This window comes from Corynebacterium sp. HMSC034H07, from assembly GCF_001815175.1.
GTDB lineage: Bacteria > Actinomycetota > Actinomycetes > Mycobacteriales > Mycobacteriaceae > Corynebacterium > Corynebacterium hiratae.
In genome coordinates, this window is record NZ_KV819536.1 from 1 (window position 1) to 55,774 (window position 55,774).

The window sequence follows — 55,774 nt, forward strand, 5'->3', positions numbered from 1 at the left end:
GGAACGCATCATCCACACCCTGCGTAAAGGGCTACCAAAAGGTTTAGACGAGCTCGCCCAACTGGGGCGCACCCTGTGGCGTCGACGCAAAGATGTGCTCGCCTACTTTGATATCGGCGCATCCAACGGCCCCGTTGAGGCAATCAACGGCAGACTCGAACACCTACGCGGCATCGCCCTAGGATTTAAAAACCTCAACCACTACATCTTGCGATGCCTAATCCACTCCGGACAACTACAGGACAAAATCAACGCACTCTAAAACCGGAAGGGCCAATTTACAGTGCGTGGGACATCTGGAAGTCGTCGGCTTTCGGAAGAAGAACTTGCGACGTGTCGTCGTTCATTGTAATCCGTAGCAATACGCTTGAGATTTAACTTGGATATTCCTTTTAAGGATGAGTCTTCGTTTAAAGACTATTGGAAACAGAACGGTGCTGAAGGAAGCTATCAAGCTAGACGGCAGATTCTTAGCGCAATATTTGATCCGTTTGAGAGGCATGTCGAAGGCCTCGAAGATGCGCAGCTTCAAGGAAAACTGGCTTCTCCTGTTAGTCCGCGGGATTCTACCGGATGGGTGCGGATTGATACAGAAATCAAGGAGCTCCGTGAGAAGTTTGCTTTTGCAAATACTCAAAGTGACTTCAGCGATGTCGGTAATCGGGTGGTTCGCATTCTCGACGAATTGAACCGCGTAGCCTTTGACGATACTCGTCACTTACGGGATAGTGATGATGCGAATAGATTTAATGAGGGAAACTCAAAAAATCGGCTGGAACGAGTTGTTGACGTAGAACTTCCAGGACGCAACAAGCGAATAGTGAACTGCGTAGTTTTGTTCGTAAGGCAATTGCGTTAGCGCATTCGATAAAACACGCACCGAACTCATCGCGCCGTGAAGCTGGCATAATCGCTGATTCCGTAATCATGCTTGTCAATATTTTTCGGCGGATGTTCCAAAGCGCGTGATGCAATATTTAATTGAAAAGAGTCGGTGAGCAAACATCGTCGCGACATAGAGCGAAACGGTGCTTGGTCAAAAGTAAAGGGCCAGTTCAAGTACGAACTGGCCCTAATTGCTAACGACTACACACTCGGGAACTCCCCGTTTGCGCCCAGGCGCGCATCGGCGTCGAGGAGCATGGAGATTTCCGCGGCCTTGTCGGCGTCGACGAGGCCGTAGCCGTCAATCATCACCTTGGCGTCGCGTGCTGGGAGGCGGCGGCCGTCGATGACCTCGAAGAGCGGTGCGCGGCCGAGCATGCCGGCCTCGAAGTGGGCGCGGCCGGCGCGCAGGCGCTGCTCGGCGCGCTTCCGCCACTCGGCAGCGGCATCCGCCCCACGCTGCTGGGACACGGCCTGCTCGAACACGCCGGGGTGGGCGTAGACGATGAGCGCGCTGACGTGGCCGAAGCCAAGCGAGGTCAGTGCCGCGGCCTTCACGCTGTGGCCTGCCGCAGCGAGGTCCAGCGGGGAGCGCAGCCACACCAGGTTCTTCGCCTTCGGCGCGATGAGCGGATCAACGCAGTCCAGCGACACGTTGGCCGGGATGCGGCCGGTGCGGAAGACGTCGATGATACCGCCGGTCTGGAAGAGCGCGGCACCCGCCTTGGAGTGGCCGGTGAGCGTCTTCTGGGAGATGACGAACATCGGCTGGTCCTCATCGCGGCCAATCGCCGGCCACAGCAGGGAGTGCAGCTCCGACTCGTTGGGGTCGTTGGCGTTGGTGGAGGTGTCGTGCTTGGACAGGACGCTGACGTCGTTCGGCGTCAGGCCCAGGCCGCGCAGCGAGCGCGCCAGGCGGGAGTTCTCCCGGCCACGGCCAGCCCCCAGCGCACCCAGGCCAGGAGCCGGGATGGAGGTGTGGGCGCCGTCGCCATAGGAGGCCGCGTGCGCGACCACTGCGAGGACCGGAAGGCCCAGCTCTTGTGCAAGGGAACCGCGCACCAGCAGGACCGTGCCGCCGCCTTCGCCTTCGAGGAAGCCGCCGCGGCGGCGGTCATTGGCGCGGGAGATGAAGCGATCATCAATTCCCTTGGCGGTCATCTTCGCGGTCTCCGCGGTGGCGTTCATGTCGCCGAAGCCCTGGAGGGATTCCACCTGGACATCGTCGATGCCGCCGGCCACGACCACGTCGGCCTTGCCCAGGGCAATCTTGTCCACGGCCTCCTCAATCGACACCGCTGCGGTAGCACAGGCGCCGATGGGGTGAATCATGGAACCGTAGCCGCCCACCAGCGACTGCATGGTGTGCGCCGCGATGACGTTCGGCAGGGCCTCCTGCAGGATGTCGGACGGGCGCTCCTCACCAAGGAAACGGGTGACGAAGACCTTGTGCAGGGATTCCATGCCACCGATACCGGTGCCCTGCGTGGTGGCCACCTGGCCCGGGTGGATGGAGCGCAGCAGCTCCGCCGGGGAGAAGCCAGCCTGGGTGAAGGCATCCACCGCACTGACCAGGTTCCACACCGCCATGCGGTCCAGGGAGTCGAGCATGTGCTCCGGGATGCCCCACTTAGCGGCGTCGAAGTCATCCGGCATCTGGGCGGCGACGGTGCGAGTCAGCGTAGCCTTGCGCGGCACCTTGACGGTGGCACCCTGGCGGCGGGTGACCTGCCATTCGCCGTCCACCTCGACGATGCTGACGAACTCCGGGTCCGCGTCCTGAATATCGCGGGCGGTGGCCTCCGAATCCACGGCGAAGGTGACGTCGCGGTCCAGGAAGACGGTGGTCAGGTCGATGGAGCCGCGGTCGGTGAGGTGGTACTTATCCGTCAGCGTGCGCACACCGGAGCGTGCAACGACCTCATCGCGGAAACGCTCGAAGATGTCCTCCTCGGCGATCTCTTCATCGCTCTCCACCACGAACCAGCCCGGGTGCGGGTCCTCGCGCCATTCCACCAGCCCGGTCATCCAGGCCAGCTCCAGCACACCAGCTGCGGTGAGCTCCGCGGAACCATCGCGCTGCAGGCCATACTCGGCCTCGAAGCGCGTGCGGCCGGAGCCCCACGAGGAGACCTCGCCGATACCGGCGATGACCACCATGTCCTCCAGGTCCGTGGTGACCTGGCCAACTTCTTCCTCCAGGCCAGGCTGCACTGCTTGTACCTGGTTGGGCAGTGCCGCGATTGTGATGGGGGCTTCTATATCTTCGTGCGGAACTGCGCCAGCGGTTTCCGCACCTGCGGCAAGCTCCTTGAGGGAGAAGCCCTCTAGGCCGCCGGTGAGGTCCTTCTCTACCGGGGCGTGAGCTGCCTGCTCGCGCGAGTCGGCGCTGGCCAGGTCCATAAGCTCGGCGGAAATCTCCTCCGGGCTCCACACCTTGATTCCGGCCTTCTCGGCGGCGGGCACCAGCCCATCGTTGCCGCCCATGAGGTGCGTGCCGGCGACCCAGCCGATCTTGGCCTGCGCCAGGGTGACACCCTGCGGCCAGCCGGCCTCGACCTTCCACTTGTTGAGGATGGCATCGAGGGCGGCCTTGACCTCGCCGTAGGCGCCGTCGCCACCGAAGGTGCCGCGGTTGGGCGAGCCCGGCAGGACAACGTGGCAGCGCTTGTCGACGTCTTCCTGGCTCAACCTTGCCAGTCCCGCGATGGTGCGCTCGACGGACCACAGCAGCAGGCGGGCCTGGGCCTCGGTGCTGCCGGAGGCATCCGCCAGCGAGCCGGAGACACTCGGCGCAGCAAAGGGGAAGGCCAGCGTCGGCGTGAGGGCCGGCTTGAGGATCTTGACCTCGTTGCCCACGGACTCGCGCTGTTCAGTGCCGATCCAGTCGATGAGCGCGTCAATATCGCGGAAGCTCGACAGGTTCGCCGGGACCAGCCACAGGGCGGAACCAGCAGCGCCGTGCTCGGCGTAGAGCGTGCGCGCGAATTCCTTGCGGGCCTGGCTGACACGGGAGGCGGTCATGATGACGGTCGCGCCGCCCTCCAGTAGGCGCTCCACCAGCGCAGTGGCGATGGAACCAGGGGCAGCACCCGTGACCAGGGCAACCTCACCGGCGAACGCGCCGGGGGTGGTGTCCACGGCGGCCTTGGCGATGTCCTCGCGCTTCCACCAGCGCGCCTGACGCGCTAGGTCCTCGCCGGCACCGCGGAAGCTGTCCACCGGGTACTCGGCCTGGCCCAGTGCCAGGCGGGCGAGGCGCTCGCGGGCGATGGCCCAGGAGTCGTCGAAAAGCACGGCCTTGTTCGCATCAAAGGACGGCGTGACGGACTTGAGCCAACCGGAGCCGAGCTCTGCCTCGACGGCATCGATGACGGTGGTATCAGGTGCCTCGATGAGCTCCGGTTCGGAGTCCAAGCCCAGCTGGGAGAGAACCTGGCGGGCGACAGTAGCCAGCACGCCGCTCTCACCGGTGACGGTCTCGGCGAAGGCATCGAGCGCAGCGGAGTCGACCACGGCACCGCCACCGGCACCACCGGCGGCCGCGCCCTTGGACACGGATGCACCGTGGGTAGCGGCGACGGCTTGGACGGCGGCGTCGATCAGCTCGTGTGCTGCGGACTTGGAGGTAGCGCTCGCCGGCACGGTGCTCAGCGAGCCGCCGCGCACGGAGTCCTCCTCGCGGGAGCCGAGCAGGATCTCCGCCTCGACGTGGGCAACCCAGGATTCGGGCAGGCCCCAGGTTCCGGTGACGTAGTCCGCCACGGCGGTGGGCTTGAGGCCCGCAGCGCCGAAGAGCTGGCGCAGGCGCGCGCCCACGGCCTCACCCAGCACCGGGCCGAAAGCGGAGTAGCCCGGGGCGGCGGTGGCGACCTTCTCGCGCAGCGTGGCCACGTCGGCATCGGCGGCGCCATCGATGGCCGGCACGCCGATTTCCGCGGACATGTCCATGAGCAGCTGGTTGCGGCGCGAGGACACGCCGTTGGTCAGCTCTTCCACGGTGTCGGAGTCCGTGATCTGGTCCACGCGGATCTTGTTCTGGAAGGCGAAGAGCACCATGATGGCCTCCGCCGCACCAAAGCGCAGCTCGGGGGCGTCGCCGGAGGCGGCGGCTGCGGTAGGTGCAGGAGTTGGTGCAGTCGGAGCTGCCTCAGCCGGAACCTCGGCTGGTGCCTCGTTGGCTTGCGGTGCCTCCTCGGCGTCGGCTTCCGGTGCCGGTTCGGCGGCGGGGGCCTCGGAGACGTCGGCAAGCATGACCTGCTCCTGGTCGCGCTCCACGTTGAGCACGCGGATGGTGCCCTCCGGGATGCCGGCGACGGCCAGCGAGCGGGTGGCCAGGTTGGTCAGCGTCGGGGAAGAAGCCAGGCCGACCTCGATGATCTGCTCGACCTTGCCGAAGAGGAGCTCCTGGGTCTCAATCCAGCGCACAGGGGAGGCGAACTGCCAGGACAGCAGCTCGATGAGCAGCAGGCGGGCGAGCTCGTGCTCGGAGAGATCCTCCACCTTCAGCCCGTCCAGCGTGCCGGAGGGAGCCAGCGGAGCCACGGCGTCGACGAAGTCCTGGGTGAGTTCGAAGGGGCGGGCCACCAGGTTCGGGATGTAGCGGCCTACCAGGGCATCGAGGTCCAGCTCCTGCGGCAGCAGCTCATCGAGCTTCTCCGCGAAGGCCGGAACGCCCTCGCGCAGCACGCGGGAGTGGAAAGGCACGTCGATGCCCGGGACCATGACGGCCGCGCGCGGGGCGATGGCATTGGCCTTGTCCACCAGGGCCTTGAGCCCCTTCTTGGTGCCGGCGACGGAGTACTGCTGGCCGCGGATGTTGTAGTTAACAATCTCCAGGAACTCGCCGGTGGCCTCGGCGACCTCAGCCACCCAAGCGTCGACGTTGTCGGCATCAATACCCGCCATGTTCGGGCGAAGTGCGGCCATGGCGTACTCGGAATTTCCTTCAGCATCGCGCGGCACCAGGCTGCCCATGGCGGAGCCGCGGGAATAGACGATGTCGATGACCCCCTCGAGGTCGAAGATATTCGCCAGCGAGGCCAGTGCTGTGTACTCGCCCAGAGAGTGGCCGGCGAAGTAAGAAGTCGGCGCCAGGGTGTCCTCGGCGCGCAGGCGTTCGGTTTGGGCATAGGCCACGACGGCCAGGGCTACCTGCGTGAATTGGGTCAGGTGCAGCACGCCCTGCGGGTGGCGGAAGGTGGTGCCGCGGACGGTGAGTTCCGTCGGGTTCTCATCGATGATCTTCTGGATGCTAAAGCCCAGGTTCGCGCGGGTATGCGCATCGGCGCGGCGCCAGGCCTCGCGTGCCGCCGGGGAAGCTTGGCGGTCATCCTGGCCCATGCCCTCTGCCTGGATGCCCTGGCCGGGGTAGACGTAGGCCGTGGTCGGCGCGGCGAGCAGGGCTTGGCCGCGGGAGACGACTTCGCCGTCGATGCGGCAGGTGACTTCGAGTGCCTGGTGGATGCCCTTGCGGCCGACGCGCTCGACGGTGACCTCGATGTCATCGCCCAGCTGCACCATGCCGTACATGGAGTAGGTCCAGCCCACCACGCGGCCGTGGCGCCCGGCCACCTGTTGTGCGGCGGCCGAGAGCCACATGCCGTGCACCAGCGGTGCCTGCAGGTTAACCAGCTGGGCCGCGTTATAGGACGTGTGAATCGGGTTATAGTCACCGGAGACCAGCGCGAAGGGCGTCATGTCCTGCGGGGCGGTGACGGTGGCGCGGTCGACGAAGGAGCGCGGTGTCGGCACCACCTTGGTGGCGGACTTGCCGCCGCCCCACTCCGGTGCTTGGCTCGGTGCGGCGGTGCCGGTGGCGCGGCCGCGGATGGCAAAGCGGTGCATCTGCGTGGCCACGATGTCACCGGAGGCGTGATCCTTGAGCTCGAGCTCGACCGTGACGATGCGCCCGGAAGCAGATTCATCAATGGCGGTGCAGGAGGAGGTGACGTCGATCTGGCGGCCGTCGGCAAGCTGCTCTAGTGGCACGCGCACATCGATGACGTGGTCCAAGTGCACCGCGTTGAGCAGACCTTCGATGACCGGGTAGCCGTCCTGTAGACGGCCGGAGCCGAGCGCGGCATAGATGGCCGGCCAGCAGGGGCCTACCAGAACGTCGGGGGTGCCGGCCTTCTCGGCTGCAGCATCGCCGCAGGTCACCGCGCTGTGTGCGGAGAGCAGCGAGGCCGGGAAGTGGAAGGAGTAGCCCGACTCGACGGTGGGCATCTCCGTAATCTCATCGCCCTGCTCCGCCGTGGAGCCGACACCAGCCAAGCCTTCCAGGAGGGTGAAGACGGAGTTAGGCAGGCGCTCCTCGGAGACCACCGGGGAGCCACCCGTGGCCACATCCTCCGGCAGGTCCACAGGGACGGTGACCTCGCGGACGTAGAAGGGGCGCTGCTCCTCCGGCAGGTCATCCCAATAGGAGTCCGCCGTGATAACAATCTCCCAGTTGCCTTCAGCATCCTGGCGCAGGTCGAAGGCGTTCTCATCCATCTCATAAGCCGGGTTGGCCATGAGGTGGCCGTGCCACAGAAGGGTAGGAGAAGTGCGCAGGAATGCGGCCTCATCGGCAGCGGAGTTCAGGCGGGAGAAAGCCTTCTGCGGGGTCGAGCCCTGCTCCAGCAGCGCATCCGTGGTGGCCTGTTCGAAGCGGGCAAGCAGGTCTGCAACCGGCTCGTTCTTCTTGGTAATGCCCGCCACGGCCACGGGGCCGGGGATGATGCGCACCTGGTCAGCGGTGTAGCGCTCATCCTGTGCCTGCCAGAGGGTGTCCTTGCCGAACCAGGACTTCAAGTCACCGTCCAGGGCCGGCACCCACGGCATGGGCTTGACGTGCTTGTAGTGCAGGGAAATCCACCAGGCGGCATCGCGCGCCGAGACCTCGGTGGTGCGTGCGGCGGGGTAAGCATCCAGCAGCTTGGCCACGGCCTGCGGCGCATCGTGAACGTCCTCAACACAGGTGAAGAGGGTTTCAATCTGGCCGTGATCCGCTGGGTTCAGGCGGGCTTCGACGCGGTGCAGGAGATCGAGAAAACGGTCATCCCAGCTCGGATCCACAAACGGGTGGGCCAGCTTCACAAAGCGCTCGATCCACTCGGCGTAGGTCATGGACTCGACATCGCCGAAGTAGGGCTTGCAGGTCTTGGCCAGGGCGTCGATGATTTCCTGGCGGTGTGCCGGATACTCCTCGATGCTCAAGGAAGTAATCAGGCGCGAGGCCGCAGCGAAAGAATTATCCAGGTCGTGGATGTCCGCCAACAGGTGCGACTGCGAGGATGCCACGCCGTTCGCACCGGTGCCGCGGCCTACCCAACCGTCGTTCTTGGAAGGCGAAATGCCTTCCGTGTTGACCAGCAGGTCCTTCACCGAATCAGTGGCCTTGGCCTCCTTGGTGGCCATGGCGACGGTGCCGAGGAAGACGGCGTCGACAGGCATCGCCGGCATAGCGTGTTTCTTCGCCCACTCACCGGTGAGATAGGAGGTGGCGCGATCCGGGGAGGCGATGCCGCCGCCGACTGCCAAGTAGACGTTGGGGTGCTGGCGGATTTCGGCGTAAGTATCCAGCAGCATGTCATCCAGGTTGACCCAGGAGTGGTGACCGCCGGCGTGGCCGTCCTCGACCTGCATGATGATGCGATCCTCCGGGTAGGCCGTGGCGATGGCCAGGACATCCCGGATCTGCTTCGCGGTGCCGGGCTTGAAGGAGATGAAGGGGAAACCATCGGCGTGGAGGCGGTCCAGCAGCTCGCCGGCTTCCTCTACTTCCGGAATGCCGGCGGAGATGCACACGCCGTTGAAGGGCGCGCCAGCTGCGCGGGCCTTGGGCACGATGCGCGCTTGGCCAAAGTGCAGGTTCCACAGGAAGCGGTCAAAGAACATGGTGTTGAACTGCGCCGTGCGGCCAGGGTGCAGGTGCTGCTCCATTGTGGCCAGGTGGGCGCGGAAGACCTCATCGGAGTACATGCCGCCGCCGGCCATCTCCGTCCAGTGTCCGGCGTTGGCCGCCGCGGCCACGATCTCGCCATCAGCGGAGGTGGGCGTCATGCCGCCCAGCATGATCGGGGACAGGCCCGTGAGATCGGAGAAACGGGTCTGGGTGTAGGTGCGGCCATTGGGAAGCTCGATGGTGCGCGGGGCGAAGTCAGCGTAGTTCAGGGCCTTGGGCAGTTCAGCGCCCGGCGTCGCCAGCGCATCAAGCTCCTGCGGGGTGGCGGCGGAGACCACGGTCACCCCGGTTCCCTGCACCACGCGGCGGGTGATGTTCGCCAAGGCGCGGTCGAGAACGATGAGATGCTCGGAGTTGAGCGCGGCCAGCGTGGCCGGCCAGTCGTGTTCGTTGACCAGGATGGCCTCGGCCTGGGTGCGGGCCTCATCCACGTCGAGGCCGCACTTCTGAGCCAGCGCCACGGTGCGCTCAGCCGCCGGCGCGAGAACCGCGTTGTGGAAGGGAAGGGCCACGGGCAGCTCATCGAAGCGCGGGCTGAGCTCATCGCCACCGATGGTGCGCTTCTCCAGCTCGGCGTTGAAGCTCTTCACGGCCTCTTCGATGGCGGTGCGGGTGGCAGCCAGGTCCTCCGGGTTGCCGGACAGCGCGAAGTGGCGGCGGCCGTTGACCACGGCGATGGCTGCGGTGCCGTGTAGGTGCTCAGTGACGAAGCTGCGCTCCAGGCCCCGGATGGACAGCATCTGGGGGCGCGGGTCGGAGCCGTTGACCGCGCTGGCTGCGGTGCCCATCAGGATGGCCAGAGCCAGGGCTTCTACTGGCTTGTCGACGGCCATCTCGCCCAAGCTTCCCTGCGAATGCCCAGCGCGCTCGTCGATGTCGACGCCGAGATCACGCAGCTGCTCGATGGCAGCAATCTGGCCAAGGACGATGCCGGGGATGGACACTGCCGGCAGAGAGTCGAGGGAATTGGGCTCGACGGAACCATCAATGAGCTGCTCGAGGCGCTCAAGTGCGCCAGGGCACGTGGAGGCAATGGTGCGTGCGGCGGGGCCGGTGAGGCTGCGGGCCTGGGCGAGGGCCTCGCGCAGGGAGTCAGCGGTGGCGGCAGTCTGCGCGGCGGTGGTGATGAAACCCTGCCAATCGGAGCCTTGTCCGGCGAAAAGCACGGCCGGGCGGGGCATGGAATGCAGCATAGTAACAGGCATCTTTCCTCTTTTGAGCTGATGGGGAACGGTTTTATGAAGAGCTGTGGGCAGGATTAGTTAGCCCTACAGAACAATCATGATGTGCCACCGTAGTCGAAGCTTTCGCGCAAAGCTGTCTCCCGCGCGGAAAATGTGAGGTTTTTCTCACGTTTGGTGGCGGGGGCACTCTTTCTCAGCGCTCGCCGCGCGAAGTTGCCCAACCTTTTGTATCCTCGGGCTCACTGCAGCGGCTCGGGGAGGAGCAGGGGTGGCTCGGCATCGGCCCGCGCAGCATGAATGAAAAGAAAAACTAGGGGGGACTATGTCTCAATCAACACCAGAGAAAACGACTAAGACACCGGCTCGGCTCAGCAAAAGCCGAGTTATCAAAACCATGACCAAGCTGGCCGGAAAGCTTGAGGAGGATTCCTCGACCGGCATGCCCACCATCAAGATTGCGGGCGGATTCTTAAGCATCGACGTCAACGAAGAGATGGGCGGCCTCTGCGTCCTTGGGTATTGGGGCGGCGCGGTGTGCTTCGACCCGGACCGGCAGCCGTTGCGTATGGAAGTCAACGATCTCAACGGCGGTGCAATATCCGGCAGCCTCGTGGCCGAGCCCTGTGGAAGCTCCGCTATGCATACCCACCTGCGGGTCTTCGCGCCGCCCTATCTGCCGTCGACGGCCACGAATGCTCAGCTCAAGAGCATTATCGCGGGCTATGCGGCCGAGATGTCAGCGGTCTTCGCGCGCTTGGATGAGCAATTTCCGGAAGATCGCTCAAAGCCGCGGAAAGGCTCTGGGCTCAAGCCGGTGTCGCCTCACTATTTCAGTGAGGCCTATGGGGTGTCAGTAGTGGGGATGTGGCGGGTACATGAACGCGCCACACGCTTGGCGATGATCGGCACGCCCATCCACGTGGTGGATAACAAGAACGGGGCCGTGAGCATCCTCATCAATGAACACACGATCACCATTGAATCCGCCCTCGATGGCTCCGGGGATATTGAGCTCAGCCTCGTCACCCCCTCCGGCCGCTGCGCGTGTGACCTGGATGCGCTCGTGCGCTGGGCTGAGTTTATGAACGATGATCAATACGTTTACTCCGCGCGCATCGAGGCGGTAAACCTCGATGGCGGCCAAGAGCAGGACCTCGTTTTGGTGACCACGGCCCGCATTCCCACGAAGTGGGGCTACACCGACGAACAGCTAGATTGGCAGCTCAGCACGTTGGTGAGCCAGCTTGTCCGGGCTGGTGAAGCGTTCTACCGAACCTTCAACCCCACGCGCGTGATGCGCTATATCGACCGCGCGGCCTAGGCGGGAGCCTCTTCTCCGAGCAGTTTCAGGAGGTCCTTCTGCACTTCGCGGCGGCGGACCTTGCCTAGCTGGTCGGAGGCGAGCTGCTCGAAGTGGTAGAAGGTGCGTGGAACTTTGTAGCGGGTGAGGCGCTCGCGGCAGTAGTCCTTGAGCCCCTCGGGATCAAGCACCGCGCCATCCTCCAGCACGATGCAGGCCACGACATCCTCGGAACCGTCCGCGCGCGGGCGGCCGACGATGGCCACGTTGGTGACGTCCGGGTGCTGGCGGATAACGTCTTCCACCTCGGCCGGGTACACATTGAAGCCGCCGGTAATGATCATCTCCTTGATGCGGGAGACGATCTTGATGAAGCCATCGGGCTCCATAATTGCCATGTCGCCCGTGCGGTACCAACCATCGTGGAAGGACTGCTCGGTGGCCTCTGGCATGTTGAAGTAACCCTTGAATACCTGCGGCCCGCGCACGAGGAGCTCGCCCGCGGTGCCATCCGGCTGGGTCTCGCTGAGGTTGTCTGGGTTGCCGATGCGCACCTCGGTATCCGGGAAGGGGATGCCGATATAGCCGGGGCGGCGGTTCTTATTGAGCGGGTTTGCGGCCACGATCGGCGAGGTTTCCGTGAGCCCGTAGCCTTCCACGAGTAGGCCACCGGTGAGTGTTTCCCATTCCTCAACGATGTCCGCTGGCAACGCCGCTGCACCCGATAGACTGTTTTCGATGCCGTGGAGATCGATGTTCTGTTCCTTGGCTGCCTCCATGACCTTGGAGTAGATCGTGGGCACACCCGGCATCCAAGTGGGGCGGCGCTTCTTCATGATGTCTAAGAGCAGCGGAATCTTTGGCGCCGGGGTGAGGACCAGCTCGCCGCCAATGTGTACGCCGAGGGCTGCGATGAGGGTGAGGCCATAGACGTGGAAGAGGGGGAGGGCAGCGAGCATGCGCTCGGGCTTCTTGCCTATTTCGGGCACCCACGCTTCTGCCATCTTCATGTTGCAGTACAGGTTGGAGTGGGTTAGCTCCGCTCCCTTGGGTCTGCCGGTGGTTCCGGAGGTGTAAAGGATTAGCGCGGTATCGTCGCGGTTGACCTTGGCATCCTGTAGCTTCTGGCCTTGTCCACCGATGGCGCGCCCAGTGAGCGTGCTCCACGGAACGGTGTTAGGGGCGGGAACTGAAAGTTCGGCGCGCTTGTCCTTAATGATGGGAAGTGGCAAGCGCAGTAGCAGCTGCTTGGGGCGCGGCATGGCCTCAATCATGTTGACCGTAACGATCGTTTCTAGCGGCGTGGTATCACGCAGCTCCTCAAAGACCGGGCTCGCCTTATCCCAGACCACGGCCACGCGGGCAGCGTGATCTTGGAAGAGGGGCTCGAGCTCAGCCGCGGTGTAGAGCGGGTTATGCTCCACGACGGTCGCCCCGAGCTTCAAGATGGCATAGAAGACCGCCACGTGCTGGGGGCAGTTGGGGAGCGCTACGGCGACGCGATCGCCGGGGCGAATACCGAAGGCCTTGAGGCCCGCCGCGGCGGCGCGCACGTGGGTATCGAGTTCGCGGTAGGTCATTTGGTGGCCAAAGAACCACGTGGCGGGCCTTTCGCCGAACTCTTCCACGGTTTCTCGGTAGGAGTCCAAGAGCGTTTCGGTGCCGTAATCCAGATTGGGCTTAGTCCACTCAGGGTAATACTGGAGCCAGGCTTTCGACTCAAAGGCGGAGGATGCCTGGGCAGGGGATTCGGACATGTTCGCGAACTCCTTAGGTGGTCAAACTTGTTATGTTTGGAACAGTATAACCAATCTGTGACAGAAGTCTCGCAAAACTTAGCAAAGTTGCTTAACGTAACGAAATCTTTTCGGGACAAATCAATAACCCCGGCGATGTGCGTTTATCACGCAGGGATCGCTCCGGGGTTATGGAGTGCTACTTCTCGGCCTTGAGACGCTCGAGCAGATCCTGCTGAACCTCGCGGCGGCGAATCTTGCCCAGCTGGTCCGTGGCCAGCTTCTCGAAGTGGTAGAAGGTGCGCGGAACCTTGTAGCGGGTGAGGCGCTCGCGGCAGAAGCTCTTGAGGCCGTCGGGATCGAGCGCGGCGCCGTCGTTCAGCACGATGCAGGCCACGACGTCCTCGGAGCCGTCCGAACGCGGGCGGCCCACCACGGCGGCCTCCGCCACGTCCGGGTGGTCCAGCAGTGTTTCCTCAACCTCGCCCGGGTAGACGTTGAAGCCACCGGTGATGATGATTTCTTTGATGCGGCTGACTAGACGGATGAAACCGTCCTCTTCCATCACGCCCATATCACCCGTGCGGAACCAGCCATTGTGGAAGGCTTTCTTAGTGGCTTCCTCATCGCCGAAGTAACCCTTGAAAATCTGCGGGCCGCGAGCGAGAACCTCGCCCTCCTGACCATCGGGCATGGTCTCATCCAGGTTGTCCGGGTTGGCGATGCGAATCTCCGTGTCCGGGAAAGGGATTCCCACGTAGCCGGGGCGGCGATCATCGCTCATGGGGTTACCCACGATGATCGGCGAACACTCCGTGAGGCCATAGCCTTCCACGAGCATGCCGCCGGTGTACTTCTCCCACTTCTCCACGGTGTTGACCGGCAGGGTGGACGCACCGGAGAAGGCCGCGCGCACGCCGTCGAGGGAAACGTCGTCTTCTTCCGCCTTTGCCACGATGCGCTCGTACAAGGTCGGTACACCCGGAACCCAGGTCGGGGTGTGCTTCTTCATCAGGTCCATGATGAGCGGCATCTGCGGGCTAGGAAGCAGCACCAATTCGCTGGCGATGAGCGGCGCCAGGGTGGCGTTCATGGTCAGGCCGTAGGCATGGAAGAAGGGGAGTGCGGCGAGCATGCGCTCGGGGGAATCACCCAAGCCCGGTACCCAGTGCTTGCCCATCAAGAGGTTGGAGAAGAGGTTGCCGTGGGTCAGCTCCGCGCCCTTGGGGTTGCCGGTGGTGCCGGAGGTGTAGAGGATGAGCGCGGTGGTGTCCTTGGTGACTTCTTCCGGGGTGATGACATCGGAACCATCGCCGCCGATGGCGTTGCCAACGAGGGATTCCCACGGCACCGTATTCGGAGCTGGGGCGGTGAGCTGATCGCGCTTGGACTTCAACGGCGGAATAGGCAGGCGCAGGGCCAGGCGCTGCGGAGTCGGCATCGCGTTGATCATGTTGATGGAGACGACGGTCTCCAGGGAGGTCGTCGGGCGCAGCTTCTCCAACGTGGAGGCCGTCTTATCCCACGCGATGGCGATTCGCGCGCCGTGGTTCTTAAACAGACCCTCCAGCTCGTGGGCGGTGTAGAGCGGGTTGTGCAGCACCGCGATGGCGCCCAGCTTAAGCACGGCCCAGAAAGCAGAGATGAACTGTGGACAGTTGGGGGCGACGATGGCAACGCGGTCTCCCGGGCGCACGCCGAAGGCGCGCAGACCGGCGGCTGCGCGGCGGACCTGCTTGTCCAGCTCGGCGTAGGTTTGCGTGCGACCGAAAAAGTAGGTTGCCGGCTTATCGGGATGAAGCGCGAGGTTGTTGTCGTAGACGTCGAGAAGCGTGGTGTCTCCGTACTCCAGGGTGTGCGGGGTCCATTCTGGGTAGTACTTCAGCCACGCCTTGGACTCGTATGCCGACATCGATTCACCTTTCGGTCGCGTAGGTTAAGGTACGGGCCAGTATAACGCGGGTTGTTTCGGGATACACTGGAAAACTATGCGCATCGCGATGATTTCCATGCACACCTCGCCCCTCGAGCAGCCCGGAGCCGGGGACGCGGGCGGCATGAACGTCTACGTCCTCAACACTGCCCGTCAGCTCGCGCGCCTCGGCGTGGAGGTCGATATTTTCACTCGCGCCACGCGCCCCAGTCAGGGGGAAGTGGTGGACGTCGAGGAGCGCCTGCGCGTCATCAACATTGTGGCGGGGCCCTATGAAGGTCTCAGTAAAGAGGAGCTGCCCACCCAGCTGGCCGCGTTCACGGGCGGCATTTTCAACTTCGCGCGCTGTTTTGATGTGGAGTATGACGTCATCCACTCCCACTACTGGCTCTCCGGCCAGGTGGGATGGTTGTTGCGCGATCTGTGGGATATCCCTCTCGTCCATACCGCGCACACCTTGGCTGCCGTGAAGAACGTGCACCGCACGCTCGATGACACCCCGGAAACCGAGGCACGTCGCATTTGCGAGCAGCAACTGGTGGATAACGCCGACATCCTGGTGGTCAACACCGCCCAGGAAACCCGCGATCTGATCGAGCACTACGACGCCTCGCCGGAGAATATCGTCGTGGTCTCCCCGGGGGCGGACACCGAGCTGTATACCCCGGGAACGGACCGCATGACGGAACGCGCGCGCCGCCAGCTGGGCATCCCGCTGCACACCAAGGTGGTGGCGTTCGTGGGCCGCCTGCAAAAGTTCAAGGGCCCCGACGTGCTCATCCGCGCCGCCGCGGAGCTGATGGAGCGCGATCCGGATCGCCGCCTGCGCGTGGTCATCTGTGGCGGTGCCTCCGGGGCGAATTCCTCGCCGGATGCCTACCACAACCTTGCCCGCGAGCTGGGGGTGGAGCGCGTCGTGCGTTTCCTGAGCCCGCGCCCACCCCAAGAGCTCGTGGCCATCTACCAGGCTGCGGACATTGTTGCGGTGCCCAGCTATAACGAGTCCTTCGGGCTGGTGGCCATGGAAGCGCAGGCCTCCGGAACTCCCGTGGTGGCGGCGGCCGTCGGTGGGCTGCCCATCGCCGTCGCGGACGGTGACACGGGCTTGCTCGTCCACTCACACTCAGCGCAGGACTGGGCGGACGCATTGGAACAGCTGCTTGACGACGACCCCCGCCGCATCGCCATGGGAGAAGCCGCCGTCGATCACGCCCAGCAGTTCAGTTGGGCAGCGGCCGCCACCCAGTTGGAGAATATTTACGCCGATGCGATGAGTGTCGAGATTCCGGATTGCCACGCGCGCCGGGCAATCGGATATTAAAACCACCTGACGCGCTGTCGAAAAACGTGGCATGCTGGTGTTTATGAGTAACGGAAAGCTGATTCTACTTCGACACGGACAGTCCGAATGGAACGAGTCCAACCAGTTCACCGGTTGGGTTGACGTCAACCTCACCGCCAAGGGTGAGGGCGAGGCCAAGCGTGGCGGCGAGCTGCTCAAGGAACAGGGCATCTTGCCGAATATCGTCTACACCTCCCTGCTGCGCCGTGCCATCCGCACCGCCAATATTGCACTCAACGCGGCTGACCGCCACTGGATCCCGGTTGTGCGCGACTGGCGCCTCAACGAGCGCCACTACGGCGCCCTGCAGGGCCTTAACAAGGCAGAGACCAAGGATAAGTACGGCGAGGAGCAGTTCATGGCATGGCGCCGTTCTTACGGCACCCCGCCGCCGGAGCTGGAGGACTCTTCCGAGTACTCCCAGGCCAACGACGTCCGCTACGCCAACCTGGAGACCGTCCCGCGCACCGAGTGCCTGAAGGACGTCGTCGAGCGCTTCGTCCCGTACTTCGAGGAGGAGATCCTTCCGCGCGCCAAGAAGGGCGAGACCGTTCTCATCGCCGCGCACGGTAACTCCCTGCGTGCGCTGGTCAAGCACCTAGACCAGATCTCCGATGAGGAGATTGCCGGCCTCAATATTCCGACCGGTATCCCGCTGGTTTACGAGATTACCGAGGACGGTTCGGTTGTGAACCCGGGCGGCACGTACCTGGATCCGGAAGCTGCTGCTGCCGGCGCCGCTGCCGTGGCTGCCCAGGGCGGAAAGAAGTAACCGCCCAGGAAGCTGCGTGCTGCGCACGATCCCCAGGGAGCCTATACTCCTTGGGGATTCTTTCTAGGGGTGTGAATGATTGTGGAACTGGTACTCGCTTTCCTCGCCGGTGTGGTGGCCTGCGGCCTGGCCATACCGGTGATCACCCGGATCCGTGAACGGATGGAGCGCCGCCGCGTCCGCGATGCAGACGCTAACCAGGTCACCAGTGTTAGCCAGGTTCTGCACCTAGCCGTGGGTGGTTCCCCATCTGGAATGACTGTGCTTTCGCGCACGAAAGAGGTCATCTTCTCTAACCCCGCTGCCCATGAAATGTCGATGGTGCACGACCGCGCGGTGAACCCCGACATTCGGAAGGTCGCGGAAGAGGTCTTCGAAGACAAAGAGACCCGCACGCTGGACCTTGCTATCCCCAAACGGCGCACCGGCAACCGCGTGATTCAGGTGCGCGCAGTGGTCCAGCCGCTGACGCTCAACGATGATCGCTTCGTCATCGTCTACGGCACCGACGAATCCGAATCGGTGCGCATGGAATCCGCTCGCCGCGACTTTGTGGCCAATGTTTCTCACGAGTTGAAGACCCCAGTGGGAGGCATCGCCCTGCTGGCCGAGGCACTCCTCCAGGACACCGGGGACCCCGAGCATGTCGAGTACTTCGGTAGCAAGGTGCAGAAGGAAGCGGCGCGCATGGCGGACATGGTCAGCGAGCTCATTTCCCTGTCCAAGCTGCAGGGTGCGGAGGCCCTCCCGGAGATGGAGCCGCTCGACCTCGATGAGGTCATTGATGAAGCCATCACCCGCAACCAACTCGCTGCCGATTCCCACCACAACCAGCTCACCCGCGGCGAATCCGCAGGCGTCAAGGTGATGGGAGATAAGTCCCTCCTGGTGACGGCGATTTCCAACCTGATCTCCAACGCCATCCACTATTCGCCAGATGAACTACCGGTGTCGGTAACGCAGAAGGTGGTCGGCGGGAAGGTCGTTCACATTCGCGTCACGGATCGCGGCATTGGCATCGCCCCAGAGGATCAAAAGCGGGTGTTTGAACGCTTCTTCCGCGTGGACAAGGCGCGCTCCCGGCAGACCGGCGGAACGGGCCTGGGCCTGGCCATTGTGAAGCACGTCGTGGCTAATCACGGCGGCAACATCAAGCTGTGGTCGCGTCCTGGCACCGGCTCGACGTTCACTATCGAGCTCCCTATATATGCGGAAGAAAAGCCAACAGATAATCTTATTAATCGGGATAATATAGAAGACGGAGCCGTCAGCTCTGCCGCCCCTGGTTTGCAGCGCGCCGTGGCGCGTGTAGCAGCTCGTCGAAAGGATAAAGCGCAATGACCACCATCCTCATCGTTGAAGATGAAGAGTCGCTGGCCGATCCCCTCGCCTTCCTCCTCCGAAAGGAGGGATTCGACGTACTCCTCGCCCCGGACGGGCCTAGTGCGCTAGAACAGTTCGCGGCGAATCACGTGGACATCGTCCTATTGGACCTCATGCTGCCGGGAATGTCCGGAACTGACGTGTGCAAGCAGCTGCGTGCGACCTCCTCCGTGCCGGTGATCATGGTGACTGCGCGCGATTCTGAAATCGACAAGGTCGTGGGCCTCGAACTTGGCGCTGATGACTACGTAACTAAGCCTTATTCCTCCCGCGAGCTCATCGCCCGCATCCGCGCGGTGCTGCGCCGCGGCCACGACGTCTCCTCTGACTACGCCGAGGAGGAGCCGGACGATCAGATTCTGGAAGGCGGTCGCGTGCGCATGGACGTCGAGCGCCACACCGTGCTTGTCGCCGGTGAACCGGTCTCCATGCCGCTCAAGGAATTCGACCTTCTCGAGTACTTGCTGCGCAACGCTGGGCGCGTGTTGACCCGCGGACAGCTCATCGACCGCATCTGGGGCGCCGACTACGTGGGTGACACCAAGACTCTCGACGTTCATGTCAAGCGCCTGCGCTCCAAGATCGAAGCCGAGCCTTCCCGCCCGCAGCAGCTCGTGACGGTGCGCGGCCTCGGCTACAAGTTCGAGGCTTAAGCGCGAGGATCCGCCGGGTGCCGCGGGAAGTCGACCCCGGAGCGCGCCCGGGCCTCGCAGTGCTTGGCCAGAATCTCGTAGCTCTCCTCGCCAAGTAGCGCGATGAGCTCGGTCTTCTGTGACTTCCACAGCGGCTCATCCGCTATGTGGCAGGAGGGATCCGCCGAGCAATACCAATCGAAGTCCTCGCCGCCGTTGCCCCACCCGCGGCGATCATATTCGCCGATAGTGGTCCGCAGGATTTCCTCCCCGTCGGGGCGCTCCTCATAGTCTTCGTGCCGGCGAATCGGCAGTTGCCAGCATACTTCGGGCTTGACCACGGTAAGCTCCTCGCCCGCCTCGAGCGCCCATTGGTGGATAGCGCAGCCCGCGCCCGTGGGCCAGCCGGCACGGTTAGCGAAGATGCAGGCGCCGTCGACAAGCGGCGTCTTTAGCGCGGGTTCCGGCTCGCCGTCATCGCCGTCGAGCTCATCCCACTCCAGCCACGGTTCCAGCTCCTCGGGCTCACCGTGTTGAAGGAACTCATCTACCCCCTCAGGGCGGTGCTGCCAGAAGCGGGCGGGCATGCGGGAGACGGCGTCGTGAAGCTGCTCCCTGTCTGTCTCATCAGCCATGTAGGCGCCGTGGACGCAGCAGCCGACGTCGGGCTGTTGCTTATCGATGCCGTGGCACCTCTCGGTTCCAAACTGGCAGGCATAGTGCGATTCGAGCCAGGTCAGGTCGATAGAGAAGACATGGAGTGGATCGTTCGGATCCGTAAATTCAAACCACTCTCTGGGGAAGTTGGGGGCCTTTTCGCGGCCGGCCAAGATGGATGCTGCCGCGGGGGAGGAGGCAGGAAAACCCAGGTAAACTTCATTCGATTTCGGGCGATTCACACCTACCCACGGTAGACCTACTACTCTGGAGGCGTGCGATTAGGTGTATTAGACGTCGGAAGTAATACCGTCCATCTTGTTGCGGTCGACGCCGCAACCGGTGGGCGGCCTTCGCCGATGAGCGATTGGAAGACCCCGCTGCGTCTGGTGGAACAGCTAGACAAGGACGGCAACATCCACGAGAAGGGCATGAAGAAGCTCATTTCCGCCGTGGGTGAGGCCGCTGAGCTGGGCCAGAAGCTGGGCTGTGATGAATTCATCGCCTTTGCTACCTCCGCCGTGCGCTCGGCCACGAACTCGGCCAAGGTCCTTGACGAAGTGGAAAAGCAAACCGGCGTGCGCCTAGAGATCCTGTCGGGCGAAGAGGAAGCGCGCTTGACCTTCCTGGCAGCGCGTCGCTGGTACGGCTGGTCCGCTGGCCGCATTACCAACCTCGATATTGGTGGTGGCTCGCTGGAGCTATCCACCGGTACCGACGAGCATCCGGAGATGGCCTTCTCCCTCGACCTGGGAGCTGGCCGCCTGACCCACAACTGGTTTGATACGGACCCGCCGGAGAAGTCCAAGGTGAACTTGCTGCGGGATTACATTGACGCGGAACTGGTCGGCGTGGCCGATAAAATGCGCGCACTGGGCCCCGCTGGTTTGGCCGTAGGAACTTCGAAAACCTTCCGCACGCTGGCTCGTTTGACCGGTGCCGCACCGTCATCGGCGGGTCCCTACGTCAAGCGCACCCTCACTGCACCGGGTCTGCGCCAGCTGATTTCCTTCATCTCTCGTATGACTGCAGCTGACAGGGCAGACCTTGAGGGTGTAAGTTCTACCCGATCGCATCAGATCGTCGCCGGCGCGCTTGTTGCCGAGGCGAGCATGCGTGCCCTGGGAATCGAAAAGTTGGAGATCTGCCCCTGGGCTCTCCGAGAAGGTGTCATTTTGCGCCGTACCGATAAGGGACTGGAATAGGAAAGAAACGTGGCTGACAAGAAACAGTTGACAGTTGCGGAGCTGCTGGCCCGTAACGCGAAGAACCGACCCGGCGAGGAGAAGACCCCGCGCCGCCGTCGTCGCAGCCTTGATGAAGGCGGCATCTCGGTTGCGGAGCTGACCGGCAATCTTGAGAAAGTCAAGGCAACTCCGGCCGAGGCAAAACACTCCAGCGTCTCCATCGATGAAACGGCCCCGGTCATTCCCGCGCCGAAAAAGGAGCAGAAGGAACAGCCTAAGCAGGAGACTCCTCAGCAGGAGGAATCCAAGAAGAAGGCTGACAAGCCTCAGGCTGCTGTCCCAGTAGAGAAGTCAGCTGAGCCGGAGACCAAGCGCTCCCAGCCCTCTGATGAGGACACGCGTGTTATCCAAAAGGTCAAGGACGAGCCTAAGGAGAAGGCTGAGGCAAAGAAGACTGAGGCTAAGGCCGAGTCGAAGGTCGAAGAAAAAACCGACGATAAGGTCGAAACAAAGGTCGCTGACAAGACCGCACCACAGGCTGCGGTAGCAACCGAGGATGACACCTTCACCACTGGGGAGCTCGAGGCAGTCGATCAGGACCGTGAAGAGTACGACGAAGACTACGACGACGAGGAGGAGGGCAAGCTCAACCCCTTCGCCGTCGTCCTGCTCGCCCTCGTGGGTATCGTGCTCGGTGCAATCGTATTCAAGGGCTTTGAAATTCTCTGGGACCGCTTCGACCGCCTAGTCGTCGTCGTGCTCGGCGTCGTCGTCACTGGCGTCATCGTCGGAATCGTCCACGCACTGCGCACCAGCCGCGATGGTTTGTCGATGTTCCTCGCAGCCGTCACTGGCCTCGTGCTTACCTTCGGCCCGCTGCTCGTTGTGATGTAATCACCTGTTCCACAAGACACTTTCTATAAGGCATCTGTCAGAAGGCATCTGTACCCCTGGAAAACGCCTTCTGACAGATGCCTTTTGCATGCGCGGGGTCAACCTGCGGGCAAAGCCTTGACCTGGTGGCCGCGTTCCAGCCTTTCTGGCACCCTGGGATGCATGACAAAAATTGCAGTACTTGGTGGAGGACAAATCGGCGAGGCCCTAGTTTCCGGGCTCGTGAATGCAGGCTACGAGGCCGCAGACATTGTGGTGACCAACCGCCGCTCCGAGCGCGGTGAGGAGCTGAAGAACGCTTACGGTGTGAGTGTTACCAGCGATAACGCCGCGGCGATCGACGGCGCCGACTACATCTTTGCGTGTGTGAAGCCCTATGCCATCGTCGAGCTTCTCGAGGGCCTCGACATTCCCAAGACAGCGGTGGTCGCCTCCATGGCGGCTGGTCTGACCCTCGACACACTTGAGAAGGCCGCCGGCGAGGACGTTCCCGTCGTCCGCGTCATGCCGAACACCCCCATGCTGGTGGGCAAGGGCATGTGCACCTGCGCGGGTGGTGCCCACGTCACGAAGGAGCAGCTCGACGGCGTGGTCAAGCTGCTGGAGGCCGTCGGTGAGGTCGCCGTCATCGAAGAAAAGCACATTGATGCCGCTACCGCCCTGGCGGGTTCTGCGCCTGCCTACTACTTCCTGGTCACCGAAGCGCTCATTGATGCCGGCGTCCAACTCGGCCTCACCCGCGACGTTGCCGAGAAGCTGGCCACCCGCACTGCACAGGGCGCGGGTGAAATGTTGGCTGAATCCGGTAAGGATCCGGTCGCTTTGCGCGCAGGGGTAACCTCCCCGGGGGGAACCACTGCCGCTGCCCTTCGCGAGCTTGAGGAGTCCGGACTTCGAGGAGCCTTTTTCCGCGCCGCTGAGGCATGTTCCCAGCGTGCGCAGGAACTTGCCTAGAGTTCTCCACCCCCTGGGAGCGATGTGACACCTGTTGTCATTCGGGCTTGATGGGGAACAACGGTGCGAAAGAGGAAAAAATTAGCTCTTGGGTCGCATTAGTCACAGGTTTCACGCTAAGCTGGCAGGAGCGCGTGCGTGATAGTCCTGTGGGAGGGGAAGCCTACAGCGCGTCACGTGCTGAAGGGTTAAATAAACTATGACGAATGAAGATAAGGGAACTTTCCTGACCATCGCCGAAGTTGCGGAGATCATGCGTGTCTCCAAGATGACGGTGTACAGGTTGGTTCATGCAGGTGACATGCCGGCAGTGCGCGTGGGACGCTCGTTCCGCGTTCACGAATCCGCCGTCAAGGAATACCTTGAGGCTTCCGTGTACGGAGCCTAGCGCGCACCTCTCTCTGACAGCGCCCACCACTGCGGACCCTCGCGGTCCACGGCGGTGGGCGCTGCCGTTAGTTTTGGTGCTGGGCAGGCCACTAGGTAAGATGGTGAACATTCGTTTCGGCACTGGTATGCCTGTGTCTCCCCGTTTCGCGGGGCCGCCTCGAGTGCACCGTGGGTGGTTTTATTCCAGGCGTTGCCGGCCGGGTTACGTACGTACTGATACCGAAAGTGAGGAAACCTGCTATGGGTTCTGTCATCAAGAAGCGCCGCAAGCGCATGTCCAAGAAGAAGCACCGCAAGATGCTGCGCCGCACCCGCGTTCAGCGCCGTAAGCTGGGCAAGTAAAGCTTCGCCTGCAAACTCCCCGCATGGTCCTTTTGGGATCGTGGCGGGGAGTTTCTGTTATCTTTTCTCCTTCCGTCATTTCAGATAACCGCGCCGTCGTTTCAGACGACGACACCGCTTAGAACGGAATATCTTCCTGCGGGGTGCTGGGGGTGCGGGGTTCCTCGGCAGCGGCTTGTGCTTCCTTAGCTTCCTGCTGGGCGCGCTCGCGGGTGGCTGAAATCTTTTGGGCTACCGTCTGGGCCCAACGCTTGTTCTTCTTTGCCAGCGGGCCAGTCGGCTCCGTCATGGCCCACGTTCCGTCCTCGTAGAGCCACACGATGTCCCCAGTATGCGGATCCATGATATAGTGCGTGCGCCCATCAGTCTTCATGTTGTGGTGGTGCTGGCACAAGCTGGCCAAGTTGCGCGGGTGTGTGGCACCGCCATCGGCGTAGTTAATGCGGTGGTCCATTTGGCACAGGTAGGCCGGCCGGTTGCATCCCGGAGCGCGGCAGGTGCCGTCCCGGCCCTCCACGTATTTGCGGATGAGCTCTGAACAAACGTAGCTGGCTGACTCCGGCGGCTGCGAGGAAAGGTCGCGCGTGCGTGTTGCGGGAATGTCCTGTGACGTCCAACCGTGCCCTTGGACGAAGGTGGGAGCGTTGTCGATATCGCTGGCTTGATAGGTGTGCAGAATGACGGTCGCGGGCGGAGAGATACTGCCGGCGATGAGCTTCTTCAGGGCATCGGCCTGTGAAAGGCCGTTCTCCTTTGCTGCCTGCTTGATGTAGCCATCCAGAATCATGCCCGTGGCGCTATCGGTATTGAGCTCGAGGATGCCGCGCTCGCCAGTATCGGTAAAAGTATATGAGTCCTTCTTCGGGGAATCGCGGAAGGAAAAGGACTTGTTGATGCTCTTGCAGATATCGCGCACCTTGTGCCCAATCTGCGCCGGGGTAGGAAAGACCTGGTTCGGTGAGGTAGGGGTGAAGAAGGTGGCAAGGGCGTCGTCGATAAGCGCGAGTGTTTCCGCAGGCAGCGCGCCCAGTTTGGTCAAGGTGCGGTCGATGGTGATGAGCGCTTTCATATCGAGCAAGAACTGACTGTCTTGCAGGGCCTTGACCTGCGGTAGCTCCGTGAGGCGGTGCACGGCTAGACAGCATTCACTAACGGTGTAGTCCCCGACGCCAAGCTTGGCGACGAGCCTCTGGCACGCGACCCCGAAATCCTCATCGAGGTCTGGCATGGCGGCTACCCACGAGCGGTAGTCTGCACGGCGAGCGGCGCTGCGCTCCACGGCGAGGGCGCAGTCAGGGTTCATATGGGAAAAGTAGGCGGTTTGGGTGGCGGTATTCACGGTATCCCCCGAGATTGACGTGTCGATGATATGTTCTAAACGCACTATAAAATATGCCCCGGACATCTATCTCTACCTGGCATTATTGGGATATCTGGGAGGGGGTTATGGAGCCTGTATTTGTCGCTATACACCGAGTGGGGAGTGCCATCCTTCTCACCCCACAGGAGCTCATCGCGTACGTAAAATAGCGAACTATGTTGCCTCGACTCCTCACTCTTAACAGCCTGGTTATTTCGCAGACCAAGTCCTTCATGCAGGATGAATTCCTGATCGCCGATGACGAGGGCGTGCCCGTCGGGACGATTCTGCAGTCGACGAGCCTGAAGGACATGTTCTTCAACGCCTCCCGCAGCCTTCAAGTTGCCTTCACGGATGAGCAGGGAAACCCGCAACAGCCGCTCATGGTGATCAAGGATCCGCCCAACTTCGTGCAGGATACCTATGAGGTGTATCTGCCGGGCGTCGAGAAGCCCATGGCGATCGTGACCAAGCGGTTTGCCATGTTCAAGACGCGCCTGAGCCTAGAAATGGAGGGCTTCCCGGAGATCGAGATTGAAGGCGATGTCTGGGATTGGAATATCACGATTACCAGCCAGGGGCAGCCGCTGGCAGAGGTGCGCAACGAGTGGGGAGGCGTGGGCAGGTTCCTAGCCGGTAAGAATACCTACCGCCTCAGCATCGCGCCGGGGCTGGACCCGCAGCAGCATGCAGGGTTGATTGGTGCGGTCATGTGCATGGACATGCTGCGCACTAAGGCTCAAAACAGCAGTTAGCGGCGCACGAAGCGCCAGCTGCCATAGGAGAAGAGCGCGGTGGCGAGTGCCGGGAGGCCGTAGGTGCGCACGGCCTTGCGTACCGAGCGGTAGTCGCGGATGAGCCAACCTTTTTCCTCGGCGATATCGCGCAACTTGGAGTCGGGATTAATGGCCACGGGGGTCCCCACCATGGAGAGCATCGGGACATCGTTGGCGCTGTCGGAGTAGGCAGTGCAACGCTCAAGGTCGAGGTTCTCCAAGGTGGCCAGCGCCGCCACGGCGTGCTTTTTACCTGGGCCGTGGAGGATATCGCCGACGAGGCGGCCGGTGAAGCGACCATCTTTCACCTCCGCCACGGTGCCGAGCGCGCCCGTGAAACCGAAGCGCTGCGCCAGAATCTGCGCCAGCTGCACGGGGGTGGCGGTGACCAGCCACACCTGCTGGCCGGCGTCGAGGTGCATCTGCGCCAGCTGCTTCGTGCCCGGGTAGGCCTTCCGGGCCATCGATTGGTCCACGATGCTCTCGCACAAGGCCACCATCTCATCTACCGAGCGACCCTTGACGAACTCGAGCGCCTGCACGCGCCCAGCGGCCACGTCGGCGGCATTCTCCGATCCGGAAATGCGGAACTTGAGCTGCTTCCAGGCAATGGGAAGGATCTCTGAGAGCTTGAAGTAGCGACGCCGCGCGAGGCCCAAGGCAAAGGACACGAGCGAGGACCCTTGGACCAAGGTGTTATCCACGTCGAAGAAGGCAGCAGCGCCGGCGTCTTGGGGGATGTCTGGGTCGGGCTCGGTTATGGAGCGCGACCCCGCCGATTCGAAGGAACCCTGGACGGAATCGATGCCGGAGGAGAAGGCGTCCAGGTCGATACCGAAGAGGTGCTCCACGGCGGCGGCTGCCGACGCCTCACCGGCTGCGCGCTGGTGCTCTTCGCCGAGCGGGGCGAAAGCCTGTTGCTCCAGGAAATTGCGCAAGTTTCCCCTGCTAGCGGTCCAATTGGCAAGGAACTCGCGGGGAGAATCGGGCATACCAGGAGGGAGCGGGAGGGGCACGCGTTCAGCTTTCATAGGGTGGGCGGACTAACGTGTCCATAGTAAACCGCGAAACGTTCTACGTCCTACCGAGGAGAGCTTTATGTCCCACGTCGTCGAACTGATGGTGCGTACCACGTGCGGCTCCTGCGCGCGCGTTCTGGAGCAGATTACCCCGGTGGTCCGTCACGCTGGGGCAGAGCTTAAAGTGTGCAACGTCGATGAGGATGCGGAGCTGGCCATGGAATACGGCGATCGCGTTCCTGTTGTGGTTATTGATGGAGAGGAATTCTCCTGCTGGGAAGTGGACAATGAGGAGCTAGCGCAGGCGCTGGCGGACTAGCTTTCTGTGGGCACTTCCGTGAGTTTCGGAAACGAGATGACAACTAGTAGTCTTTTGGATGATCTATGTCATCCAAAGGGATGATGCAAAACTGGAGGGTTGTGCATGAGTGTGCTCGTCGTGGGCATGTCGCATCAGTCGGCGCCGGTGGCGCTGCTGGAAAAGCTGAGCATGGACGAGACCGTGCAGAATGACACTTGCCGGGCCATGGTATCGGCGGGCTCGCTGAGCGAGGCGATGATTATCTCCACCTGCAACCGCCTCGAGGTATACACCGTCACCAACTCTTTCCACACCGGGGTCCAGGATGTCGTGCGCAACCTCGCTGACGTTTCCGGGGTGGAGGAGGAGAAGCTGCGCTCCTATCTCTATGTGCGCTATGCCGACGCCGCCGCTGAGCACCTCATGATGGTGGCCTCAGGCTTGGACTCGATGGTGGTAGGGGAGCAGCAGATCATCGGCCAGGTGCGCACCGCCTACCAGTTTGCTTCGGAGCAAGGAACCGTCGGCCCGCGCATCCATGCGCTGGCGCAGTCCGCGCTGCGCACCGGCAAGCGGGTGCATTCCGAAACCGAGATCGATGAGGCGGGCTCCTCCATGGTCTCCTTTGCTTTTGATCAGGCGCTGAGCCGCATGGGCAGGGAAGATCTCGCGGGCAAGCGCGTGCTCATCTTGGGCGCAGGCGCGATGGCCTCGCTCGCGGCAACGCACGCGGGGCGCCTGGGTGCGCAGCTAATTATCGCGAACCGCACCATTGCCCGTGCGGAGCGCGTGGCACAGCATGCCCATGAGGCGGGCGTGTACGCGGACGTTATCGACTTCTCGGAGCGCGCCCAGGCCTTGCGGGATGTGGATGTGGCAATTTCCGCCACGGGAGCCCAGGGTTTCACTATTACGGCGGCCGACGTCGAGCGCTATCACGTAGCCGACCGCGAGCTGATGCTCGTGGATCTCTCTCTGCCGCGCGATATTGATGACGCTGTGGCAGAGGTCGAGGGAGTCGATTTGGTCAACATCGAGAGGCTCAGCAACTCCCTGCAGGCAGCCGACACCGACCTGGCAGCCGGCACCAGCCCGCACACGCAGGCGCGGCGCATCGTCAGTGAAGAACTAGAAGCCTATGCTTCCGAGCAGCGCGTCCGCGACGTCGTCCCAGCCGTATCGGCACTGCGCAAGCGCGCAGCAAACCTGGTCCAGTGCGAGGTGGCGCGAATGGAGCAGAAGCACCCGGAGCTGGACGAGCGCCAGATGGGAGATATCAATCGCGCGCTCAAGCGTGTCGCGGATAAGCTGCTGCACGAGCCCACGGTTCGCGCGAAGCAGCTCGCGGCCAACTCTGGAACCGTGAGCCATGAGACCGCGCTGCAGGAACTCTTTGGACTCCAGCTGGAGGGCAGCGGCGTCGCCGTGGACGTGGCGGAGCTGCCGGACGCCGCGCAGATGGAAGCCGCGGAAAGCACTAAGGAAGAAAAGGACGCATAGATGTTGAAGATCGGTACCCGAGGATCCCTCCTGGCCACGACTCAGTCGGGCCACGTGCAGGAGTGGTTGCAGCAGGAAGGCTATGAGGCTGAGCTGCACATCGTTACCACGCAGGGTGACGTCAATATGGCTCCCGTGGAGCGCATCGGCGTGGGCGTGTTTACCCAGGCCCTGCGTGAGGCCGTCGACCGCGGCGAGTGCGAGATCGCAGTGCACTCTTTTAAGGACCTGCCCACGGCTGCCGACGAGCGCTTCGACCTCGTGGTTCCGCAGCGCCAGGACGTGCGCGAAGCACTTATTGCCCGCGATGGCCTGACCCTCAAGGACCTGCCGGAGGGTGCGCGCGTGGGCACGTCTGCCCCGCGCCGCATTAGCCAGCTGCGCGCGATGCGTCCGGACCTGGACATCCGTCCGCTGCGTGGCAATATCGATACCCGGATGGGCAAGGTCACCAGCGGCGAGCTCGACGCCGTCCTCTTGGCCTACGCCGGCCTCGTGCGCGCGGGTTACGCGGATCGCGCCACCGAGGTCTTCGATCCGGAGATCTTCATGCCCGCGCCCGCGCAGGGTGCCCTGGCCATCGAGGCGGTCAAGGGGACCGAGGCGGCGAAGGCCATCGCCCTGCTTGCCGACGCCCCCGCTACCGCCGCCACCCGCGCCGAGCGCACCGTACTTTCCCAACTGGAGGCCGGTTGCACCGCGCCGGTGGCCGCTACCTCCCACTGGGAGGGCGATCAGCTTGTCGTGCGCGGTGGGGTCTTCGCTCTCGACGGCTCCCGCCAGCTCATCGCTCAGGCTCAGGGAACAGCGGACGAGGCTGAAGAATTGGGGCGCGCGGTCTCCAAGGAGCTCTTCGCGCAGGGAGCTGCAGACCTACTGGCAGCGGAGTAATCGCACGTAGATTTTTGGTTTCGGGCCTTTTCCTTTAGTGTGTATCTAGCACACGATCATTGAGAGCAATGATTAAGGGCCCCTTAACTCGCGAGTGAGGGGCTTTCTTATCTCCATCCCGCGCCTGCCACGCTTCGGCGCCGGGGCACTCGGAACCCACAAACTAGAAAAGAACCTTATGAGCAATGCCGTGCCGGATACCCAGCCTGAGCTGGGTAAGTCTGATCTGGGCAAAGTCGTCTTCGTCGGTGCCGGCCCAGGTAATCCTGATCTGCTGACCGTCCGCGCCCGCGAGGTTCTGGAGACCACCGCTAACGTTGTCACCGACGCGGGGGTTTCGCAGGGCGTGCGCGACATGGTGGCGCAGCAGGTGCCGGTTCCGCAGGAGCTTCTCGACGCCGCCGAGGAAGAGTACGAGCGCATCTGCGCCGCGGCCAAGGAAGCGGGCGCGCGCCGCAAGCCGCCGCGCCCAGCACCGCCGACGGCGGCGTTCTTTGAGGAGGTCGAGGGGGACGTCGTCAAGCAACTGCGTAACGCGCTCGAGCGCGCCGAGGGCCACGACGTGATCCGCCTGGTTACCGGTAACCCGCTCAACCGCGAATCCATCAAGGCGGAGATTACCGCCGTGGCCAACGCAGGCATGGAATTCCAGGTGGTTCCGGGCATGTCTCTGCCTTCGACGGTTCCCTCCTTTGCGGGCATTGCTCTCGGTGCCACGTACACCGAGGCTGATATCACGCAAGGGGCGGACTGGGACGCGCTGGCCACCGCGACGCAGCCGCTGGTTTTGCAGGCCACGGCGGATGACCTGCCGGTCATTTCCGCCGAGTTGGTGGAGCGCGGAATGCCCGCGGAGACGGAAGCATATGTCACCGTTCACGGCACCACGCGCCTGCAGCGCACCCACGAGACCACGCTGGGCACGCTGGGCAAACTTGATGCTGAGCTGCCGGGCGAGCTCGTGGTCACGCTGGGTCGCAGCTTTGATGATCGCTCGAAGTACTCCTGGTGGGAGAACCGTTCGCTCTATGGCTGGCGCGTGCTGGTGCCGCGCACGAAGGAGCAGGCCGCGGCGATGAGCGCCCGTCTGGCTGGTCACGGCGCTATCCCGCAGTCGGTGCCCACCATCTCCGTGGAACCGCCACGCAATCCGGCGCAGATGGATCGCGCCATCAAGGGTATCGTCGAAGGCCGCTACAAGTGGGTCGTGTTCACCTCCGTCAATGCGGTGAGCGCGGTGTGGAAGAAGATTGCGGAACTCGGCCTCGATGCCCGCGATTTCGCCGGCGTGCACCTCGCCGCGGTGGGGCAGAAGACCGCCGATGCGATTCGCTCTAAGGGCATGGTCCCGGAGCTGCTGCCGCCGGCAACGAAGCAGAACGCCGAGGGTCTCGTCGAGGTTTTCCCAAACTATGTTGAGGACATCGACGCGGTAGGTCGTGTGCTGCTGCCGCGCGCCGATATTGCAGGCGAGGCGCTGGTGACTGGCCTGCTGGACTTGGGCTGGGAAGTCGATGATGTCGTGGCCTACCGTACCGTTCGTGCGGCCCCGCCGGCCGCGGAGATCCGCGACATGATCAAGACTGGCGGTTTCGACGCCGTGGCCTTTACCTCGCCGTCGACGGTACGCAACCTCGTCGGCATTGCCGGCAAGCCGCATGCCCGCACCATCATCGCCTGCATCGGCCCCTCCACCAAGGCGGCGGCCGAGGAAGTGGGCCTGCGCGTGGACGTGGTCCCGGAGGTCGCGGACGTGCCGATGCTTGTCGACGCCCTCGCTGACCACGTCGCGGCCCTGCGCGCTGCCGGCAACCTTCCTGCTCCGCGCAAGAAGCGCCGCTCGCGCAAGAAGACGGCGTAGACCGCTTCTGGGCGGGCAGGAGAGGGGCGACTAGAGTCGAGAAGGTAGTTCAATTTTCTCGTAGCTCAAAGGAGAGTTTTTACTCATGAGCATTGCTCGCCGCCCCCGCCGCCTACGTCAGAACCCGGCTTTTAGGGATTTGGTTGCGGAAACCTCGCTGCGCCCCTCCGACCTCATCCTCCCGATGTTCGTGGTCGACGGTCTGAACGAACCCCGTGATATCCCCTCCATGCCGGGCGTGCAGCAGCACAGCCTGGATTCCCTCAAGCGTGCCGCGCACGAGGCCCTCGATGCGGGTGTGACCTGCGTTGACCTCTTCGGCGTGCCGCGCGAAGAGGATAAGGACGCGACCGGCTCCGTGGCCTGGGACCCGCAGGGCATCCTCAACGTGGCGATTGCGGAGCTGCGTCAGGAATTTGGCGATGACCTCATCGTCATGGCGGATACCTGCCTTGATGAGTTCACCTTCCACGGCCACTGCGGCGTGGTCGATGACCAGGGCCGCGTGCTCAACGATGAAACCGTGGAGCTCTACCAGGACATGGCCCGCTCCCAGGCCCGCGCCGGTGCTCACATGGTCAGCCCCTCCGGCATGATGGATGGCCAGATTGCCGCGATCCGCGAGGCCCTCGATGAGGCCGGCCACGAGGATGTTGCGATCATGGCCTACTCGGCCAAGTACGCTTCGGCCTTCTTCGGCCCCTTCCGCGATGCCGTGGGCTCCTCCCTAGAGGGGGACCGCCGCACCTACCAGCAGGACCCGCGCAACTTCCGCGAGTCCATGCTGGAGGTGGACCTGGACATCGAGGAAGGCGCGGACATCGTCATGGTGAAGCCTGGCCTGCCGTACCTCGATGTGCTGGCCGGTGCCGTCGAGCGTTCCTCCGTGCCGGTAGCTGTTTACCAGGTCTCCGGTGAGTACGCGATGATTCAGGCCGCTTCCCAGAACGGGTGGATTGACGGCGAGGCCGTTATGCTGGAGTCCTTGACCGCGTTCAAGCGCGCGGGTGCGGATCAGATCCTGACCTATTTCGCCACGGACGCCGCCCGCTTGCTCAAGTAAAAGGAGAATCGTGACGTTCAGCCCGAACACTACGCCGTCGGCACAAAAGCCGACGGGGCAGAATAAGGAGCCGGATAAGGAGCACGCCAAGCGCACCGAAGCCGTCTCCCTCATGCTCAAGGTGTGGACCGTTGCCCTGGTGCTCGAGGTGGTGCACTTGGTCTTAAGCATCGTGCTCACCTTGCTGAACCGCGATGAGCTCTTTGCTCAGGCCCGCAAGACCGCGGAGTCTGCGGCGGAGAAGTCCGGGCAGGACGTCAGCGATGCCTTCGTGCAGCTCGTGGGTTATGGCTCGGTGGCGTTCAGCTCGCTGATTTCACTCGCCATCGTCGTGCTGCTGGGCATCATGCTGGGCTTTATCCACAAGAACTCCAAGGCAGCCGGTACTGGCCGGCGCCTGTGGTTCGCCTTCTCCCTCTACTTTGGCCTCCGCGTGCTCATCGTCTTCATCAGCAGCCCCGCCGGGGCGAGCGCGCCGGATTGGCTCTTCTTACTCGATGGTGCCGTGCAGATCCTCGTCGGCGTGGCGGCCGTGATGGGCTTGATGTTCTCCACCAAGGAAGAGGTGCTCGAGTACACCGGCGAGATGGAGCAGCTGCGCCAGATGCGCAAGGAGATGGAGGAGCAGCGCCGCCAGGAAAACCTGGAGGAGCGCGAGAAGAAGAATAAAGATAATAAAGAGAAGGACAGGGAGAAAGAGGACGGCAAGGACGGCAAGCGATGAGCGAGCGCCCCGGTCCCGCGGACTATAACCGCCGCCCACGCCGCCCTAAGAAGCAGGGTGAGCAAGACTTTTCCACCTGGCCTTCGCAGCTGCGCATTGCCTACTGGGTCTGCGTGATTGCCGCAATTGTCATGCTCACCGCCGGAATGGTGGGGATCTTTGGTTCCTATACATCGGTGACGAACACCCAGCTCAGCCCGGAGCAGGTGGACTATATCCGCTTCAACACGCGTTTTGCGGCCATCTCCAACGTGGTGGGTGCCGTCATCATCGCGGCCTGCTCCGCGCAGCTGGCAAGCGGCTCAGTATGGGCGCGCCGCATCATCACCGCGGTGTCTGCCTACACCATGTTCGTCAGCATTGCGGCGCTGATCGCGGGCGTGGGCGGGCTGCTCTTGCTGCTTATCCCGATGGCGCTCATGGTGGCCATCTACTTCCTCTTTCACCCGGATTCAACGGCTTTCATCAAGGCCCGTCGCGCCCAAAACTCCTGATTGGCGCCTACTCCAACTTTTGATTCATAATGGACGGTATGTCTCGACTGTCTGATGCGCCGCTAATTGCTGCCGCTACTGGCCACACGCCCTCCCGCCCGCCCGTCTGGTTCATGCGCCAGGCGGGGCGCTCTTTGCCGGAGTACCGCAAGGTGCGCGAGGGAATCAGCATGCTGGATTCCTGTTTCATGCCGGAGCTCCTCGCGGAGATCACCCTGCAGCCGGTGCGCCGCCACGATGTCGACGGCGCCATCTTGTTCAGCGATATCGTCGTCCCGCTCAAAGCCGCGGGCGTTGGCGTGGAGATCGTCCCCGGCCGCGGCCCCGTCATGGATGCACCCGTGCGCACCACGGAGGACGTGGACAACCTGCCTATCCTCGACGTGGATGTGCCCGAGGTCCGCCAAGGCATTGAGATCATTCTGAGCGAGCTCACCGACAAGCAGGCCCTCATCGGCTTCGTCGGCGCACCCTTCACCTTGGCCAGCTACCTCATTGAGGGCGGCCCCTCGAAGAACCACGAGCGTACCAAGGCGCTCATGCATTCCGATCCGGAGACCTGGCACCAGCTCATGGAGCGCCTGACCCCGACGATCATTTCTTTCTTGGAGCTCCAGCTGGATGCCGGCATCGACGCCATGCAGCTCTTCGATTCCTGGGCGGGTTACCTCAATGAGCGCGATTACCGCGAGTTCGTGCTGCCTTATTCGGAGCAGATCCTTAAGGTCGCAGAAGGCCGCGTGCCGCGCATTCACTTCGGCGTGGGGACTGGCGAGCTGCTCGGCGCGATGTCGGAGGCCGGTTCTGAGGTCATGGGCGTGGACTACCGCGTGAGCATGGATGCCGCCGCGGCCCGCGTCAACGCGGACATTCTCCAGGGCAACCTCGACCCAGCCCTGCTGTTCGCCGGCGAGGATGCGGTGCGCAAGGAAGTACGCGCCATCAAGGCAGAAATAGATGCCGCCCGCGCGGCAGGCAACCTGCGTGGACACATCTGGAACCTTGGCCACGGCGTGCTGCCGACCACGGAGGCGGAGGCCATTACCCGTGCCGTCGCCATCATCCACGAGGAGGGCTAAATGAAGATCGCGATCATCGGTGCGGGCCTCGCGGGCCTCACCGCGGCATGGGAAATCAAGCAGAACACTGAGGGCTCCCACGACATCTTCGTCTTTGAAGCAGCGGATCGCATCGGCGGCAAGCTGCACACCGTGGCCTTCAACGGCGGTCCGACGGACATGGGCGCGGAGGCCTTCATCCGCCGCCGCCAGGACGCCGTGGACTTCTTCACGGAGCTCGGCCTGCAGGATTCCTTTGTGGAGCCCAATCCGGAGTTGCGCCCGCGCGTGTACACCGGCGGCGAGCTGCACTTCCTGCCGCAGGGCGGGGTCATGGGTATTCCTTCCGAGCCGCAGGACTTCTTCTCCGAGGCGACCAACGAGCGCATCACCAACGAGCAGCCCTTCGAGTGGGAGATCGGCGGGGATGTCTCTGTGGGTCAGCTCGTTCGCCAGCAGTACGGCGATGACGTGGTGGACCACGTGGTCTCCGCGCTGCTCGGCGGTGTGTACTCCTGTACGGCCGACGACCTAGGCCTGCGCGCCACGGTTCCGCACCTGGCGGCCACGCTGGACACACTGGCGAAGGACGGCCCCGTCACGCTGTCGGCCGCAATCAAGCAGATCGAGTCCGGCCGCAGCCCGGCCGAAGGCTCCGTCTTTGGAACCTTCAAGGGCGGCTACGCCGAGCTTTACGAGGCCCTGGCTGACAAGTCCGGTGCGCAGATCCACCTGGACACCTTCGTCTCCGGCGTGACGCGCAAGGGCGATGCCTTCGAGGTCAAGGGCGCGCCGGGGGATATCGGTCCCTTCGATCGCGTGTTCTTTGCCACCCCAGCTCCCACAACCGCGCGCCTGCTCAAGGCCGTGGCCCCGGAGGCCGCCCAGGAACTAGCCACCGTCCAGCTGGCTTCTTCCGTGGTCGTCGGCTTCAACTTCGCCTCCGCCACGGACCCGGAAGGCAACTCCCTTCCGGAGGCCACCGGTATCCTCGTTGCCTCCGACGAGCCAGACGTGCGCGCCAAGGCTTTCACGCTCTCCTCTAATAAGTGGCCGCACCTGAACGAGCGCGAGGGCTTCCTCGTGCGCGCCTCCTTCGGCCGCTTCGGCGATGATGCCCTCGTGCGCGCGGAGGAGGATGACCTGGTGGACTACGCCCTCGATGACCTGCAGAAGATCACAGGCTTCGACGGCCGCGCCGCTGGCGTGGAGGAGATCTACACGCAGCGCTGGTTCGGCGGCATCCCCCGCTATGATGAAAAGCACCTGGCCACCGTTGCCGCTGTCCGCGCCAAGCTTGCCGACGTCCCCGGTATCGCCACCGCCGGCGCCTGGGCTGATGGAGTCGGCGTGCCCGCCGTCATCGCGGGTGCCCGCGCTGCCGCGCAAGCACTCGTCAGCTAGCTCGCTGTCGGCGCCTGCCTTTTGGCGCCTCGCAAAAGGCGCCCCGCAAAAGGCGTCTGATAAAAGGCATCTTTGGGTCTAAAAACTCCATTTGTCAAGCATAAAAGGCGTTTTTGGCCGTGAAAACGCCTTATGACTGATGCCTTTTGTCAGATGCCTTTTAGGCAGAGGCGATACGGGAAGTTGACGCTAGCTAGTAGTGGTATCTGCACCCAGCAATCTCGATGGTCGCGCCCTTAATGCGATAGATCAGTCGGTGCTCTTCGGTAATTCGCCGAGACCAGAACCCGGCCAACTCGAACTTGAGTGGTTCGGGCTTTCCTATCCCTTCATTGCCGTTTCGTGCAATGTCTTTAATGAGGCTATTGATTCTCTTGAGGATCTTCTTGTTGTGAGCTTGCCACCAGAGGTAGTCCTCCCATGCTTCCTCTGTCCACGAAAGAATCATGAAGCTTAATCTTCCTCAACGAGCTCGTGCTCCGTTGCTTCCCCGGCGTTGAGACTCTCGATGGAGTCAAGCAGGCGCTGGGCATTGCGAGGGGAACGCAGAAGGTATGCGGTTTCGCGAAGAGAGTTGTAGTCATCTAAGGAAACGATGACTGCAGACTCATGACCATTGCGAGTGATGATGACTTCCTCACGGTCATCAACGACCGACTGTAGGACCTCGGCGTATCTTGCTCGCGATTCCGAGTAAGACATGGTTTTCATAAGCTATCTCCCTTCTTGTACAAGAAACTGTACAACGAAAAGGGGATGAGCGCTAGAGAGGTTTCAGTTTATGAGGCCACGTGAACAGTGCGCGTTAGGTTTAGCCGCTCGCATACGTGCTCGTCGTGGCTGACCAGGATGAATGCCCCGCGGTAGCTCGTGAGCACCTCAATCAGCCAGTCGGTGGTGGGGATATCGAGGTTGTTTGTCGGTTCGTCGAGAAGCAGGAAGCGCGGTGCCGGATCGCTGAGCAAGACGCGAGCGATTTCGACGCGGAAGCGCTCGCCACCAGAAAGCTGGCCCACGGGCTGGTGGATCTTGTCGTTGATAAAGAGCATCTGGGCCAGCTGGTCGCGCAGGAACTGCGGGTCCGCGCCGGGGTTGGCCTCCCGCACGATGTCGAACACCGATTTCTCCGCGGGCAAGACGATGCGTTGGCGGATGTACCCGCAGGGCAGCGCGTACTCGACGTCTCCGCGGGCGATGCGGTTGAGGAAGGTGGTCTTGCCGCTGCCGTTTGGCCCGGCGAGGCGAACACGCTCGGGGCCAGTAATACTCAGCAGATCGCTGACCAGCACGCGGGTGCCCGCGGGCAGCTCAGTGCCGGGGAGATCGATGTGGACCTGGGTGTCGTCGCGAAGCGCGCGCTGCGCCTTGTCGTGCGCCGACTGGGCGGCAGCGACTGCATCGTTGGCCTGTTGAGAACGCCCAGCGGCCGAGCGCTCGGAACGGTTCTTGTCTAAGCCCATGGCCATGCCGGGTTTGCGCTTCGAGGCGGCGAAGTTCTTGCCGCGACGGGCATCGCGTGCGATGCGGGTCTGCATGGCGGCGCGCTCGCGGATCTGTTTGCGGTGTTCGGCCTTGGTCTCCCTGACCTTGGCCTGCGCGGAATCCTGCTCAGCATCAATCGCTGCGCGGTAGGAGGAGTAGTTTCCCTCGAACTCGCGAAGTGTTCCGTGGTAGAGTTCCGCGATGCTTTCCGCGTGCTCGAGGAGCTCGCGGTCGTGTGAGACGACGAGAACCGGCATCGGCGCGGTGCGAATGAGCTCGAGTAGGCGCTGGCGCGATTCGGAGTCCAGGTTGTTGGTGGGCTCGTCGAGGATCAGGAAATCCGGTTTGCGGAAGAAGGCGGCGGTCAGCGCCACAGTCACGGCTTCACCACCCGACAATGTGCCGATAGTGCGATCCAGCGGGAAGGGGATACCCGCAGCGTCGAGAGCTGCTTCAATACGCTCTGCTAAGTCCCACTGCTCACCAACAGCGGCAGCGAGCTCTTCCGAGTAGTCGCCAGCCTCAATGCGGGCAATGGCACTGAGGATCTCTGTTGCGCCAAAGACTTCGGCGATGGTGTCAGACGTATGGAGACCTAAATCCTGGTCGACATAGAGGACTGAGCCCGCGGATACCGTTCCCGAAGTCGGGGCAATGAGACCAGCAAGTACCTTGGCTAGCGTTGATTTTCCGGAACCATTCGCCCCAACTAAGCCCGTGAAGTGGGAAGAAAACGTTCCGGTGAGATCCGTGAAACAAGGGGTGCCGTCGGGCCAGATGACGGTGAGATGAGAAAAAGAAATAGGCAAGAAGAAATCCACCTTCGAGTAAGTCGCGTAAAAGAGTGACGTCGAATTAGGAAAAAATCTTCATGTCCGAAAGACTAGCCCCGGCTAATACCCCAGCGCAAGGGCCGCCACGCCAAGGCCGAGAGTGCCGCGGGCAATGTAGTGCAGCACCTCGGGGGAGAAAGAGACGCCGAAGCCGCCGCTGTCCAGCATGGACATGCTGTCTACCTGTGCCGGGCGGGAACGCTTAAACGACGCCCAGCTAAGGCCCGCAACAATGAGCGCCACTGCGATGGCGGAGAGCTTCCACACCAAGAGGAGGACACCGGCACCAACGAGTGCCGTGCCCACAGAAGCGATAAGGGGAAGGCCCCAGTCTGGCCATGCATCGTCGCTGACGCGGCCGAAGGAGGCGGCGCGCCCAACCGCCGCGCCGACGATGCTCCACGCGGACATGAATCCGACGATAGCCAGCGCCCCGAGCTGTGGGGCGAACCCCAATGTCAAGCCGAGGGCCGCGAGCGCACCGACGCCGATGTACCACCGTCGTCCCAGACGACGGAAGAAGAGACCCGTCAACGTGGAGGGCGCATGGGCGCGACGAGGAATCCAGGCGGACTGGCTCGCAATGGCATCGGAGGTGACCTCCGAATCAAGCAGGCCAAGGCCAGATCCACCGACCAGGCGCGTGCGCCCAGCGCTGAGAAGCGAAGCCAGCGTGAACGAGCGCCCCCCCACGACGAAACGCAGGGCTGGGACTGCCAGCGCGAACCACGGGGATAGCCCGGTGGACACGCAGATGCCGAGCCCCAACACCCCGAAGCTGATCAGCTGCGCCCACGTGATCCAGTCCGTGCCGCGGAGCCTGCCGCGCGGGCGATCAACGTACACCCAACGTTCCCGGGATAGCGCCCGTAGGGGATAAAGAGTCTCGGCGAACACGATGAGAGCGAGCAGTCCCACGATGCCGGCAATAGGAGCGACACCAGTCAGCGTGATTCGCGCCGGGATGATAGGCAGGACTGCGCCGACTTCTTGCCAGACTGTATAACCGAAGCCGAAGACGATGCCGGCGAGGATGAGATACCAAATGCCATCACCTAGCCGGGATAGCGTGCGCATCACAGCTGCACCCCCTCGTCGCAGGCTTGGGTGATGGTGTCGGAATGTGAGGCCACGACGATGCAGCGATTCTCCTCGTCGGCTAGGTAGCGCAATTCGCTTGCGAGGAACTCGGTCCAGGTGGCGTCGAGGTGGCGCTCGGGCTCGTCGATAAGCAAAGCACGCGCCGGCTGGTACAGCTGGGCAGCCAGAAACACGCGCTGGCGCTGGCCCGAGGACAGGCGCGAGGCAGGGTGTGGAAGGAGAGGCTCAAGCGCCCAGAGCTCGCAGAGCTTGGCGACGTCCACCCCTGCCGCCTTTCCTATCACGTCCAGGTGCTCGCCCACGGTGAGGTCGGGGAGAAAAACCGGCTCGGCTACCGTAATCACAGCACCCGGCTGCTCCTTCGTGCCGACGGGACGGCCGTCGCACTCCACTGAGCCTTCGAGAGGCGCAAGCTCACCGCCGAGCGTGGCAAGTAACGTGGATTTACCTGAACCGTTGGGCCCAGCGAGGCCATAGATGCGGCCTGGGGCGAAGTCCTTCTCAAGGTGTCCAAGGGGCGTGGAATGCCCGTAATCGGCGTCGATGGAAAGCATTGCTGGGCGGCGAGCTCCTTACACTGGGCGGCTAGACAATAGCTAAAACTTATTGATGAAGTTTAGCAAAATACACGCCCTGAACGTTGTTCTTGAGATGGGAAGCGCCCTTGGGATTGGTGTTGTGAGCTGCTAAAATGAGAGAAAATGTAGTTGAAAACTCGGGAGGATAGCAATGTCGGAGCCTGTTCAAATTGAAAGCAGTAGTAGCGACCGTGATCCGTTAGCGTTGAGCGATGCTGCGTTGCGTCTAGCAGGCCACGATGTGACTGATGAGTACGTGCGCCAGCTGGGCCGCGAGGTGGCTGCAGGGACATTATCTGCCGACGAAGCAATCGCTCGTGTTCGGCGAGCTTCGCTGAAGTAGAGCGCGGGGAGAAACATGAGCGGGGGCTGGGAGAGCTATTTCATTCCAGGGACCAAGGTTCTGAAGAATCGCTTGGGGTTAGATGACGCAGAAGAACTACGGATCTTGGAAGAAAAGTTTGTATTTCTTCGGATAGCCGAGTTGGACTCGGCACCTGTGGAAGGTGCTTTTGACTACGCGCATTTCAAGGCCATACATCGACGTCTGTTTCAAGATGTCTACGAATGGGCGGGCGAAGAGCGGACTGCCCCTACAGGTCAGTTCATGATTAAGGCTGGGCATGCCTACTATCCGGCGGGGCCGGAAATGACGAAGGCAGCAGAGAAGCTGTTTGCGGGGCTGGCGAAGGATGACTTTCTGCGTGGCCTAGAGATTGATGAGTTTGTGGCCAAGCTGGCGGAGCTGTGGGGCGAGCTCAATGTGGTTCACAGCTTTAGAGAAGGCAATACCCGAACGCAGACGGTGTTCTTTGACTCGCTGGCTACGGCGGCAGGATACCAACTCGATGTGGAGCGGCTAGCGAGTGATAGCCGCGTGCGCGCGGAGTTTATTGCAGCGCGCTTTCACAGCCAGGACACGGGGGATAACGCGCAGCTGGAGGAGGTGCTGCGCGGGCTCGTCGTAAAGCGGGGCGTCTAAACGCTCGGGCCTAGCCCTTGTTGCGGAAGACGAAGATAGAGGAGAAGTCCTGGTCGCCGTGGCCCATGGCCTGCTGCTCCTCAAAGCGCTCGATGGCGGCGGCCACCGCAGGAAGTGGCTTGTTGGCGGTCATTTCCATGAGCTTGGCGTCTTTGCACAGGGCATCCACGGTGAAGTCACCCGGAGTGGTATTGCGCTCGCCGGTGATGAACGGGCCCTTCATGTTCTTCATGAAGGCCAAGCCGGTGATGTCGAGCATCTCGAGGATGACTTCGGAATCGAGGCCCTCGGACTCGCCGAGGTGGAGTGCCTCCAGCACGCCCTCCGCGGTAACGGCGAGGGCTAGGTTGGCCAGGAGCTTGCCAATCGCCGCGGTGGTGGCGGACTCCACACCGATGAGCTTGTTCTCGTCAGCCCAGGACTCGGCAATGGTCATGGCGAGCTCACGGCGGTCGTCGTCAGGCGTGCCTACATAGACGCCGAGCTTGCCCTCGCGCGCCGGGCCCAGCGAACCGACGACGGGCGCGTGGACATAAGAGTCGACCGCGGCGGCGAATTCGCGGGCGGCATCGGGGGAGACGGTCGTGGTATCGATCCAGGTCACGTCCTCTGGGATGAGCTTGGTCTCGATGATCTGCTCACGGATGTCATCGGGGCCAAAGAGCGAGGTAATGATGACCTCTGCGCCTTCTACGGCGGCGGTGGGGGAATCGGCGAGGGTAGCGCCGGACTCAACCAGCGGTTGCGCGCGCTCAGCGGTGCGGTTCCAAACGGTGAGCTCATGGTTTTTGAGGAGGTGTCGGGCGAGCTCAGTGCCCATGCGGCCAGTACCAAGGAATGCAATCTTCATGCCGCCCAGTGTGCCATTATTGTGGGCAGGCTCGCTGCGATTCATGCGAGCCCCGGACGAGGGAGCCGTACCCGGTGACGCGACAAGACGGCCAGAAAGGGCTGGCCATGTCGTGGTGCGTGTTGATTTTCTCCGGCGCCTTCGAGGCCGTGTGGGCGGCGGCGCTGGATAAGTCGGAGGGCTTCAGCCGGCTGTGGCCCTCGGTGGTCTTTTTCGTTGCCTGCGCCATTTCGATGGGCGGGTTGGGCTGGGCCATGAAGTCCATCCCCGTGGGCACCGCTTACGCGGTGTGGGCCGGCGTGGGCGCGGTGGTCACCGTCATTTACTCCTTCGCCGCCGGGCACGAGGCGGCAACCGTGTGGAAGGTGCTGTTCCTCGCCATGATCATTGGTGGGATTGTGGGGCTGAAGGTGGTGCACTAGGGCGCGTCGTCGTTTGAAACGACGACGAAGAAGAATCATTATATCGGTGGGTGGACGCCTGTGTACTTGCGTAGTAGGCTTCTGGATATCAAGCCGCAAGGCAAATAGGCTCTGGCCCCAGCATCGCTGGGGCCATCTTTTATTTCGCCGGGAATTGCTTTAGCGCTTCAGGGATCCACCGTTCCGAGCGCATCCAGACACCCATTTTGGGATTTATGGCCTTAGCTAGCTCGATAGAGAATTGATGGGTTTTCTCTAGTTTGGGTATGTCTTTTATGAGAGGGCGACGGTGCGTCGCTCGGTTGCGCATGTCTTTTACCAGCATTGCGTACTGCTGGAATTCAACTCGGTTTAGTTTGTGAACATGTGGTTCGAGAGCCTCATTCCAGAGAACCACTCGTGGGTTTTTGTTTCCGGCGTGAGGCTTAGGTAGTAGGTGAACCCAAATACCGAAGGTCAAACCAGCAACATAATCATCGTGACTCGGTGGGCTGAAGGCGCTATCGCAATGCGCTAGGTCCGCAAGCCGACTGCGGCCTTCCGGTAGCGCAAGTTGAGTCAGCGGCGCTTCTGGGTGCTCCAACCAGTTTGGTGAGCCATTTCTCGGAGGTGAGGAGTTCCACTCTCTAAATCTTGAATCGATAAAGTTACGCAAGAGAACCGAAACTTCACCAGTTGTTCTGTCAACAACAGATGCCATGAAACCATTCCAAACGTAAAGATAAGCTGCGAGTATATCGATGTCGGTATCGGTGCCTCCGTGTTGTTTAGCCAAGTGGAGGTAGGTGTTTCGGCGAGGCACCGGCAATGCGCTAAGTATGGTCTCTGCTTCAGAATGACCTAGATCTTGCTGTATGAGTTTCATGAGTGCCTCTTGATAGTGGAAGTACCGGCAAGAGGGGATTGGGGTGCGAAGAACTCAAAACGCACCACTTATCCAAGATGGAGTCCCCCCGAACTTTTGGGCTTTAGAATACCTGATAAGTCGGGAGGATGAGTGGAATCATTCGTAGCGCAGTGCCTCAATCGGGTCCAGCTTCGCGGCCTTGCCCGCGGGGTAGTAGCCAAAGAAGAGGCCAATAGCCAGCGAGAAGAGCAGCGAGAGGATGACCGCCCACAGCGGCGGCGCTACGAGTGAGCCGATGGCGGCCGCGCCCGCCATGCCGGCGGCGGTGCCGATGGCGATGCCGATGAGACCACCGATGAGGCAGACCACGATGGCCTCCGTGATGAACTGGATGCGGATATCGCGGCGGCGTGCGCCAAGCGCCTTACGGATGCCAATCTCACGGGTGCGCTCGGTGACGGTGATGAGCATAATGTTCATCACGCCGATGCCGCCGACGAGCAGCGAGATGCCGCCGATGGCCGCGAGAACCAAGCTCATCGTGGTGAAGATCTGGTTCAAGGATGCGAGGTCATCGCTGAAGTCAGACACCTTCACCATGTAGTCAGGGTTGTCCTCGTAGTAGCTATCGAAGACGCGCTGCAAGTTGCTGGCCACCGCGGCCTTGTCCAAGTCCGGGTTGCCGCGAACGGTGACCTCGCTGAACGCGGTGCCGGCACCGGGGGAATCGGAGAACTCGGCCTCCAGCGGGTAAGGAACGAAGGCGGATTGGCTGGGGCCACCGCCTACAAGAGGGCCGGTTTGCGGTTCTTCAAAAACACCGATGACGGCGAGTTCAATAGGAGAGGCCTCCTGGCTTTCAAAGCTCACGTATTGGCCAATGGCGTCTTCAGGGGCGTCGAAAAGCTTGGTGGCTGTTTCCTTATCCAGCATCGTTACTGCCCGGCTGGAGTCGATATCATCCTCGCTGAGGAAGCGCCCGGCCACGATGGAATAGGAAGAGCCGGAGACATAGTCCGGGTTGGTCGGGCGGACGAGGAGGTTGGCAGTCTCCTCCCCGGACGTGCCCTCGACCACGAGGGTGCCGGAATAGGAGCTGTATTCGCCGATATTGATGCCGGCGATCTGATCCCCCATGACCTCCTTGGCGCGGTCCAGCATGTCCGGGGTGAGCATGGAGGACTCGTCCTCGACAAAGCCGCCGCCCATGAAGGGATCATCGGCTTCTTCCTCTTCGCCCTCCTCAGGGCGCTCCTTGACCTGGACGGTGAAGTTATTGGCGCCGACCTTGTCCAAGTCTTTCTGCACGGAAGCCTGCAAGGAGTGGCCGAGCGTGACGATGGCGATGACCGCGGCGATGCCGATGATGACGCCCAAGAGCGTCAGCGCCGAGCGCATCTTGTTGGTGCGCAGGCTGGTCAGCGCCATCTTGGTGGATTCAGCAAAATTCATGACAACACCCCGTCCTTCATCGTGACGGTGCGGCTGCACTCATCAGCCAATTCCGGGTTGTGGGTAATAAACAAAATGGTCTTTCCATGCGTGCGGTGCAGTTCGTGGAAGAGGTCCATGACCATGCGGCCGGTCTGCGAATCCAGCGCGCCGGTGGGCTCGTCCGCTAGGAGAATCTCCGGCTGGTTGGCCAAGGCGCGGGCCACCGCCACGCGCTGCTTCTGACCACCGGAGAGCTCATTGGGCAGGTGGTTCATGCGGTCGCTCATACCGACCATCTCCAGAAGCTCTTCCGCGCGCTGGGTGCGCTCGTGGGCCGAAACGCCCGCATAGACCATGGGCATCTCCACGTTCTTCAGCGCGGACATGCGGCCGATCAGGTTGAAGTTCTGGAAGATGAAACCAATTTTTTGGCCGCGGAAGGAGGCTAGTTTGTCGTCGCCAAGCGCCAGCGCATCCACGCCTGCCAGCTGGTATTCGCCGGAGGTGGGACGGTCGAGCAAGCCGATGATGTTCATCAGCGTGGATTTGCCGGATCCGGACTGGCCAACGACGGCCACGAACTCGCCCTCCTCCACGCTGAAGTCGAGGCCCGGGATGACGGTCAGCTCGCTGTCGAGGCCCTCGTTGAAGCGTTTGACGATTCCCCGCATCTCAATGAGGCGGCTCATGCGTTCTCTTCCGCAGCATTGGAGCCATCGACGGAGGCGGACATGCCGACCATGTCCTTGTGCGTATCCGCCTGGCTGATGACGGTCTCGCCCTCCTTGAGACCGGAGGAGATGGCGGCGGAGAAATCAGATTCGCTGGCGACCTTGACCTCGCGCGCCTGGATCGTGCCGTTGTCGATGACGAGGACGTTCTTCTTGCCGCTTTCTTCATAGATGGCGGAGAGCGGCACGGTGATGACGTTCTTATCCTTCTTCGTAATGATCTTCACTTTCGTGGTGGAACCGAGGCGCAGCCCCTCGCGGTTGCCATCGACACGGATGTGCACTGGGAATTCGGGCTTGGAGGAGCCAGTTGGTTTGCCGGAGCCGCCGCCTGCGCCAGCCTCGACATCGGGCTGCTCAGCGGTGGGGGAGATGAAGGTGACCTTGCCTTTGTATTCCTTGCCGGGGCTCGACGGCGAGGTGAACGAAACTTCATCGCCGACCTTGATGCGGGCGATATCGCCCTCCTTGACCGTGGATTTCACCAACAGGGAGGAGTCATCCGCCACGGTGAGGATGGGGCCTTCGGCGGGCATGCCGGCTTCGCCATTGACGGCGGTAATGACTCCCGCCAGCGGGGAGCGCAGGTCGGCCTGGGAGAGCCGGTACTCCAGTGGCCCATTTTCCTTGGCGTTGTTCGCGCTTGCCGACGCCGCCGATTCCACCGCGTGGTTCACCGCCTGGGACTGGGAGGAAATCTGCTGTTCGATGGCGAGGTTGCTGGCTTGCAGCGCGCGTTCGGCATCGGCAACCGCTTGGTAGGAGGCGGCGGTGGCGCGCTGTTGTTCGCCTAGCTCGCGGTCGATGCCGCGGAGGACGCGACCATAGGATTCCTCGGACTGCTTGAGCTGGCGCTCGGAGTCCTGCACGGCCTCATCGGAATCGAGGTAGCTCAAGAAAGCGCTGGCGGTGTTGATTCCGGAAGGATCCTCGGTGGCGGTGCCGAGGGAGGCCAGTGCGGACTGGAAAGACTTGGACTCGGCATCGCGCACCCCGGAGCGTGCTTGTTCGACGGCGGCGCGGGCCTCGGCAATTTCGGGGCGGTCGCCCTTGGCGGCGAGGGCATCGTCGAGCTTGCGCTGCGCCTCGGCGTACTCGGTCTGCGCCGAGTTCACGGCGGACTGGGCGCTGTTGACCTCGGGGTTGAGGCCTTGGTCGAGGGAATCCTGAAGCTGGCGCAGCTGGAGCTGGGCATCCTCGATTTGGTGGACGGCCTCGAGCTTGCTGGCCTCCTGGGAGGTGCGCTGGGCCTCGAGCTCGCGCTCGGTTTCGGTGGTGTCCATGCGGCCGAGCAACTGTTGGGCTTCGACGCGATCGCCCACCTTCGCGTCTAAAGACTGGATGGGGCCGGTCAGCGAGGTGGTCAGTGAGAGTTCGCGCTCGGCAGAAACCGTTCCGGAGGCGGAGACGGAACTGATCAGGTCTTCTTTGGTGGTTTTCGTGACATCGGTTGCGGTGAGCTGAATATCGGAAGACCCACTGGTTAGTGCGTACATTCCACCGCCGCCTGCGAGGAGAACCGCAGCGATAGCGCCAGCAGTGATGCCGAGAGCTTTCTTATTCATGAATCCCTTACTGTCAGGTTAACGCCGTCATTGAAATCGGGTTCAGATTAACTCTCGGGCATGTGTCTTGTCATGCGCAGTGGGGGGAATATAGGAGGTAGATCAGGGTCTACCCTTAGATGGTGCGAGGCTATGAGGTCTGGTGACGTTTCGATCAATTAAGGTCCCGAAAATGGGTGATTTTCTGCCACTATTTGATCGAAACGTATGTGGCATCTGACTTTTAGAAGGGCACATCGATGTAGATCTCCTCCGCCTTCGGCAAAGGCGGCAGTTTGGGTAGCTGATCGAGACCCTCCTGGACTTCCGGCGGGAGGGGAATCTGCGGAGGCTCGGGCAGTTCTAGCTTGGGTTTGGGCCGCTGCGGTGGGGCCGGGCGTGGCGCCGGTGCTGGTGCGGGCGCTGGCGCGCGGACGGTGACGGTTTCTACTTCGACGCGTGGCGTGGGTGTTTCGGCTACTACGGGTGCGGGAGCTGGTGCTTCGGCCGTAGGTTCCGGTTCAGCCGGAGCTGGCGCGATGGAGGTGGTGTCACCCAAGCGGTTGACCGGCTGGGGTACCGCATCAGGCTTCCAGGAAGGCAGCTGGGCCGAGGTGGTGGGGTTGGGCTCGGCTCGCGGAGCAGGTTCTGCCTGCGTGGCAGCGCAGGCAGAAAGCGGAAGGCAAGCAAAAATGACAAGAATACGGCGCGATGCCATGGGAATCCCCCTTAAGTAGTGCCTCCCACAGCGCACCCCAGCGCTTAATTAAAGAAAGGCAGAATCAACAGTGTGCTGCCAGCATAGCGTTCCCATGGCGGGTGCGCAGCGCGAGCGCGCTCAGGGTGCTCGCGAGGTGGTGGAGAGGAGGCTGCAAGACACGAGGGGACTCCAACTTTTGTATAGGGCTAAAACCGATACAATGTGGGCTATGCCTAACTCCAGCCAGCTAAACCAGCAGAATACGTCCCAGTCCGCCGAGTGGTTCGAGCGCGCCACCAAGGTCACCCCGGGCGGTGTGAATTCCCCGGTCCGCGCCTTCGGATCCGTGGGCGGCCAAGCCCGCGTTATCGCTCGCGGTGAGGGCTCCCGCCTTTGGGATATCGACGGCAACGAGTACGTCGACCTGGTCAGCTCCTATGGCCCGATGATCCACGGCAATGCCCACCCGGCCATCGTGGAGGCAGTGCAGAAGGCGGCTGCCGACGGCCTCTCCTTCGGTGCCCCGACCGAGGGCGAGACGCTGTTGGCGGAGCACATCGTCAAGCGCACCGCCGTGGAGCAGGTGCGCCTGGTCAACTCCGGTACCGAGGCCACCATGTCCGCCGTGCGCCTGGCCCGCGGTTTTACCGGCCGCGCCAAGGTCCTGAAGTTTGAAGGCTGCTACCACGGCCACGTGGATGCGCTGTTGGCGTCGGCTGGCTCCGGCGTGGCCACCTTCGCGCTCCCGGATTCCCCGGGCGTAACCGGCGCTTCGGCCGCAGATACCATCGTTGTCCCTTACAACGATCTCGACGCCGTCCGCGAGGCCTTTGCCGCGCACCCGGGAGAGATCGCCTGCATTATCGCGGAAGCAGCCGCCGGCAACATGGGCACCGTGGCCCCGGAGGAGGGCTTCAACGCCGCGCTCAAGGAGATCGCGCATGCCGACGGCGCCCTGCTGATCCTCGACGAAGTCATGACCGGCTTCCGTACCTCCTACAAGGGTTGGTTCGGCGTCGATGAGGTAGCGGGTGACCTGGTGACCTTCGGCAAGGTGGTCTCCGGTGGTCTGCCCGCAGCTGCCTTCGGCGGTCGCGCCGACGTCATGGCCTCGCTGGCACCGTCCGGTCCTGTCTACCAGGCGGGCACGCTGTCCGGTAACCCGGTGGCGATGGCCTCCGGTCTGGCTTCCCTGGAACTGGCCAACGAAGAGCTGTACCCGCGCCTGCAGGCCAACGCGGACCGCCTGACCGGCCTCATCACCGAGGCACTGAGCGCCGCCGGAGTGGCACACCACATCCAGCGCGCGGAGACGATGTTCTCCATCCGCTTCGCCGAGGGCCAGGGCCGTAACTTCGCCGATATGCAGGCAGCCGATACCTGGCGTTTCGCTCCCTTCTTCCACGCACTGCTGGAAGGCGGCGTGTACGTTCCGCCGTCAGCCTTCGAGACCTGGTTTGTCTCTGACGCGCTCACGGACAATGATTTTGAGGTAATCGAGGCAGCTCTCAAGCCTGCCGCCCAGGCCGCTGCCAGCGCGCAGCGCCCGCAATAAACCAACCATGTTGAGGGGATAGACACAGGCATATGTCCACCACCATCGTCCACTTCGTCCGCCACGGCGAGGTTTATAACCCGGATAAGATCCTCTACGGGCGCATCCCGGGCTATCACTTGTCCTCCCGTGGGCATTCCATGGCCGCACGCACGGCGAAAGCCTTCGAAGGCCATGACGTGACCTACCTGGCGGCCTCGCCGTTGCAGCGCGCGCAGGAAACCGCGATGCCGATTGCGAAGGTGACGGGCTTGGAGGTGGACGTCGACAAGGGCGTCATCGAGTCCGGTAACCGCTTTGAGGGCCTGCGCACCAAGGGCTGGAACTCGCAGCTGTGGAACCCGCAGCGCTGGCCGCTCATGGTCAACCCGCTCAAGCCCTCGTGGGGCGAGCCTTTCGAGGAGATCGCCGCGCGCATGATGGATGCCGCCGAGCGTGCCCGCGCTAAGGCTGAGGGACACGAGGCCATTGTGGTCTCCCACCAGCTGCCCATCGTCATGGTGCAGCGCACCGTGCTGGGCAAGCGCCTGGCCCACGCGCCGTGGGACCGCGAATGCGACCTGGCCTCGGTGACCTCGCTGGTCTACCGCGACCGCGAGATCATCGATATCTTCTACTCCGAACCAGCGCAGGACATCTAATGGTGCGCAGAACTATCCGCGCCGCCGTGGCCGGTGTCGTTGCTGCGCTTGCCTTGGCTGGCTGCGCGCAGAGCGAGGAGAACGCGCAGAACGCCGTGGCTTCCGGCGGCACCTTCGAGTTCATCTCGCCCGGCGGGCAGACCACCATCCGCTATGCGGAGGAAGACCGCAAGCCGCTCAAGGATTTCTCCGGTGAGGACCTGCGGGATGAGTCCACGACGATCAAGCTTTCGGATTTCAAAGACCAGATCGTCGTCCTCAACTCCTGGGGTCAGTGGTGCGCGCCGTGCCGCTCCGAATCGGATGACCTCCAGGCCATCCACGCGGAGCTGCAAAAGCGCAAGGTCGGCACCGTACTGGGTATTAACGTCAAGGACTTCAACCCGGAGATCTCCCGGGACTTTATGGCCGATAACGGCCTAGAGTACCCCTCCATCTACGACCCGCCCTTCAAGACGGCTGCGGCCCTCGGCGGCGTGCCCACCTCCGTGGTGCCCACCACCATTGTTCTGGATAAGCAGCACCGCCCCGCCGCGGTCTTCCTGACCGAGATCACGGAAAAGGATGTCCTCGAGGTCGTCGACGAACTGGAGAAAGAACAGTGATCCTTGCCGCTGACGGTATGGGGCAAAGCTTCGCCGATGCCGCCGTGTCCGGCCCGCTCCTGATCGGAGTGCTCGCCGCGGCCGTGGCCGGATTGGTCTCCTTCGCCTCACCCTGTGTGGTTCCACTGGTTCCTGGCTATATCTCTTACCTCGCCTCCGTGGTCGGCGGTGAGGTGAGCTATGACGAGGAGTTGGGGGTGGGCGTCGGCAAGCGCCGGCGTTGGGCCGTCGTCGGTGCCGCAGCACTCTTCGTGCTGGGCTTTACCGTCGTTTTCGTCCTAGCCACCGTGTCAGTCTTCGGCGCCATTTCGGCGCTGACGCTCAACGCGGATACCCTCATGCGCGCCGGCGGTGTCATCACCATCCTCATGGGTGTGGTGTTCATGGGCGTGGTGCCGGTACTACAGAAGGACACGCGCATGGCGCCGCGGCGCTGGACCACGTGGCTGGGCGCGCCGCTGCTCGGCGGGGTTTTCGCCCTGGGCTGGACCCCGTGCTTGGGCCCCACGCTGGCTGCCATCCTGTCTGTCTCCGCCGGCACCGAGGGAACCACCGCGCTGCGCGGCACCATCCTCATTATTGGCTACTGCCTGGGCCTGGGCCTGCCCTTCTTGCTCGTGGCACTGGGCTCCGCTAAGGCCATGCGCACCGTGACCTGGATGCGGGAGCACTCCCGGACCATCCAGATTCTCGGGGGCATCGCCATGATCCTCGTCGGCCTGGCGCTGCTGACCGGGCTGTGGGGAGATTTCATCAACGCCATCCGCCAGTGGACCGTGTCCTATGGCGCGACGCTGCTGTAAAGGAGATTTTTCGTGAGATATATCCGCAAGGCCTGGCACTGGCTGACCAGCATGCGCACCGCGCTGGCGCTGCTCTTCTTGCTGGCCATCGCCGCCATTCCCGGATCGCTCCTGCCGCAGCGCTCGCTCAATGAATCTAACGTCAACGACTTCATTGAGACCAACGGCAAGGTGGCGGAGATCTACGACAAGCTGCAGCTTTTCGACGTCTTCTCCTCCGTCTGGTTCCAGGCCATCTACGTCCTGCTCATGATTTCTCTGGTGGGCTGCATCATCCCGCGCTCCTGGGATCACTACCAGGCCTACCGCACACCGCCGACGCGCGCGCCGAAGTATCTGGAAAAGATGCCGCTCAACGCCACCGGGCATTCGGAAAAGTCCCCGGAGGAGATCGCAGCGGCCACCACAACCATGCTGAAGAAGTGGCGGGTCTCCGAGGTCTCGCCCGAGAAGGACCGCGCGGGTGCGCAATCCTTCTCCGCGGAGCGCGGCTATGCCCGCGAGCTGTGCAACCTCATCTTCCACATCGCGTTGGTGGCAATCTTGCTCACCATGGCAGCCGGGCGCCTGGTGCACTACGAGGGACAGGTCATCGTGGTCACGGAGAAGAACTCCCAGGGGCAGACCCAAGAGCAGGCGCAATCCACGGAGTTCTGCAACACCTCCACCTCCGTCTATGACTCCTTCCGCGCCGGCCCGCTATTCGACGGCACCGGCCTGCACCCCTTCTGCTTCTTGGCCCACGACTTCACCGCGGACTACCTGCCCAATGGCCAGGCGGAGATGTTCACCTCGAACGTGTCCTATGCCGCCGGCGACGACATCTTCACGGACCCGGAGACCTGGGAGGACTACCAGCTGCAGGTCAACCACCCGCTGCGTATTGAGAGCAACCGCGTTTACCTGCAGGGTCACGGCTTTGCGCCGACCATGACGGTGGAGTGGCCCAACGGTGAAAAGCGCACGCAGACCATCCAGTTCCAGCCCACAGACACCACGTTTTTCCTCTCCGAAGGCGTGATGCGTTTCGATCCTCCGGCGGGCATGTACCCGGATCTGTTTGAGCGCCGCCAAAACCAGATCGCCATCCAGGGCCTGTTTGCCCCGACCGCCGAGTGGTCCGGCGAGAGCGGCAAGCTGCTGCAATCCTCCTACCCGGCGATGCTCGATCCTGCCGTGGCCATCGATATCTACCGCGGCGATGCCGGCCTGGACACGGGTACCCCGCAGTCCTTCTTCTCCCTCGATTCCAACCTGGTCCACACGGGCCAGCTGCAGAGGATCGACCGCGTCAACCTGAACCAGGGTGAATCGGTCACGCTGGACGACGGCACGAAGATCACCTTCGACGGTGCCTCCGAGTTTGCGAACTACCAGGTTTCCTATGACCCCTTCCAGAGCTGGGTTCTCGTGTCCGCGCTGGTCATGCTGGTATCCCTGGTTGGCTCGCTGGTGATCAAGCGCCGCCGCGTGTGGGTGCGCATCCGGCCGGGGGCCAATGGTGGCACCGATATTGAGATGGGCGGTCTTGCCCGCACCGACCGCGCGGGCTGGTCTGAGGAATTCCATGAGCTTCACCGCGAGCTCCTGGAACTGCCGGATCCCGATGAGGTGGAGGAGGACGAACTCTACTCCGCCGACTAAAGGTGAGAAAGCTATCCGTCAAAAGTTGGATACTCCCGCTGAAGGGGGGTACTCTGATGAGCACCATAAATCTCTCCGCTCATGCAGCCTCGTGCGTGAAGCACGGTGTAGGCACGATTGTGAAGGCAAGGTTTCCCACTCATGCAGGTTGATCAAAATCTGTCCAACTTTTCCGACATCGCGGTGCAAACCGCGTTCGTCGTTTATGCTCTCGCCTTGGTGTTGTCCCTGGTCTACTACGGCCGGATGCACAGCATCATCGAGGCGATGCGCTCCCGCACGACTGCTGTGGCGCAGCAGCGCGAACTCGCTAGCGTGGGGGCCTCGGCAGACAGTGCCGCGCTTGGCGACGTCCCCCCGACAGCCAGCACTGGCCCCGATGCTGACCTAGACGCGGATCTGTCGAAGAAGCGGGAGAACGCCGACAAGCTCGGCGGCATGACGCAGATGCTCCTGTGGTTGGGTATCGCCTTACACTTGGCGGCCATTGTGCTGCGCGGCCTGGCCACGGGGCGTTTCCCGTTTGGCAACCTCTACGAGTACGTGCTCATGGTGACCGCCGGCGCCATGGTGGTGGCGACCATCGCCATGCAGCGCAAGGAATGGCGCACTCTGTGGCCGTGGCTGCTCACGCCGATTCTGGCGCTGATGTTCTACGGCTCCACCAAGCTCTATGCGGAATCCGCTCCGGTGGTTCCGGCACTCCAGTCTCACTGGCTGCCCATCCACGTCACTGTGGTCTCGTTGGGTGCGTCCATCGGCGTGGTCTCCGGTATCGCTTCTTTGCTCAGCGTGCTGCGTGAGTTCCAGCCGAAGGGCAGTGAGTCCGGTTTCTTTGGTGCGCTTGCCCGCCCGCTTCCTTCTGCTAAGAAGTTGGACCGCTTGGCCTACCGCTTGGGCGTGGTGACGCTGCCGACTCTGGGCCTGGGTATTGTACTGGGCGCTATTTGGGCCGAGTCCACATGGGGACGCTACTGGGGCTGGGACCCGAAGGAGACCGTATCCTTCGCCACCTGGATCCTCTACGCCGCCTACCTGCACGCCCGCGCGACGCCGGCCTTCCGCAAGGCCGCGCCGTATATCAACATCGCGGCGATGCTGCTCATGATCTTCAACCTGTTCTTCATCAACATGGTTGTCTCCGGCCTGCACTCCTATGCGGGGCTGAACTAAATGGCGGATACCCCTAAGCCGCGGCACAAACAGGGCAAGCCGGCGGGCGATAACCCGCAGCTCATCGCTCTCGGTGAGGGCTTTGCGCAGCGCCGCCGAGAACTCGGTATCTTGCAGCAGGAGCTGGCTGAGAAGGCCGGGATTTCGCGCTCCACGCTGCACACCATCGAGCACGGCGGCTCTGGCGTGCGCTGGGAAAAGGTGATTGCGGTGGCTGAGGCCCTCGGCCTTGAGATGACCTTCGAGCCGAAGGCTTAGGCTTCGTCGGCTTTATTGTCTTTGTCCTCGGGGGCCTTGGGTTTCTGGGAACCTTGTGAACCCTGTGAGCGACGGCGGCGCTCTTCTTCTTGGCGCTCTGCCTCCCGCTCCCTGGCGCGGCGCTCTTTGAAGCGCTGCTTCTCTAGGTTCCACAGGAACTCTTCGTCATCGTCTGGGCCCTTGATTGCGGGGCGCTGCGGCTGCTGTGTCTGCTGCACCTTCTTATTCCAACTCGACGGACCAAAGGCCTTCCATACGAGGACCGCCGCGAGGACAAACAAGAGTAGTAGTATCAATCGACCCATGCGTTGTATTCTACGGAATGCCCGCAAAGCAAAAGTGAGAATTATGAGTCAGACAGAAAACACCATCAACACCTCGCAGAACCCCGAACCACCCCAGCCGGATCCGGCCCTCAAGCGCCGCTCCCGCGTCGCTTTGTGGAAGTACGGGGCTGCCCGCGTGGTGCTGTTCATTGTGCTCACCGCGGTGATTCAGCTGCTGGCCATGGCGGTTCTCGGGACCTTTCCGCTGCTGGTCTCCGCCCTGTTGGCGTTGTTTGTGGCGCTGCCGCTGTCCATGCTGATCTTCTCCACGTGGCGCATGGAAGCCACTCAGACGCTGGCGGAGTACTCCGCGCAGCGCAAGGCCCACAAGAAGTGGGTCCAAGAGGAGCTGGCTGGCCGCTAAATCGGTGGTTAAACCAGAGCCAGCGCTACAGCGTTGATAACCGCCCACACCAGCATCGCGCGGCCGGCCATGCCAAGTACTGGGATGAGTTTCGGGCCGCGTGCGCCGCGGTTGACGGTGCGGATAGCACCCAGCGCGAGGGGGAAGTAGAGCAGCGAAGCGAGCGCGGCCCAGGAATCGAAGGCTAGGCCGATGGTGAGTAGTACCGGCAGCAGCAAGAGGGTCATGAATAGCGTGCGGGACTTTTTATCACCCAGGCGCACCGCCAAAGTGATCTTGCCGGTGGACTTATCGGAGGGGATGTCCCGGATGTTATTGGCCAGGTTTACCGCCGCACTCATACCGCCGATACCCACGGCTAAGGCAAGGCCTGTCCACGTGATGCGGCCGGCCTGTGTGTACTCGGTACCTAGGACCGCGACGAGTCCGAAGAACACGAAAACGGCGATTTCCCCGAACCCGCGGTAGCCGTAGGGGTTCTTGCCACCGGTGTAGAACCAGGCACCGGCGATACACACGGCGCCGACGAGGATGAACGAGGCGGCGTTGGCAGCTAGGGAGAGTGAGATGCCCGCGATAGCCGCCACGCCGAAGGAGGCGAAGGCGGCGAACTTGACGTGTTGCGGTTTGGCCAGCCCGCCGCCGGTAAGCCGCTGGGGGCCGGTGCGGTCATCATCGGTGCCGCGGATGCCATCGGAGTAGTCGTTGGCGTAGTTCACGCCGATGATAAGAGCCCAGGCCACGATGAGTGCCAGCAATGCGCGTCCCCAGTGCAGACCGTGGGCCGCGGCGGCGGCACCGGTACCAGCGATAACAGGAGCAAAAGCATTGGCCCAGGTGTGCGGGCGAGCACCCTGGAGCCAATCGGCAGGAGTGGCGGAATAGGCAGACATGCTCACTATTGTGCC

Annotated in this window: 52 protein-coding genes and 1 riboswitch (1 of these 53 cut by a window edge); of the genes, 32 read left to right on the plus strand and 20 right to left on the minus strand. The window is 62.6% G+C overall.

Annotated features, from left to right (window positions below):
* Together HMPREF3009_RS08820 and HMPREF3009_RS08825 are read left to right on the plus strand one after the other, a co-directional pair.
* Window positions 1-262 (plus strand): transposase (locus HMPREF3009_RS08820; RefSeq protein ID WP_198531132.1); only part of this gene is annotated, 262 nt, incomplete at its 5' end.
* A 117-nt stretch (window positions 263-379) separates the two neighbouring features.
* On the plus strand, window positions 380-859 hold the full coding sequence (locus HMPREF3009_RS08825) for a hypothetical protein (RefSeq protein WP_232761048.1): 480 nt from the start codon (window positions 380-382) through the stop codon (window positions 857-859).
* 227 nt (window positions 860-1,086) lie between these two features.
* Here the strand turns inward: HMPREF3009_RS08825 and HMPREF3009_RS08830 are convergent, their stop codons facing one another.
* On the minus strand, window positions 1,087-10,041 hold the full coding sequence (locus tag HMPREF3009_RS08830; protein WP_070681407.1) for a type I polyketide synthase: 8,955 nt from the start codon (window positions 10,039-10,041) through the stop codon (window positions 1,087-1,089).
* A gap of 373 nt (window positions 10,042-10,414) precedes the next feature.
* Between HMPREF3009_RS08830 and HMPREF3009_RS08835 the strand changes: the two genes are divergently transcribed.
* On the plus strand, window positions 10,415-11,341 hold the full coding sequence (locus tag HMPREF3009_RS08835; protein ID WP_070681410.1) for a hypothetical protein: 927 nt from the start codon (window positions 10,415-10,417) through the stop codon (window positions 11,339-11,341).
* Here the strand turns inward: HMPREF3009_RS08835 and HMPREF3009_RS08840 are convergent.
* A complete protein-coding gene (locus HMPREF3009_RS08840; RefSeq protein ID WP_070681414.1) occupies window positions 11,338-13,077 on the minus strand; it encodes a long-chain-fatty-acid--CoA ligase in 1,740 nt (579 codons plus the stop codon). The genes HMPREF3009_RS08835 and HMPREF3009_RS08840 overlap by 4 nt on opposite strands.
* A gap of 178 nt (window positions 13,078-13,255) precedes the next feature.
* Entirely contained in the window at window positions 13,256-14,968 is a 1,713-nt protein-coding gene (locus HMPREF3009_RS08845; protein ID WP_046647819.1) for a long-chain-fatty-acid--CoA ligase, read from the minus strand.
* 76 nt (window positions 14,969-15,044) lie between these two features.
* Here HMPREF3009_RS08845 and mshA point away from each other — a divergent pair, with 76 nt between their 5' ends.
* From mshA to HMPREF3009_RS08865, 4 genes are all read left to right on the plus strand, one after another.
* A complete protein-coding gene (gene mshA, locus HMPREF3009_RS08850) occupies window positions 15,045-16,310 on the plus strand; it encodes a D-inositol-3-phosphate glycosyltransferase (protein ID WP_070681417.1) in 1,266 nt (421 codons plus the stop codon).
* A 43-nt stretch (window positions 16,311-16,353) separates the two neighbouring features.
* Window positions 16,354-17,103 carry a phosphoglyceromutase gene (locus HMPREF3009_RS08855; RefSeq protein ID WP_046647908.1) on the plus strand — a complete coding sequence of 250 codons (750 nt, stop codon included), beginning with the start codon at window positions 16,354-16,356 and terminating at the stop codon, window positions 17,101-17,103.
* A gap of 75 nt (window positions 17,104-17,178) precedes the next feature.
* Window positions 17,179-18,444 carry a sensor histidine kinase gene (locus HMPREF3009_RS08860; RefSeq protein ID WP_070681419.1) on the plus strand — a complete coding sequence of 422 codons (1,266 nt, stop codon included), beginning with the start codon at window positions 17,179-17,181 and terminating at the stop codon, window positions 18,442-18,444.
* Window positions 18,441-19,139, plus strand: coding sequence for a response regulator transcription factor (locus tag HMPREF3009_RS08865; protein ID WP_070681422.1), 699 nt, complete (start codon window positions 18,441-18,443; stop codon window positions 19,137-19,139). The genes HMPREF3009_RS08860 and HMPREF3009_RS08865 overlap by 4 nt, the downstream gene beginning before the upstream one ends.
* On the opposite strand, the gene HMPREF3009_RS08870 is transcribed toward HMPREF3009_RS08865, so the two are convergent.
* Entirely contained in the window at window positions 19,136-20,017 is an 882-nt protein-coding gene (locus tag HMPREF3009_RS08870) for a DUF3109 family protein (RefSeq protein ID WP_070547298.1), read from the minus strand. The two genes, HMPREF3009_RS08865 and HMPREF3009_RS08870, sit on opposite strands and share 4 nt — an antisense overlap.
* Window positions 20,018-20,050: 33 nt before the next feature.
* Here HMPREF3009_RS08870 and HMPREF3009_RS08875 point away from each other — a divergent pair, with 33 nt between their 5' ends.
* The 5 genes from HMPREF3009_RS08875 to HMPREF3009_RS13100 all read left to right on the plus strand — a co-directional run bounded on the left by HMPREF3009_RS08875 (window position 20,051) and on the right by HMPREF3009_RS13100 (window position 23,542).
* Window positions 20,051-20,980, plus strand: coding sequence for a Ppx/GppA family phosphatase (locus tag HMPREF3009_RS08875; protein WP_083312729.1), 930 nt, complete (start codon window positions 20,051-20,053; stop codon window positions 20,978-20,980).
* A gap of 9 nt (window positions 20,981-20,989) precedes the next feature.
* A complete protein-coding gene (locus HMPREF3009_RS08880; RefSeq protein ID WP_070681428.1) occupies window positions 20,990-21,856 on the plus strand; it encodes a hypothetical protein in 867 nt (288 codons plus the stop codon).
* Between the two features lie 162 nt (window positions 21,857-22,018).
* Window positions 22,019-22,810 carry a pyrroline-5-carboxylate reductase gene (gene proC, locus HMPREF3009_RS08885; protein ID WP_070681431.1) on the plus strand — a complete coding sequence of 264 codons (792 nt, stop codon included), beginning with the start codon at window positions 22,019-22,021 and terminating at the stop codon, window positions 22,808-22,810.
* A 199-nt stretch (window positions 22,811-23,009) separates the two neighbouring features.
* Window positions 23,010-23,198 (plus strand): helix-turn-helix domain-containing protein, encoded by a 189-nt coding sequence (locus HMPREF3009_RS08890; RefSeq protein WP_010189818.1) that lies wholly within the window; start codon window positions 23,010-23,012, stop codon window positions 23,196-23,198.
* Window positions 23,199-23,440: 242 nt separating this feature from the next.
* Window positions 23,441-23,542 carry a 30S ribosomal protein bS22 gene (locus tag HMPREF3009_RS13100; protein WP_003855542.1) on the plus strand — a complete coding sequence of 34 codons (102 nt, stop codon included), beginning with the start codon at window positions 23,441-23,443 and terminating at the stop codon, window positions 23,540-23,542.
* Window positions 23,543-23,660: 118 nt separating this feature from the next.
* Here the strand turns inward: HMPREF3009_RS13100 and HMPREF3009_RS08895 are convergent, their stop codons facing one another.
* A complete protein-coding gene (locus HMPREF3009_RS08895; RefSeq protein WP_232761050.1) occupies window positions 23,661-24,926 on the minus strand; it encodes an HNH endonuclease signature motif containing protein in 1,266 nt (421 codons plus the stop codon).
* A 152-nt stretch (window positions 24,927-25,078) separates the two neighbouring features.
* On the opposite strand from HMPREF3009_RS08895, the gene HMPREF3009_RS08900 reads away from it, so the two are divergent.
* Entirely contained in the window at window positions 25,079-25,657 is a 579-nt protein-coding gene (locus HMPREF3009_RS08900) for an LURP-one-related/scramblase family protein (protein ID WP_070681434.1), read from the plus strand.
* Here the strand turns inward: HMPREF3009_RS08900 and HMPREF3009_RS08905 are convergent.
* Window positions 25,654-26,670, minus strand: a complete 1,017-nt coding sequence (locus HMPREF3009_RS08905) for an HAD-IB family hydrolase (RefSeq protein ID WP_046647811.1) — start codon at window positions 26,668-26,670, stop codon at window positions 25,654-25,656. The genes HMPREF3009_RS08900 and HMPREF3009_RS08905 overlap by 4 nt on opposite strands.
* 106 nt (window positions 26,671-26,776) lie before the next feature.
* Between HMPREF3009_RS08905 and HMPREF3009_RS08910 the strand changes: the two genes are divergently transcribed.
* From HMPREF3009_RS08910 to HMPREF3009_RS08950, 9 genes are all read left to right on the plus strand, one after another.
* Window positions 26,777-27,016: a glutaredoxin family protein gene (locus HMPREF3009_RS08910; RefSeq protein ID WP_070513456.1), complete on the plus strand. Its 240-nt coding sequence runs from the start codon at window positions 26,777-26,779 to the stop codon at window positions 27,014-27,016.
* Window positions 27,017-27,121: 105 nt separating this feature from the next.
* Complete coding sequence (locus tag HMPREF3009_RS08915) at window positions 27,122-28,498, plus strand: glutamyl-tRNA reductase (protein WP_070681437.1); 1,377 nt, start codon at window positions 27,122-27,124, stop codon at window positions 28,496-28,498.
* Window positions 28,499-29,389, plus strand: coding sequence for a hydroxymethylbilane synthase (gene hemC / locus HMPREF3009_RS08920; protein WP_070681441.1), 891 nt, complete (start codon window positions 28,499-28,501; stop codon window positions 29,387-29,389).
* A gap of 178 nt (window positions 29,390-29,567) precedes the next feature.
* Window positions 29,568-31,250, plus strand: a complete 1,683-nt coding sequence (locus tag HMPREF3009_RS08925) for a bifunctional uroporphyrinogen-III C-methyltransferase/uroporphyrinogen-III synthase (protein ID WP_070681442.1) — start codon at window positions 29,568-29,570, stop codon at window positions 31,248-31,250.
* Between the two features lie 85 nt (window positions 31,251-31,335).
* Window positions 31,336-32,313: a porphobilinogen synthase gene (gene hemB / locus HMPREF3009_RS08930; RefSeq protein WP_070681443.1), complete on the plus strand. Its 978-nt coding sequence runs from the start codon at window positions 31,336-31,338 to the stop codon at window positions 32,311-32,313.
* A 10-nt stretch (window positions 32,314-32,323) separates the two neighbouring features.
* The gene (locus HMPREF3009_RS08935; RefSeq protein WP_070681446.1) at window positions 32,324-33,037 is read left to right on the plus strand and encodes a hypothetical protein; all 714 of its coding nucleotides are present in this window, start codon (window positions 32,324-32,326) and stop codon (window positions 33,035-33,037) included.
* Window positions 33,034-33,531 (plus strand): hypothetical protein, encoded by a 498-nt coding sequence (locus tag HMPREF3009_RS08940; RefSeq protein ID WP_046647804.1) that lies wholly within the window; start codon window positions 33,034-33,036, stop codon window positions 33,529-33,531. Before HMPREF3009_RS08935 ends, HMPREF3009_RS08940 begins: the two co-directional genes overlap by 4 nt.
* A gap of 38 nt (window positions 33,532-33,569) precedes the next feature.
* The gene (gene hemE / locus HMPREF3009_RS08945) at window positions 33,570-34,610 is read left to right on the plus strand and encodes a uroporphyrinogen decarboxylase (RefSeq protein ID WP_049154861.1); all 1,041 of its coding nucleotides are present in this window, start codon (window positions 33,570-33,572) and stop codon (window positions 34,608-34,610) included.
* The gene (locus tag HMPREF3009_RS08950) at window positions 34,611-35,993 is read left to right on the plus strand and encodes a protoporphyrinogen oxidase (protein ID WP_070513448.1); all 1,383 of its coding nucleotides are present in this window, start codon (window positions 34,611-34,613) and stop codon (window positions 35,991-35,993) included. It begins immediately after the preceding gene.
* A gap of 193 nt (window positions 35,994-36,186) precedes the next feature.
* On the opposite strand, the gene HMPREF3009_RS08955 is transcribed toward HMPREF3009_RS08950, so the two are convergent.
* The 5 genes from HMPREF3009_RS08955 to HMPREF3009_RS08975 form a co-directional block, all read right to left on the minus strand.
* A complete protein-coding gene (locus HMPREF3009_RS08955) occupies window positions 36,187-36,441 on the minus strand; it encodes a Txe/YoeB family addiction module toxin (protein WP_046647801.1) in 255 nt (84 codons plus the stop codon).
* 5 nt (window positions 36,442-36,446) lie between these two features.
* Complete coding sequence (locus HMPREF3009_RS08960) at window positions 36,447-36,704, minus strand: type II toxin-antitoxin system Phd/YefM family antitoxin (protein WP_046647800.1); 258 nt, start codon at window positions 36,702-36,704, stop codon at window positions 36,447-36,449.
* A 68-nt stretch (window positions 36,705-36,772) separates the two neighbouring features.
* Complete coding sequence (locus HMPREF3009_RS08965; RefSeq protein ID WP_070681449.1) at window positions 36,773-38,284, minus strand: ABC-F family ATP-binding cassette domain-containing protein; 1,512 nt, start codon at window positions 38,282-38,284, stop codon at window positions 36,773-36,775.
* Window positions 38,285-38,368: 84 nt separating this feature from the next.
* A complete protein-coding gene (locus tag HMPREF3009_RS08970) occupies window positions 38,369-39,385 on the minus strand; it encodes an ABC transporter permease (protein WP_070681452.1) in 1,017 nt (338 codons plus the stop codon).
* On the minus strand, window positions 39,385-39,963 hold the full coding sequence (locus tag HMPREF3009_RS08975) for an ABC transporter ATP-binding protein (protein ID WP_070681455.1): 579 nt from the start codon (window positions 39,961-39,963) through the stop codon (window positions 39,385-39,387). The genes HMPREF3009_RS08970 and HMPREF3009_RS08975 overlap by 1 nt, the downstream gene beginning before the upstream one ends.
* Window positions 39,964-40,345: 382 nt before the next feature.
* On the opposite strand from HMPREF3009_RS08975, the gene HMPREF3009_RS08980 reads away from it, so the two are divergent.
* Window positions 40,346-40,969, plus strand: coding sequence for a Fic/DOC family protein (locus tag HMPREF3009_RS08980; protein WP_070681463.1), 624 nt, complete (start codon window positions 40,346-40,348; stop codon window positions 40,967-40,969).
* A 10-nt stretch (window positions 40,970-40,979) separates the two neighbouring features.
* Here HMPREF3009_RS08980 and HMPREF3009_RS08985 read toward each other — a convergent pair whose 3' ends face one another.
* Window positions 40,980-41,819, minus strand: a complete 840-nt coding sequence (locus HMPREF3009_RS08985; protein WP_070681466.1) for an NAD(P)-dependent oxidoreductase — start codon at window positions 41,817-41,819, stop codon at window positions 40,980-40,982.
* A gap of 25 nt (window positions 41,820-41,844) precedes the next feature.
* A riboswitch (guanidine-III (ykkC-III) riboswitch) is annotated at window positions 41,845-41,915 on the plus strand.
* An 11-nt stretch (window positions 41,916-41,926) separates the two neighbouring features.
* On the opposite strand from HMPREF3009_RS08985, the gene HMPREF3009_RS08990 reads away from it, so the two are divergent.
* Window positions 41,927-42,241 (plus strand): DMT family transporter, encoded by a 315-nt coding sequence (locus HMPREF3009_RS08990; RefSeq protein ID WP_070516496.1) that lies wholly within the window; start codon window positions 41,927-41,929, stop codon window positions 42,239-42,241.
* A gap of 139 nt (window positions 42,242-42,380) precedes the next feature.
* Here HMPREF3009_RS08990 and HMPREF3009_RS08995 read toward each other — a convergent pair whose 3' ends face one another.
* The 5 genes from HMPREF3009_RS08995 to HMPREF3009_RS09015 all read right to left on the minus strand — a co-directional run bounded on the left by HMPREF3009_RS08995 (window position 42,381) and on the right by HMPREF3009_RS09015 (window position 47,515).
* Window positions 42,381-43,106, minus strand: a complete 726-nt coding sequence (locus tag HMPREF3009_RS08995) for a hypothetical protein (RefSeq protein ID WP_232761052.1) — start codon at window positions 43,104-43,106, stop codon at window positions 42,381-42,383.
* 138 nt (window positions 43,107-43,244) lie between these two features.
* The gene (locus HMPREF3009_RS09000) at window positions 43,245-44,540 is read right to left on the minus strand and encodes an ABC transporter permease (protein ID WP_070516494.1); all 1,296 of its coding nucleotides are present in this window, start codon (window positions 44,538-44,540) and stop codon (window positions 43,245-43,247) included.
* On the minus strand, window positions 44,537-45,211 hold the full coding sequence (locus tag HMPREF3009_RS09005; protein ID WP_070513416.1) for an ABC transporter ATP-binding protein: 675 nt from the start codon (window positions 45,209-45,211) through the stop codon (window positions 44,537-44,539). The genes HMPREF3009_RS09000 and HMPREF3009_RS09005 overlap by 4 nt, the downstream gene beginning before the upstream one ends.
* Window positions 45,208-46,818: a permuted SH3 domain-containing protein gene (locus HMPREF3009_RS09010; protein WP_070516492.1), complete on the minus strand. Its 1,611-nt coding sequence runs from the start codon at window positions 46,816-46,818 to the stop codon at window positions 45,208-45,210. The genes HMPREF3009_RS09005 and HMPREF3009_RS09010 overlap by 4 nt, the downstream gene beginning before the upstream one ends.
* Before the next feature lie 223 nt (window positions 46,819-47,041).
* On the minus strand, window positions 47,042-47,515 hold the full coding sequence (locus tag HMPREF3009_RS09015) for a hypothetical protein (RefSeq protein WP_010189769.1): 474 nt from the start codon (window positions 47,513-47,515) through the stop codon (window positions 47,042-47,044).
* 202 nt (window positions 47,516-47,717) lie between these two features.
* Here HMPREF3009_RS09015 and hemL point away from each other — a divergent pair, with 202 nt between their 5' ends.
* The 7 genes from hemL to HMPREF3009_RS09050 all read left to right on the plus strand — a co-directional run bounded on the left by hemL (window position 47,718) and on the right by HMPREF3009_RS09050 (window position 54,176).
* On the plus strand, window positions 47,718-49,052 hold the full coding sequence (gene hemL, locus HMPREF3009_RS09020; protein ID WP_046647792.1) for a glutamate-1-semialdehyde 2,1-aminomutase: 1,335 nt from the start codon (window positions 47,718-47,720) through the stop codon (window positions 49,050-49,052).
* Window positions 49,053-49,084: 32 nt separating this feature from the next.
* Window positions 49,085-49,693, plus strand: coding sequence for a histidine phosphatase family protein (locus HMPREF3009_RS09025; RefSeq protein WP_049154850.1), 609 nt, complete (start codon window positions 49,085-49,087; stop codon window positions 49,691-49,693).
* Entirely contained in the window at window positions 49,693-50,298 is a 606-nt protein-coding gene (locus HMPREF3009_RS09030; RefSeq protein ID WP_070681469.1) for a TlpA disulfide reductase family protein, read from the plus strand. Before HMPREF3009_RS09025 ends, HMPREF3009_RS09030 begins: the two co-directional genes overlap by 1 nt.
* A 17-nt stretch (window positions 50,299-50,315) precedes the next feature.
* Window positions 50,316-51,101: a cytochrome c biogenesis CcdA family protein gene (locus tag HMPREF3009_RS09035; RefSeq protein ID WP_046647905.1), complete on the plus strand. Its 786-nt coding sequence runs from the start codon at window positions 50,316-50,318 to the stop codon at window positions 51,099-51,101.
* 12 nt (window positions 51,102-51,113) lie between these two features.
* Entirely contained in the window at window positions 51,114-52,745 is a 1,632-nt protein-coding gene (locus HMPREF3009_RS09040; RefSeq protein WP_070681472.1) for a cytochrome c biogenesis protein ResB, read from the plus strand.
* 141 nt (window positions 52,746-52,886) lie between these two features.
* Window positions 52,887-53,918, plus strand: coding sequence for a c-type cytochrome biogenesis protein CcsB (ccsB, locus tag HMPREF3009_RS09045; RefSeq protein ID WP_049154848.1), 1,032 nt, complete (start codon window positions 52,887-52,889; stop codon window positions 53,916-53,918).
* Complete coding sequence (locus HMPREF3009_RS09050; RefSeq protein ID WP_046647787.1) at window positions 53,919-54,176, plus strand: helix-turn-helix domain-containing protein; 258 nt, start codon at window positions 53,919-53,921, stop codon at window positions 54,174-54,176. It begins immediately after the preceding gene.
* On the opposite strand, the gene HMPREF3009_RS09055 is transcribed toward HMPREF3009_RS09050, so the two are convergent.
* A complete protein-coding gene (locus HMPREF3009_RS09055; RefSeq protein ID WP_049154847.1) occupies window positions 54,173-54,481 on the minus strand; it encodes a hypothetical protein in 309 nt (102 codons plus the stop codon). The genes HMPREF3009_RS09050 and HMPREF3009_RS09055 overlap by 4 nt on opposite strands.
* A 43-nt stretch (window positions 54,482-54,524) precedes the next feature.
* On the opposite strand from HMPREF3009_RS09055, the gene HMPREF3009_RS09060 reads away from it, so the two are divergent.
* Window positions 54,525-54,866, plus strand: a complete 342-nt coding sequence (locus HMPREF3009_RS09060; protein WP_070681474.1) for a DUF4229 domain-containing protein — start codon at window positions 54,525-54,527, stop codon at window positions 54,864-54,866.
* An 8-nt stretch (window positions 54,867-54,874) separates the two neighbouring features.
* On the opposite strand, the gene HMPREF3009_RS09065 is transcribed toward HMPREF3009_RS09060, so the two are convergent.
* Together HMPREF3009_RS09065 and HMPREF3009_RS09070 are read right to left on the minus strand one after the other, a co-directional pair.
* The gene (locus HMPREF3009_RS09065; protein ID WP_070681478.1) at window positions 54,875-55,759 is read right to left on the minus strand and encodes a 1,4-dihydroxy-2-naphthoate polyprenyltransferase; all 885 of its coding nucleotides are present in this window, start codon (window positions 55,757-55,759) and stop codon (window positions 54,875-54,877) included.
* Window positions 55,760-55,764: 5 nt separating this feature from the next.
* Window positions 55,765-55,774 carry the final stretch of a metal ABC transporter permease gene (locus HMPREF3009_RS09070; RefSeq protein ID WP_010189755.1) on the minus strand. It continues 845 nt past the right edge of the window, so 10 of the gene's 855 nt are visible here — the last part of the coding sequence; its start codon lies beyond the right edge, outside the window; it ends in the stop codon at window positions 55,765-55,767.

What these genes read in the sequence shown, in the direction of transcription:
- HMPREF3009_RS08860 (WP_070681419.1), top strand. Translation starts at nt 17,179, where the DNA reads ATGATTGTGGAACTGGTACTCGCTTTCCTCGCCGGTGTGGTGGCCTGC.
- HMPREF3009_RS08855 (WP_046647908.1), top strand. Translation starts at nt 16,354, where the DNA reads ATGAGTAACGGAAAGCTGATTCTACTTCGACACGGACAGTCCGAATGG.
- HMPREF3009_RS08990 (WP_070516496.1), top strand. Translation starts at nt 41,927, where the DNA reads ATGTCGTGGTGCGTGTTGATTTTCTCCGGCGCCTTCGAGGCCGTGTGG.
- HMPREF3009_RS08970 (WP_070681452.1), bottom strand. Translation starts at nt 39,385, where the DNA reads ATGCGCACGCTATCCCGGCTAGGTGATGGCATTTGGTATCTCATCCTC.
- HMPREF3009_RS09010 (WP_070516492.1), bottom strand. Translation starts at nt 46,818, where the DNA reads ATGAATAAGAAAGCTCTCGGCATCACTGCTGGCGCTATCGCTGCGGTT.
- HMPREF3009_RS08835 (WP_070681410.1), top strand. Translation starts at nt 10,415, where the DNA reads ATGACCAAGCTGGCCGGAAAGCTTGAGGAGGATTCCTCGACCGGCATG.
- HMPREF3009_RS08925 (WP_070681442.1), top strand. Translation starts at nt 29,568, where the DNA reads ATGAGCAATGCCGTGCCGGATACCCAGCCTGAGCTGGGTAAGTCTGAT.
- HMPREF3009_RS09065 (WP_070681478.1), bottom strand. Translation starts at nt 55,759, where the DNA reads ATGTCTGCCTATTCCGCCACTCCTGCCGATTGGCTCCAGGGTGCTCGC.
- proC (WP_070681431.1), top strand. Translation starts at nt 22,019, where the DNA reads ATGACAAAAATTGCAGTACTTGGTGGAGGACAAATCGGCGAGGCCCTA.
- HMPREF3009_RS09000 (WP_070516494.1), bottom strand. Translation starts at nt 44,540, where the DNA reads ATGAATTTTGCTGAATCCACCAAGATGGCGCTGACCAGCCTGCGCACC.
- HMPREF3009_RS08910 (WP_070513456.1), top strand. Translation starts at nt 26,777, where the DNA reads ATGTCCCACGTCGTCGAACTGATGGTGCGTACCACGTGCGGCTCCTGC.
- HMPREF3009_RS09060 (WP_070681474.1), top strand. Translation starts at nt 54,525, where the DNA reads ATGAGTCAGACAGAAAACACCATCAACACCTCGCAGAACCCCGAACCA.
- HMPREF3009_RS09055 (WP_049154847.1), bottom strand. Translation starts at nt 54,481, where the DNA reads ATGGGTCGATTGATACTACTACTCTTGTTTGTCCTCGCGGCGGTCCTC.
- HMPREF3009_RS08955 (WP_046647801.1), bottom strand. Translation starts at nt 36,441, where the DNA reads ATGATTCTTTCGTGGACAGAGGAAGCATGGGAGGACTACCTCTGGTGG.
- HMPREF3009_RS08950 (WP_070513448.1), top strand. Translation starts at nt 34,611, where the DNA reads ATGAAGATCGCGATCATCGGTGCGGGCCTCGCGGGCCTCACCGCGGCA.
- HMPREF3009_RS08900 (WP_070681434.1), top strand. Translation starts at nt 25,079, where the DNA reads ATGTTGCCTCGACTCCTCACTCTTAACAGCCTGGTTATTTCGCAGACC.
- HMPREF3009_RS08840 (WP_070681414.1), bottom strand. Translation starts at nt 13,077, where the DNA reads ATGTCCGAATCCCCTGCCCAGGCATCCTCCGCCTTTGAGTCGAAAGCC.
- HMPREF3009_RS08905 (WP_046647811.1), bottom strand. Translation starts at nt 26,670, where the DNA reads ATGCCCGATTCTCCCCGCGAGTTCCTTGCCAATTGGACCGCTAGCAGG.
- HMPREF3009_RS09025 (WP_049154850.1), top strand. Translation starts at nt 49,085, where the DNA reads ATGTCCACCACCATCGTCCACTTCGTCCGCCACGGCGAGGTTTATAAC.
- HMPREF3009_RS08915 (WP_070681437.1), top strand. Translation starts at nt 27,122, where the DNA reads ATGAGTGTGCTCGTCGTGGGCATGTCGCATCAGTCGGCGCCGGTGGCG.
- hemC (WP_070681441.1), top strand. Translation starts at nt 28,499, where the DNA reads ATGTTGAAGATCGGTACCCGAGGATCCCTCCTGGCCACGACTCAGTCG.
- HMPREF3009_RS08845 (WP_046647819.1), bottom strand. Translation starts at nt 14,968, where the DNA reads ATGTCGGCATACGAGTCCAAGGCGTGGCTGAAGTACTACCCAGAATGG.
- HMPREF3009_RS08960 (WP_046647800.1), bottom strand. Translation starts at nt 36,704, where the DNA reads ATGAAAACCATGTCTTACTCGGAATCGCGAGCAAGATACGCCGAGGTC.
- HMPREF3009_RS08985 (WP_070681466.1), bottom strand. Translation starts at nt 41,819, where the DNA reads ATGAAGATTGCATTCCTTGGTACTGGCCGCATGGGCACTGAGCTCGCC.
- HMPREF3009_RS08995 (WP_232761052.1), bottom strand. Translation starts at nt 43,106, where the DNA reads ATGAAACTCATACAGCAAGATCTAGGTCATTCTGAAGCAGAGACCATA.
- HMPREF3009_RS13100 (WP_003855542.1), top strand. Translation starts at nt 23,441, where the DNA reads ATGGGTTCTGTCATCAAGAAGCGCCGCAAGCGCATGTCCAAGAAGAAG.
- HMPREF3009_RS08830 (WP_070681407.1), bottom strand. Translation starts at nt 10,041, where the DNA reads ATGCCTGTTACTATGCTGCATTCCATGCCCCGCCCGGCCGTGCTTTTC.
- HMPREF3009_RS09005 (WP_070513416.1), bottom strand. Translation starts at nt 45,211, where the DNA reads ATGAGCCGCCTCATTGAGATGCGGGGAATCGTCAAACGCTTCAACGAG.
- HMPREF3009_RS08975 (WP_070681455.1), bottom strand. Translation starts at nt 39,963, where the DNA reads ATGCTTTCCATCGACGCCGATTACGGGCATTCCACGCCCCTTGGACAC.
- ccsB (WP_049154848.1), top strand. Translation starts at nt 52,887, where the DNA reads ATGCAGGTTGATCAAAATCTGTCCAACTTTTCCGACATCGCGGTGCAA.
- HMPREF3009_RS08890 (WP_010189818.1), top strand. Translation starts at nt 23,010, where the DNA reads ATGACGAATGAAGATAAGGGAACTTTCCTGACCATCGCCGAAGTTGCG.
- HMPREF3009_RS09050 (WP_046647787.1), top strand. Translation starts at nt 53,919, where the DNA reads ATGGCGGATACCCCTAAGCCGCGGCACAAACAGGGCAAGCCGGCGGGC.
- HMPREF3009_RS08940 (WP_046647804.1), top strand. Translation starts at nt 33,034, where the DNA reads ATGAGCGAGCGCCCCGGTCCCGCGGACTATAACCGCCGCCCACGCCGC.
- HMPREF3009_RS09015 (WP_010189769.1), bottom strand. Translation starts at nt 47,515, where the DNA reads ATGGCATCGCGCCGTATTCTTGTCATTTTTGCTTGCCTTCCGCTTTCT.
- hemL (WP_046647792.1), top strand. Translation starts at nt 47,718, where the DNA reads ATGTGGGCTATGCCTAACTCCAGCCAGCTAAACCAGCAGAATACGTCC.
- HMPREF3009_RS08865 (WP_070681422.1), top strand. Translation starts at nt 18,441, where the DNA reads ATGACCACCATCCTCATCGTTGAAGATGAAGAGTCGCTGGCCGATCCC.
- HMPREF3009_RS09035 (WP_046647905.1), top strand. Translation starts at nt 50,316, where the DNA reads ATGGGGCAAAGCTTCGCCGATGCCGCCGTGTCCGGCCCGCTCCTGATC.
- hemE (WP_049154861.1), top strand. Translation starts at nt 33,570, where the DNA reads ATGTCTCGACTGTCTGATGCGCCGCTAATTGCTGCCGCTACTGGCCAC.
- HMPREF3009_RS08980 (WP_070681463.1), top strand. Translation starts at nt 40,346, where the DNA reads ATGAGCGGGGGCTGGGAGAGCTATTTCATTCCAGGGACCAAGGTTCTG.
- HMPREF3009_RS09030 (WP_070681469.1), top strand. Translation starts at nt 49,693, where the DNA reads ATGGTGCGCAGAACTATCCGCGCCGCCGTGGCCGGTGTCGTTGCTGCG.
- hemB (WP_070681443.1), top strand. Translation starts at nt 31,336, where the DNA reads ATGAGCATTGCTCGCCGCCCCCGCCGCCTACGTCAGAACCCGGCTTTT.
- mshA (WP_070681417.1), top strand. Translation starts at nt 15,045, where the DNA reads ATGCGCATCGCGATGATTTCCATGCACACCTCGCCCCTCGAGCAGCCC.